This window comes from Pseudoblastomonas marina, from assembly GCF_034374265.1.
GTDB classification, from domain to species: domain Bacteria; phylum Pseudomonadota; class Alphaproteobacteria; order Sphingomonadales; family Sphingomonadaceae; genus Alteriqipengyuania_A; species Alteriqipengyuania_A marina.
The window spans coordinates 2227258-2282265 of the sequence record NZ_CP139718.1 but is presented as its reverse complement, the minus strand read 5'-3'; the positions used below and the strand labels follow the sequence as shown (position 1 = coordinate 2282265).

The window sequence follows — 55008 nt, the reverse complement described above, 5'->3', positions numbered from 1 at the left end:
GATGCTCGGCAGCCTTGCCGATACTGCGCTGGATCTCGTCGCCAGCCTCGCGACGCTGTTCGGCGTCTGGTACGCCGCGCAACCGGCGGACGAGGAGCATCGCTGGGGCCACGGCAAGGCCGAGGCGCTCGCGGCGATGTTCCAGGTCGTGCTGATTGCATTGTCGGCCAGCGCGATCGCGTTGCGCTCGACGATCCGGCTCGTCTCGGGCGACACCGAGGTGAGCGCACCGGGCGAAGGCATCGTCGTCTCGCTGATCGCGATCGCGGTGACCTTTGCGCTGCTGGCGTGGCAGCGCTTCGTGATCCGCCGCACGCGCTCGATCGCGATCCATGCCGATCACGTCCATTACCAGTCGGACCTCCTGCTCAATGCGGCGGTGATCCTCGCACTGGTGCTCGAAGCCTATGTCGGACTGAGCGGTGCCGACCCGCTGTTCGGGATCGGGATCGCGATCTGGCTGGCGATGGGCGCCTATCGCGCCGCCTCGACCGCGATCGACCAGTTGCTCGACCGCGAATGGCCTGACGACAAGCGCCGCCGCTTCGTCGAGCTCGCGGCGCGCCATCCGGAGCTTTCCAACCTTCACGATCTTCGCACAAGGTCGAGCGGGACGCACGATTTCGTCCAGTTCCACGTCGATATGCCGCGCGAGATGACGGTCGAGGAGGCGCACGACATCATCGAGCGGGTCGAGGCCGACTTGTGCTCGCACTTCCCCAACATGGACCTGCTGATCCACATCGATCCCGAAGGCCATGTCGACGAGCCCGACAATCCGATGGTCGAGAGCGACGAGTTCGAGCAGCTGGACGATATCCCACGGAGCGATCCATGACCGCCATTGCCTACACCCATGTCGATGCGTTCGCCGATGCACCTTTCGGCGGCAACCAGGCGGCGGTGATGCCGCTCGACGCTTGGCTGCCCGACGAGGTGCTGCAGGCGATCGGGGCTGAGAACAACTTCGCCGAAACCGCCTTCACCGTGCCCGATCCCAGCGGCGCGGCGGATTACGAATTGCGCTGGTTCACGCCCACGAACGAAGTCAAGCTGTGTGGCCATGCCACGCTCGCCAGTGGCGCCGTGCTGCTCGAACGCGACGGGACCGATCGCGTGACCTTCGCCACGCGCGCTGCGGGCGTGCTCGAAGTGCGCCGCGCGGGCGATGCCTACGAGCTCGCGCTGCCGACCAGCCGGGTCGAGCAGCGCGCCATGCCCGAACTCTCGGCTGCGCTCGGCACGGGCGATGCCCCGGTGTTCGACACGGTCGAGGGCACCGAGGACACCACTATCGTGCTGCTGGAAGACGAAGGCGCGGTGCGGGCGCTTTCGCCCGACATGCGTGCGCTCGAGGCGATCGACCGGATGGCGATCTGCACCGCGCCCGGGTCGGATACCGATATCGTCAGCCGGGTGTTCGTCCCCGCCTGGGGCGTGCCCGAGGATAGCGTGACCGGTTCGGCGCATGCGGCGATGGCGCCGTTCTGGGCCGAACGACTCGGGCGCGACCGGTTCACCGCCTTCCAGGCCTCGCGGCGCGGCGGGCGGGTCACTTGCCGGATGGACGGGGACCGCGTGTGGCTCGGCGGCCCCTGCGTCACCGTGGTCGAGGGAACCTTCTACCCCTAGGGTACTTGGCTCTAGTCCTGGAACAACTGGGCGAGCCGCGCGATGCGCCGCACCACGCCATTGCGCAATTCGCCGTCTTGCGTCTTGCCGAGACGCACGATGGTCAGTTCCTGGCTCGGCGAGACGAACACGTACTGGCCGAGATGCCCGATCATCGCGAAGGCGCTCTGCGGGGCGTCGTTGGGAAACAGCGACTGGCGATCGGTGCCCGAGGGGCGGTTGAGCCAGGTCTGCGCGCCGTAATCGGGCGAACGCGGGCTCGGCGTGGTCATGAACTCGATCCAGCGGCGCGGAACGACCTGGACCCCTTCGACCTGCCCGCCCTGGCGGAGGAACTCGCCGAACTTTGCCCAGTCGCGCGCGGTCGCATGCATCAGGCTGCCACCGATCAGCGTGCCGGCCGCATCGTATTCGGGGACGATCGAATCCATCCCGAGCGGCTCGAACAGCCGGCTGCGGAGGTAATCGTCAACCGCGCGGCGGCGGGCCTCGGGTGTGTCGGCGGTCGCCAGCGTGCGCGCCGCGATATCGGCGAGGATGACGGTGGTGTTGGACGAATACTCGAACTTCTCGCCCGGGTTCGCCTCGAGGCTCTGCGCTTCGGCATGCGCCGCCATGTCGTCGCGCCCGTCGGTGAAGAGCATGCGGACCTCGTCCGATTCGTAGACCGGATCGCCCGCCTCGGTATGGGTCAGGCCCGAGCGCATCTGCAGCAGCTGGCGCAGCGTGATCTCGCCGCGCGGGTCGCCGGGGCGGGTCCAGGCCGGCACCGGCGCGCTCTCGTCGAGGCTCAGCAGCCCGTCGGTCACCAGCAGACCGATTAGGACGCCGGTGACGGTCTTGGCCATCGACCAGCTGACGAAGCGGGTCTCGGCATCGTAGCCGGGAGCGTAACGTTCGGCGGCGATCTCGCCCTCGTGCACCACGATCACCGCGCGCGTCTCCGCCACATCCTCGGCGAACAGTGCTTCGACCCGGCGTGCCAGCGCATCGCGCGAGACCGACACCTGTGGTGCGATCGCGGCCTGCGCTTCCTCGCTCAGTGGCGCGGTTTCGGGATCGTATTCGCCATCGCCAGAACACCCGGCGAGGAGGAGAACGGGCGCGAGCGCAAGGGCAGCTATCGACAGGGTGGGGCGAGTGGAAATCAAGCGGCTGGACATCGCGGCGCGTGATGCGCAAAGCCTCGCCGCATGGCAACCGCAAACACGATCCAGACCCGTCGCCTGTGGCCGCGCATGCTTCTGTGGCTGGCGCTGTTCCTGGTGCTCGCGCTCGGTACGGCCTGGGCGGTCTACGGCACCACGCTGACACGCTTCGCCGAGACCGGCACCTCATATGGTGCCCGCGTCGCCTGTTCGTGCCGCTATATCGGCAACCGCTCGCTGGGCGACTGTCGCAAGGATTTCGAGCCCGGGATGGAATTGATCCGCCTGAGCGAGGATCCCGGTGCCAAGAGCGTCACCGCGAGTTTCCCGCTGATCTCGAGCCAGACCGCGACCTACCGCAAGGGCTATGGCTGCGTGCTCGAGAAGTGGGAGGACTAGGCGGCTTCGGCTTCAGCCCCTGATCCGGCCTCGACCGGCTCGGTCGCGGCGATCCAGCCACCGCCGATCACCCGATCGCCGGCATAGATCACCGCAGCCTGCCCGGGCGCGACCCCGTATTCGGGCTCCTCGAAATGCATGGTCACGGCGGCACCGTCGCCGAGCGGCCCGTCGAGCGTGACCGGAACCGGCCTGGCGAGAGAGCGGACCTTTGCGGTCAGCGGGGCGTCCGGGACCGGGCCGATGCGGTTGGTATCGACGATCCGCGCCGAGGCCACGCCCAGCAGGCGCTTGGGACCGACAACGACCGCGCGTTTTTCGGCATCGATGCGGATGACGTAGAGCGGTTCGGCCTGGCCGCCGATATCGAGCCCGCGCCGCTGGCCGACCGTATAGTGGATCACGCCGCGATGGGTGCCGAGCTCCTCGCCGGTCTCGGCATGGACGATCGGGCCGGTATCCTCGGCATCGGGGCGGACCTTGCGCACGACCTTGGCGTAATCGCCATCGGGCACGAAGCAGATGTCCTGGCTGTCGGGCTTGTTGGCCACCACCAGCCCGGCCTGCTCGGCCAGCGCGCGGACTTCCTGCTTGGGCAGGCCGCCGAGCGGGAAACGCAGGTAGTCGAGCTGGCCTTCGGTCGTCGCGTAAAGGAAATAGGACTGGTCGCGCGCGGGATCGACGGCGCGGAGCATCTCGGCCCCGGCCGGGCCCATCTCGCGGCGGACGTAATGTCCGGTGGCGAGGCAATCGGCGCCCAATTCCTTCGCCATCCCCAGCAGGTCCTTGAACTTGGGGCCCATATTGCAGCGGATGCAGGGAATCGGGGTGCGGCCCTGCATGTAATCGTCGGCGAACTGGTCGATCACTTCGTCCTTGAAGGCCGAGGCGTGATCGAACACGTAATGCGCGATGCCGAGCCGGTCGGCGACCATCCGCGCATCGCGGATATCGTCGCCCGCGCAGCAGCTCTTGGCACGGCCGACCGCTTCGCCATGGTCGTAGAGCTGGAGCGTGATTCCGATGACTTCCGCACCGGTGCGCGCGGCGAGCGCAGCGACCACCGAGCTGTCGACCCCGCCGGACATGGCGACGACGATCTTTTTCGCGGCGGGATCGCCGTCGAGCTGGAACAGCGCAGCCGGATCGGCGCTGGAGAGGATCGTTGGTGCGGGCATGCGGGTGCACATAGGCATTATGGGCGAAAACGGCAATCGGTGCGGCGCTGGAGCGTGCATCGGGCGTGTCCCGTAATCATGCTTTACCTTTCATTTGTCATGTTTGGGTATCACGCCCGGTCATGGACATGAGCTTTTCGCCCAAGGACTGGCCGCAAATTCGCACCGAGTCGCGCGATTCTGCCGATTCGGACGGTCCCGACTGGCGCGAACTGCTAGCCCGCCTTGACGCGGCACAGGCTGCGCGAATCACGCTCAACGACGCCGGCGAACCGGGCAACCGAGGCAGCTTCTCGCCCGGGTCGGCGCGCAATATCGGAGCCTTGGGCGAGGACGTTAAGGAAGATGAAAGCGCCGTTAACCAAGGCGTTTCAGGCAATGGCAAGAGCGACACGGCAGAAGGATGCGTGGAGACCGGGACCGAATTGCCCGGTGACGCGAGGAACTAGATGATCGAGAACCAGAAAATCCGTCCGGAATCGGTGATCGGGCCATTGGGTGAACCTCTCACGCTCGAGGACCTGCCCAAGCCGAACACGCGCCGCTGGGTCGTGCGCCGCAAGGCCGAGGTCGTGGCCGCCGTCAATGGCGGGCTGCTGACCATCGACGAAGTCTGCGAACGGTATGGCCTGACGCTGGAGGAATTCGCCTCGTGGCAGCGAGCGGTCGATCGCTCGGGCATGCAGGGACTGCGCGTGACACGCATCCAGCACTATCGCGATCTTTACGAACGCCAGCACAAATACTGACCCTTTCCACCTGATGGTCACGTACGCGCGCATCCCCAGCGGGTTGCGCGCGTTTCGTTTTGCGCGCCTTCCCGGGAACACTTGTTCCGATTGGTCCGTTTGGGAAGCGGAACGGGGCTGGCATGGGCCGAATTCCCGTTCTCATGCTGGTCCCGCAAGAAGGACCGAACAGGAGGAAATCAGGCTATGGGCATTATCATTGCAATCATCGTCGGCGGTGTCGCCGGTTGGCTCGCTTCGATCGTCATGAACCGCGACGCATCGATGGGCATTTTCTGGAATATCATCGTCGGTATCATCGGGGCCGTGCTGGGCAACTGGCTGCTCGCCCCGCTGCTTGGTTTCGGCGGCAGCATCCAGACCTTCGATCTCGGTGCCTTCGTGATCGCCATTCTCGGCGCGGTCATCCTGCTCGCGATCGTGAATCTCGTCCAGCGCGGACGCGTTCGCTAGGAAATTCCGACATTTGCACGCTGATTGCGTGCTCGAAGCGGGCGGTCTCCCTACGGGTGGCCGCCCGTTTTCCATTGACCGGTGGGAATACGCCGTTCGCAGATGCAATATTGAGCAAATGGAGTGTGAGGCGTAACCCGGGCTTGAGTGCGGTGTGATATCAGTGTAACACACCAGCTCCACGATGGGGACCGATATGAACGCCGAAATGCACATCGACACCGACAGCGCCGCACGGGTCGACGATCCGTTTGCGCTCGATGCCAACGAACGCCGCAAGCGTCGTCGGTTGTGGATCATTCTCGCTGCGATCGTCGTGTTGGTAACGGCCGGTCTATGGCTGATGACCCGTGGCGGCGATGCCGCGGCACCTGCCCCGGGCGCCGAAGATGCCGCGGGGCAGGCGGTCACCGTGGTCGTCCCCGGGCGCGCGACGATTGCGGGCGAAATCACTGCCACGGGGACCCTCGCTGCGCGCCGTGAAATGCCGATCGGGGTGCCCGGAGCGGGCGGTCAGGTCACCCGGGTCCTCGTCGATGCGGGCGACTGGGTCCGCGCCGGCCAGGCGCTCGCCGTGCTCGACCGGTCGGTCCAGGCGCAGCAGATCGACCAGCAGCGCGCGCAGATCCGCGTCGCCGAATCCGATGCGCGGCTCGCCCAGTCCAACCTCGATCGCGCGCTCCAACTGGTCGAACGCGGCTTCATCTCGACCGCCGATGTCGATCGCCTGACCGCAACGCGCGATGCCGCCGTTGCGCGGGTCGAAGTCGCCAAGGCCCAGTTGAACGAATTGCAGGCACGCACCGCGCAGCTCAATATCGTTGCCCCCGCAGCGGGTCTCATCCTCGAACGCAACATCGAACCCGGGCAGGTCGTCGGCGGCGGTTCGGGCGCCGTGTTCCTGATGGCGCGCGGCGGCGAGATGGAACTGCTCGCGCAATTGGGAGAAGACGATCTGGCGCGGATCTCGGCCGGCGTGACGGCGGAAGTCGTCCCGGTCGGCCTCGACCGGTCGTTTACCGGGCAGGTGTGGCAGATCGCCCCGACGATCGACCCGCAGTCCCGCCAGGGCACCGCGCGCATCGCGCTGTCCTACGCCCCCGGGCTCAAGCCGGGCGGTTTCGCTACCGCTACCATCGCTTCGGGCACGCTGGTCGCGCCCAAGCTCCCCGAGAGCGCAATCCAGGACGATAACGGCCAGTCCTTCGTCTACATCGTAAAGGACGATAACACTGTCGCCCGGCGCAATGTCAGGACCGGCCTGATCACCGATGACGGCGTGGCGATCGTCGAAGGCCTGACCGGGACCGAAAAGGTCGTCCTGCGAGCCGGCGGCTTCCTGAAACCGGGTGAGAAGGTCTCGCCCAAGGTCCGCCGCGAACAGGACTGAACCCGATGAACCTGCGTTATCTCTCCGCTTGGTCGATCAAGCACCCGGTCGTTCCGCTCGTCCTGTTCGTCGCGCTCACCCTCGCCGGTCTGATCGCGTTCAACCGGATGGAGGTGCAGAACGAGCCCGACATCGATTTCCCCGCCGTCGTCGTCTCGATCTCGCAGCCGGGTGCCGCCCCGACCGAGCTCGACACGCAGATTACGCAGAAGGTCGAAAGCGCGGTCTCGAACGTCGAGGGTATCGAGACGATCCAGAGCCGGGTCAGCGAAGGCAATTCGCAGACGATCCTGTTCTTCGAGATCGGCAACGACGTGAACGACCTCGTCAACGAGGTCGATGCAGCGGTCCAGCAGATCCGCGGCGACCTGCCCGACGGGATCATCGAGCCGCAGGTCCGCAAGATCAATACGCTCGACAATTTCGCCAGCTACGCCGTCGTTGCCGAAGACATGACGATGGAAGAACTGAGCTGGTTCGTCGACGATACCGTCTCCAAGCGCCTGCTCGCGGTCCCCGGCATGGCGCGTGCCGGGCGCAGCGGCGGCGTCGATCGCGAGATCCGCGTGATCCTCGATCCGGCGCGGATGCAATCGCTCGGGGTCACTGCGAGCCAGGTCAACTCGGCGATCGCGCAGAGCAATCTCGATGCCGGCGGCGGCCAGGCCGAAATCGCCGGCGCGCGCCAGTCGGTGCGCGTGCTCGGGACATCGGAAACCGCGTTCGAACTCGGCCAGCGCCGGATCTCGCTCGGCGGCGGTCGCTCGGTCAAGCTGTCCGACATCGCCGAAGTCACCGATGGCGAGAGCGAGGTCTACCGGATATCCAAGGTCGACGGCCGCCCGGTCGTCACCTTCGACCTCACCCGCGCGCGCGGCGAGTCCGACGTCACCGTCTATGACGAGGCGCAGGTGGTCATGGACGAGATCGAGGCCGAAAACCCCGGCCTCGAATTCGTCGAACTGTTCAACGTCGTCAAATACACCAAGGCGCAGTACAAGAGCTCGATGGCGGCGCTGATCGAGGGCGCGATCCTCGCCGTGATCGTGGTGTTCTTCTTCCTCCGCGACTGGCGCGCGACGATCATCTCGGCGATCGCGATCCCGCTGTCGGCGGTGCCGACCTTCTTCTTCCTCGAATTCATGGGCTTCACGCTCAACCAGATGAGCCTGCTGGCGCTGGGGCTCGTCGCGGGCGTGCTGGTCGACGACGCGATCGTCGAGATCGAGAACATCGTCCGACACATGCGAATGGGCAAATCGGCCTACCAGGCCTCGATCGACGCGGCTGACGAGATCGGCCTCGCCGTCGTTGCGACCAGCTTCTCGATCGTCGCGGTGTTCCTGCCGGTCGCAATGATGCCGGGCATCGCGGGCCAGTATTTCCAGAATTTCGGCGTGACGGTCGTCGTCTCCGTGCTGATGAGCCTTGCCGTAGCGCGCATGATCACTCCGATGTTGGCAGCCTATTTCCTCAAGGAACACGGCGTCGCCGATCATGCCAACGGGCCGTGGATCGACCGCTATTCGCGGATCCTTGCCTGGACGCTCGATCGCGACAAGGCGCGGGCGATCAAGGCGCGCAAGATCGAACGCAAGGGCAAGATCGGCTTCTTCGGCAAGCTCGGTGCACATTTGCGCGGCGATCATCGCGCGTGGGTGATGGGCATGGGGCTGCTTTCCTTCGTCGCGACGATCTTCCTCTTCGCCACGACCCCGGCGCAGTTCTTCCCCAACACCGACATGGATTTTGCGCGGGTCCGCATCGAGATGGTCCCGGGCACAACGCTCGAACAGACCGAGGAAGTCGCCGATCAGGTCAACGCGCTGCTCAAGGAAGAGCCCGAGGTGAACCAGGCGCTGGTCAACGTGAGCGAAGCCAGCGCGTCGATCTTCGTCACCTTCAAGGAGGATCGGGCGCGCTCGAGCACCGAATTCGAACGCGAGGTATCGCAGAAGTTCAACCAGATCGCCGATGCGCGCGTCAGCTTCCAGAACATGCAGGGCGGCGGCGGTGGCGGCGGCTCGGGCCGTCCGATCAACGTCATGCTCTCGGGCAGCGACCCGGTCCTGCTCGAAGAAACCGCGCAAGTCCTCGTCGAACAGATGGGTGGGCTTGAGGAACTGACCGCCCCCCGCGTGGAGGCCGATCTCCAGCGGCCCGAACTGATTATCACCCCCCGTACAGAACTTGCCGCCTCGCTCGGCGTGACGACCTCGGCGCTGAGCCAGGCCATCCGTATCGCCACGATCGGCGAGATCGACCAGCGCGCGGCGCGCTTCTCGCTCTCGGACCGCCAGATCCCGATCCGCGTGATGCTGCCCGAATCCTCGCGCGACCGGATCGCGACGATCCGCAACCTGCCCGTGCCCACCGCCAGCGGTGGCTCGGTGCCGCTCGAGCGCGTCGCCGAGATCCGCTTCGGCGCCGGACCGACCACGATCCAGCGGGAAGATCGCAAGCGCCGCGTTTTCGTGAGTGCCGATATCGCGCCGGGTGCCGAAGAGGGTGTGGCCAAGGCGAAGATCGACGAACTGCCGATCATGCAGGACCTTCCGACAGGGGTGTCGAACGCGCCGTCGGGCTCGGATCGCTGGCTCGAGGAATTCCTCGTCAACTTCCAGATCGCCTTGGCGACGGGCATCCTTTCGGTCTTCGCGGTGCTGGTACTGCTCTACCAGCGCCTGATGTCGCCGCTTGTGAACATGGGTTCGCTGCTGCTTGCGCCACTCGGCGCGGTGCTCGCGATCAAGCTCGTCGGCCAGCCGATCTCGCTGCCGTTTTTCATCGGCATCCTGCTGTTGTTCGGAATCGTGGCGAAGAACTCGATTCTGCTCGTCGACTTCGCGATCGAGGCGATGGCCGAGGGTCACCGCAAATACGACGCGATCATGGAGGCCGGGCGCAAGCGCGCTCAGCCGATCGTCATGACCACCGTGGCGATGACCGCGGGCATGATCCCGACCGCGTTGGCGCTGCAGGCGGACGGGGCGTGGCGCCAGCCGATGGGCACTGGCGTGATCGGCGGGCTACTGGTCTCGACCGTGCTCACGCTGCTGATCGTCCCGGCTGGTTTCAGCCTCGCCGACGGGATCGAGAAGCGGGTCGGACCGTGGATGCGACGGAAAATGCTCAGCTACGATCCGAAGGACCGCGAGAACGCCAAGTTCCCGGGAGCGCTTGACGACCGCCGGGGCGAGGGCGCAATGCCTGCCGAGTGAGCGGTAAACGTCTGACATTGCGGCCCGTGGCGGGCGCGCCGATCCCGCCGGACCGCGCGCGCCGGATGCGGATTGCCGCGACCGGCATGCTCGGTGCGATGGCCGCGCTGTTCGTGCTGTCGGGCCAATACCTCGACCTGCACCCGGCCTGGGGCTTCGTCCACAGCTTCGCCGAGGCCGCAATGGTAGGCGGGATCGCGGACTGGTTCGCGGTGACCGCGCTGTTCCGCCACCCGTTCGGCATCCCGATCCCGCACACCGCGATCATCCCGAACAACAAGGATCGCATCGCCGACACGATGGCGGACTTCCTGCGCGACAATTTCCTCACCCCCGCGGTGGTCGCGCGGCGGATGATCGGGATGAACATTGCCGGCGCGGTCGGCGATTTCCTCGCCTCGCCGCCCAAGTCCGACGGTTCGCGGATCGCGGCGGGTGCGGCGAGCCTGTTCGCCGACGTGCTCGAATCGCTCGATCCCGAGCGGATGGGCGGCCAGGTCCGCAGCGGGCTCAAGGCAACGCTGGCGCGGATCGAGGTCGCGCCTCCGGCCGGCAAGATGATCGAGGCCGCGATCGCCGACGGGCGGCACCGCCCGCTGATCGATTCGGTGATCCGCTGGGTCGCGCTCGCGCTCGAGGACAACGAGGATCTCGTGCGCGACATGATCCATCGCCGCGCCAATGCGCTGCTGCGCTGGACCGGCCTCGACGAACGGCTCGCCAATTCGGTGATCGACGGACTCTACAAGCTGCTCGCCGAGACGCTGGTCGATCCCGACCACCCGATCCGCAGCAAGGTCGAGGAAAGTCTCGAGAAGCTCGCGCACGACCTGCAGCATGATCCGGAGCTCAAGGCGAAGGTCGAGAAGGCCAAGAACGACTTGCTCGACAATCCCGCGCTGGCCGACTGGTGGCAGGGCGTGTGGGAGCGCGCGCGCAAGGCGATGCTCGATACCGCGCGCAATCCCGACAAGGCGATGCAGGGCGAGATCGGCAAGCTGGTCGGCGAACTCGGCGGTGCCATGTCGAACGATCCCCGCCTGCAAATCATGGTCAACCGCTTCGCGCGCCGGACCGCGGTCGGCGTCGCGACGCGCTATGGCGACCAGATCGTGCGGCTGGTGTCTGAAACCGTGCGCCGCTGGGATGCGCGAACGATCACCGACCGGGTCGAGGGCGCGGTCGGCCGCGACCTCCAGTTCATCCGCATCAACGGGACGCTGGTGGGCGGCCTCGTCGGCGTGACATTGCATGCGCTGAGCTATGCCTTCTGACCGCCTCCCGCGAGACCGGCCCCTGCTGACCACAGACCGGCTCGAATTGTGGCTGCCGAAGGTCGGCGACACCCCGCAGGTCCATGCGATCGTCAACGAGCCCGAGACCGCGCGCCATCTCGGCCCCCCGCAGGATTATGCCGAGGCCTTCTCGCGCGGACTGCGCGCCGCAGGCAGCTGGCTTCTCTACGGCTACGGCATGTTCATGCTGCGAAAGGCGGGCGAAAAGGAGATCATCGGGCTCGCTGGAATCTTCCACACCTATCGCGGCCTGGGCGAGGGAATGGACGACCAGCCTGAAGCGGGGTGGATCGTCGGTGCCGGACACGTCGGTCGGGGTTACGCCCGCGAGGCGATGCTAGCCGCGCTCGAATGGTTCGACCGGACCCGCGGGCCGAAACGCGTCGTCGCGATGATCGAAGTCGGGAACGACGCGAGCTTCGCGCTGGCGGAACGGCTCGGCTTCGCGGAATTCCGCCGCACCGAAAAGGACGGGTGCGAGCTGGTGCTGTTGGAGCGGGTGCCCGACTGAAGCCTCAGTAGTCGCCCTGCTTGCGCACGGTGCGTCCGCCGGCGTCGCCATAGGTGCGGCTGCCGTCACGCTCGTAGGTGCCCTTGATATCGAAGATTAGCGTGAAGAAAGTGTAGCCGACCATCGGCTCGCCTTCGGCATCGAGCGCCGGCCGGTATTGCGCGAATTCAAGGATGAGTTCGCACGCTGCATCGCGCAGGATGCGCGCGGTCAGTTGGTGCAGCGCCTGGCAGTGGAGAACACTGCCGTCTTCGCCCACCGTGATGCGAAGTGGCACCGGCCCTTCGTAATTGCGCGCCAGTGCCGCGAACGGGAAGCGGCGCGTCAATCGCTTCTGCCAGGTCTCGAAGTCGACCACCTCGACGTCGCGCGACCGCCCCCGTTCGCCCATGGTGTCGATGCCCAGCCGCTCGAGCCGCTTGGTCATGCAATCGTCGATCCAGGCTAGCGGCCTTACCAGCGAGCCGGTTTCGAGCGCGACCGGGTCGTCCGAAGCGTCGGCGACGAAGAAATGAGTCACCCGGTCGAGCCAATCGCGCCCGGTGAGCCCTTCGAAATCGCCCTCGTCGGAAACCGGCGGGAATTCGCCGGTGAACCCGATCCCCTCCATCTTGCGCCAGCTCGCCCTGCTGACGCGGTCGGGCGTCACGATCACGCTGCTGGGCATGACGCCGGTACGAATCTCGCCGTGGCGCCAATCTATATCGTCGCCGACGAGGACGATGTCGGTCGGGCCACCCGGATGATATCGAGTGAAGGACAGGCGCAGGCGGCGATCGCCGAAACCGAAGAAGCGGAATGCGCCGCAGCTTTCGGGCGTGCGCTCGAACCGCCAGTCGGACTGCGCAGCGTACTCAACCGCCTTGAATGAGACGTCATCCTGCGCGGCGACCGGCGCGATGCCGACCGACATAACGAACAGCGCACCGAGTGCGACCCGACGAATACCGAACATGTGCGAACCCTCCACCCCGAACCAAGGGGAAGAGGGTAGCCGGGTCAACCCCTTAGAGCTTCTCGGTAAGCTCCGGCACGGCCTGGAACAGGTCCGCGACGAGGCCGATATCGGCGACCTGGAAGATCGGCGCGTCCTCGTCCTTGTTGATCGCGACGATGGTCTTGGAATCCTTCATCCCCGCGAGGTGCTGGATCGCGCCCGAGATACCGATCGCGATATAGACGTCCGGGGCGACGATCTTGCCGGTCTGGCCGACCTGGTAGTCGTTGGGGACATAGCCCGCATCGACCGCCGCACGGCTCGCACCGACGCCAGCATTGAGCTTGTCGGCGAGCGGCATGATGTACTGCTCGAAGGTCTCCGCATCCTTGAGCGCGCGACCGCCCGAGACGATGATCTTGGCGCTGGTCAGTTCGGGGCGATCGCCTCCCTCGGCGAGTTCCTGGCTGACGAAGCTGGAGATTCCGGCATCGCCGGGACCGCTCACGGCTTCGATCTCGCCGTTTCCGCCTTCGGTGGCGGCCTTGTCGAACGCGGTGCCGCGGACGGTGATGACGAGCTTTTCGTCCGAGCTCTCGACCGTCGCGATCGCGTTGCCGGCATAGATCGGGCGGGTGAAGGTCTTGTCGCCCTCGACCGAGAGGATGTCGGAGATCTGCATCACGTCGAGTCCGGCCGCAACGCGCGGGGCGATGTTCTTGCCGGTGGTGGTCGACGGCGCGAGGAACGCGTCGTGATGGCCCATCTGGTCGACCACCAGCGGCGCGACGTTCTCGGCCAGCTGGTGTTCGTAGGCGGCGTCGTCGGCGACATGGACCTTGCCCACGCCCTCGATCTTGGCAGCGGCTTCGGCGACCGCGCCACAATTGTGACCCGCGACCAGCAGGTGCACTTCGCCGAGCTTCGAGGCGGCGGTGACGGCGGCGAGCGTCGCGTCGCCGAGCGAGTTGTTGTCGTGATCGACCAGAACCAGCGTTTTCATATCGCTATCCTTTAAATTCCTGTGCGGGCGCGCTTACGCGACGCCCAGCGCCTTCAGCTTGGCGACGAGCGCATCGACGTCCTCGACCTTCTCGCCCGCCTGGCGGACCGGCGGTTCGGAGACGTTGGTCGTCTTGAGGCGCGGTGCGATGTCGACGCCGAAATCGGCGGGGTTCTTGGTGTCGAGCGGCTTCTTCTTCGCCTTCATGATGTTTGGCAGCGAGGCGTAGCGGGGCTCGTTGAGGCGGAGGTCGGTGGTGACGATCGCGGGCATGGTCAGCTTGACCGTTTCGAGCCCACCGTCGATCTCGCGCTTCACGGTGACGCTGTCGCCCTCGATCTCGACTGTATTGGCGAAGGTGCCCTGCGGACGGTTCATCAGCGCGGCGAGCATCTGGCCGGTCTGGTTCGAATCGTCGTCGATCGCCTGCTTGCCGAGGATCACGAGGCCGGGCTCTTCCTCTTCGGCGATCGCCTTGAGGATCTTGGCGACGCCGAGCGGCTCGACCTCGTCGTCGGTTTCGACGAGGATCGCACGATCGGCGCCCATGGCGAGCGCGGTGCGCAACGTTTCCTGCGCCTTGGCCGGGCCGATCGACACCGCGATCACTTCCTCGGCCTTGCCCGCTTCCTTGATCCGGATCGCTTCCTCGACCGCGATCTCGTCGAACGGGTTCATGCTCATCTTGACGTTGGCGAGATCGACGCCGGAGCCGTCCGCCTTGACGCGGGGCTTCACGTTGTAGTCGATCACCCGTTTGACGGGGACGAGGATTTTCATGTGGGTCCTTTCGGCTGGAACGGTGCCTGATGGTTGCGCAGGGCTGCGCGGCCCCGCCTTGTTAATCGAATGACGCGGGCGACATTGCGTTCCGATGGCGCGAGGTCAAGCCCCGCCGGCGCGATGCCGCTTTACCGTAACGTAAAGCGGGCGTAGTTTTACGGCGCAACAGGGAGAACCCCGCATGATCCGCCCGTTCCTGGCCGCGATTCTCTTGTTCTCGAGCCCGCTCGCCGCGCAGGAGACGCGCGTCGCGCCCGAGGATCACTCTCCGCCGCCCGCCACGCTCGCGCAGGTCGACTGGCTCGTGGGGCAATGGGCGGGCGAGGGGATCGGCGGTGCCGACGCGATGGAAAGCTGGCTGCCGCCGGTCGGCGGGACGATGGTCGGCACATTCGTGCAGGCGCAGGGCGACGGCACGATCATGTTCACCGAACATCTCTACCTGATGGAAGAGGCAGGCACGCTGGTCCTACGGCTCAAGCACTTCCACGCCGATCTCACGGGGTGGGAGGAGAAGGACGGGATGCTGACTTTCCGCCTCGTCGCAATGGAGCCATGCGCCGCCTACTTCCACGCGCTGACGCTTCGCTGCGACGGCGAGAACGGGCTCCTCGCCGCCGTCCGCATGAAATCGGAGGGCGACGAGGTGCGCGAGCTGGTCTTTCGGTTCGAACGGGCGGGTTAGGCCGCCTTCTTCACCTCGGCCACGATCTTGCGGGCGGCATCGCCCAGGTCGTCGGCACTGACGATCGGCAGGCCGGAATTCTCGAGGATTTCCTTGCCCTTCTCGACATTTGTCCCCTCGAGGCGGACCACCAGCGGGACCGAGAGGTTCACGTCCTTGGCCGCCGAGACGATGCCGTCGGCGATGATGTCGCACTTCATGATGCCGCCGAAGATGTTCACGAGGATGCCTTCGACCGCATCGTCCTTGAGGATGATCTTGAACGCCGCGGTGACCTTTTCCTTGGTCGCGCCGCCGCCCACGTCGAGGAAGTTGGCGGGGAAGGCGCCGTTCAGCTTGATGATGTCCATCGTCGCCATGGCGAGGCCGGCGCCGTTGACCATGCAGCCGATATTGCCGTCCAATTTGATATAAGCGAGGTCGTATTCGCTCGCCTCGACTTCGGCCGGGTCTTCCTCGGTCTCGTCGCGCATCGCCTCGACGTTCTTGTGGCGATAGAGCGCATTGCCGTCGAAGCTCATCTTGGTGTCGAGCACCAGCAGGTCGCCGTCCTTGGTCTCGACCAGCGGGTTGATCTCGAGCATTTCGACGTCGAGCGCCATGAACGCCTCATAAAGCTGCCCGGCGAGCTTCTGGCACTGCTTGTTGGTGTCGCCCGACAGTTCGAGCGCGAAAGCGACCGCGCGGCCGTGATGCGGCATGAAGCCCTGCGCCGGGTCGATCGTGATCGTGTGGATTTTCTCTGGCGTGTCGTGCGCGACCGCCTCGATGTCCATCCCGCCCTCGGTCGACACGACCATCGCGACCTGGCCAGAGGCGCGATCGACCAGCAGCGACAGGTAGTATTCGTGCGCGATGTCGACGCCATCGGTGACATAAAGGCGGTTGACCTGCTTGCCTTCGTCGCCGGTCTGCGCGGTCACCAGCGTGTTGCCGAGCATTTCCTTCGCCGCGTGCTCGACTTCATCGATCGACTGGGCGAGGCGGACGCCGCCCTTCGCATTGGCGTCCAGTTCCTTGAACTTGCCCTTGCCGCGGCCGCCGGCATGGATCTGGGCTTTCACGACGTAAAGCGGGCCAGGCAGCTGCTTGGCGGCGGCGACTGCCTCTTCGACCGTCATCGCGGCGATGCCCTTGGGCACGGCGATCCCGTGTTCGGCGAGCAGTTCCTTGGCCTGGTATTCGTGAATGTTCATGGGTGGGTCTTTCCGCTTGGAATGAGGATTCGTCCGGGGGTTTGCGGCGCGCCTTCGCATATGCGGCGCGACTTGAAAAGTGGGCCCGCAATGGGCAGCGACGATGCGATGGTTTCTCCGGGCGAACTCGAACAGGTCATGCGCGAGGCCGGCGCATTGGCGATGGAGTATTGGCCGGGGGCGGGCAACGACGTCGAATCGTGGGAGAAATCGCCCGACAACCGCGTGAGCGAAGCCGATCTTGCGGTCGATCGCTACCTGCATCGCGCGCTCGGCGACCTCGCACCCGATGCGGGCTGGCTATCGGAGGAGACCGCCGACGACACTGCTCGCGCCGAACAGCGCCGGTGCTGGATCGTAGACCCGATCGACGGGACGCGCGATTTCCTGCGCGGGCGCGACGGCTGGTGCGTGTCGGTTGCGCTGGTCGAGGAGGGCCAACCGGTGCTCGCCGCGCTCGAAGCGCCGGCGCGGGGGCAGACTTGGCTCGCGCGGAAGGGCGAGGGGGCATCGTTCGACGGAAAGGCGCTCTCCTGCTCGGACTGCGCCCAGCTGGCCGGAGCGCGGGTGCCGATCCACGACCTGCCCAAGACCGACCGCGACCTCGCCAAGGTCGCGCAACCCAATTCGATCGCCTTGCGGGTTGCAATGGTCGCGGCGGGAGAGGCAGACATGGTGCTGACGATGCGCTGGGGCGCGGAATGGGATCTCGCCGCCGCGGCGCTGATCGCGAGCGAGGCGGGCGCGACGGTCACCGCGGCGACCGGCGAGCCCTATCGCTTCAACAAGCCGGATCCGCGCATATTCGGGGTCCTTGCGACGGCGCCGGCCCTTCACGGACCGGCGCTCGAGCGTTGGGGCGGGAGGGCGCGCGAGATTGCCAACAAGGCCGCGCGCCCATCCGGGTTCGTCAACTGATCGCAGCTGCGATCACTGCTGGGCCTTGGCCTCGGCGACGTCTTCCTCGGTGATCGGGATGATCTTGATCTCGACCCGGCGGTTCTGCGCGCGGCCAGCTTCGGTGCCGTTGTCGGCGATCGGCTGGGTTTCGCCGAAGCCCTGCGTCATGATCCGGCGACGATCCACATTGCGCGCAATCAAGTAATCCGCGACCGCCTTGGCGCGCCGTTCTGACAGCGCCTGGTTGAACGCGTCGGACCCGGTCGAATCGGTGTGGCCGTAGACGTCGATCAGGCTGTTGGGATAGTCGACCAGCGTCGCCGCGACCTCGTCGAGCGTGGCGCGGAAGCTGGGCTTGAGCGTCGAACTGCCGACATCGAAGGTGACGGTGTCGGGCAGGTTGACGAGGATCGATTCGCCGTCGCTGGTGACGTCGACGCCCGATCCGGCGGTCTTTTCCTTCAATTCCTTGATCTGTTGGTCGATCCGGTTGCCGACGACGCCTCCGGCAACGCCACCGATACCTGCACCCACGATCCGTGCGGTCTTGCCGCCGATCAGGCCGCCGAGCAGGTAGCCGGCGAGCGCGCCGCCCGCGCCGAGGACGGCGGTGCGCGAATAGGTCTTCTCGCCGGTGTTCGGATCGGTGATGCAGCCGGCGGTAACGAGCGACATGCCGCATACGGCGGCAATGGCGAATTTATAGGATTTCATCAGTTCGTCCTTTCCCAATGGGCGCGCTTCGAGCGCAATTTTTTAGAGAGCCGATTATTGAAACGCGTGGTGAACGAGCACGTTCCTTTGCTTTCCTCCCGACCCCACTTTCTGCTAGCGGTCGCAGCGTGACACCCTTTCCTTGGGCAGACCTTGCGATTATCGCCGCACTCATCGTGCTCAACGGCCTCTTCGCCATGAGCGAACTGGCGATTGTCTCCGCGCGCCGGGCGCGCCTGAAGGTCGCGCTGGATGAGGGGCGGGCCGGCGCCCGGCAGGCGCTCCAGCTCGCCTCCGAACCGGGCAAGTTCCTCTCGACCGTACAGATCGGGATCAGCCTCGTGGCGATTATCGCCGGCGCCTATTCGGGTTCGAGCCTTGGCGGGCCGGTGGGCGAGCGATTGGCGGCCTGGGGTGTGCCCGCCGATTACGCTCCCGAGGCGGGGTTCGCGCTGGTCATCGTGATCGTCACCTATCTGAGCCTCGTCGTCGGCGAGCTGGTGCCCAAGCAGCTGGCCCTGCGCGCGCCCGAAAAGATCGCGATGCTCGCCGCGCCGCCGATGGCGTTCCTCGCGCGGCTCGCGGCACCGCTGGTGTGGCTGCTCGAGCACTCGTCCAGCCTCGTGTTGCGCTTGTTCGGCGCGCGGCGATCGGATCCGAATCACCTGACCGACGAAGAACTGCACATGATCTTCGCCGAGGCGACCCGATCGGGCGTGCTCGAGGAGGAAGAGCGCGCAATCATGACCGGGATCATGCGCCTGGCCGACCGCCCGGTGCGCGAAGTCATGACCCCCCGCACCGAGATCGACTGGATCGACGCCGATGCCTCGCTCGAGGAAATCAAGGCCGCGATCGCCGCCTCGCCGCATTCGCTGATGCCAGTGGCCAAGGGCTCGCCCGACGAAGTCGTCGGCGTGGTCAAAACCCGCGAGGTGCTGGCCCAGATCGTCGACGGCAGGGTCCCGCAGCTCGCCTCGCTTATGGCGCGCCCCGAAATCGTTCCCGACCAGCTCGATTCGATCGACGGTCTGCGGATGCTCCAGCAGGCCGATGTCGCGATGGCGATGGTCCACGACGAATACGGCCATCTCGACGGGATCGTGACCCCGGCGGACCTGCTGCAGGCGCTGGTGGGCGAATTCGCCAGCGACCGCGATCTTGGCGACGGTCCGCAAGTGGTCGAGCGCGAGGACGGATCGCTGCTGATCTCGGGCGCGATGCCGGCCGATGCGCTGGCCGAACGCCTCGGCATGACGCTGCCCGACGAACGCGAATACGCGACCGCAGCGGGCTATGTCCTCGCGATGATCAAGCGGATCCCGCAGGCGGGCGACTATTTCGAGGACGAGGGCTGGCGGATCGAGGTCGTCGACATGGACGGCCGCAAGATCGACAAGCTGCTGGTGGCGCGAGTGAAGGGCGAGCCGGAGGTGGCGGAAGCGGAATAGCGGAGTTGCTGCTGGCGCGGCGCGAGTGGGGAAGATTTATCTGTTTGAGACCCTCAGACGCCAGGCGCAGACCATCCGGCCCGCTTGGCTTCGCGGCATAAGCCGCGGTGGGCAGTCGCCCGCGTGCACGCTACCGCGCGAAACTTCTGGAGGAATATCGAGAGGAAGCGCGAGGGACACGATCGAGATGGTCGTCCGCAGCGCGACTGGCGCGGAGGCGAGCCCGACCGGCCACCCGCAGGTTCCTCGGGGCGCAGCGGAGAGATTAGCACCGAGGATGGACCCGCGGATGCGGGTCCGTAACCAATAAAACTCTATCTACTCTTGGAGCCCAAGCCCAGCAATCAGCCCGGGATTACCGCCCGCGCGACCTGACCTTCGCTCTCCGGAGCGCTGACAATGTCGCGGGTGAGCGCGCCCTTGTCGACGGTGTTGGTGTCCGGATCACCGATCTTCGAGCGGATGCCGGGAACGGCCGCGCCGGCGCGGTCGAGCGCGCTGGTTTCGACGTCGCTGCGCGCGGCGGGGCCGCCGAACAGCGCTTCGAGTGCCTGTTCCGCCGCGCTGCCTTCGGCCGGGCGCGGATTCCCTTCGGACGGCGGCACGAGGTTGAAATCGGGCGGGATCACGAGCGGGGCCTGGCGCTGCACGGCGAACTCGTCCGGGCGGTCGCGGTTGAACACGCCGGTCGATCCGCAAGCGGCGAGCATCGAGGCCAATCCGGTGGCGATGGCGAGTTTGGCGAATTTCATGTCGTTTTCTCCGGGGCAACGTCGCCCGTCTCGTCCTTCGCATCGAGCAGCGAAGGGTCTTTCATGGGGTCCTTGTCGCTGAAGAAGAAGCTCCGCGCAAGGATGATGAGCACGCCGAAGGTGATCGCGACATCGGCGAGGTTGAAGATGAGGAACGGCCGGAAGCTGCCGATATGGAGGTCGGCGTAATCGACCACGTAACCGTAGTTGATGCGGTCACGGATATTGCCGAGCGCACCGCCGAGGATCAGCGCGAGCGCGAGGATGTCCCACTTGGCCTTTTCGCGCAGCATCCATACGAACACGACCACCGCGATCAGTGCGGTGAAGCCGACCAGCATAAGCCGCTGCTCCATGCTGTCGGCACGAAACAGGCCGAGCGAGACGCCGCGGTTCTCGGCCCAGGTCAGGTCGAAAAATGGCAGTAGCGGGATATGTTCGAGGTTGCGCAGGTCGAGCGGGCCGATCATCGCCCATTTGACGAATTGGTCGAGCACGAACACCGCGAGTGCGACGGCGAGCCCGATCCAGCGGCGTTTCCACAGAGTGCTGGTGAAGTCGACGCTCATGCCACCTCGTCCATTTCCGCGACCACACTTTCGCAACGGCCGCACAGATCGCCGTCTTCCGCCACTTCGGGCAGGAGCCGCCAGCAGCGGCCGCACTTGCTGTCATCGGTCCGGGACACCGCGATTGCCTGCCCGCGCGTCACTGACGCGGTGATGAACAGCTCGGCGAGGTCCGCGTCGCTGAAGCCCTCGGGCACCGCATCGGCGGACACCACGACGTCGGCTTCGAGGCTCGAACGGATGGTCTTCTCGCGTCGCAGCGGTTCGATCGCCTCGTTCACGTCCTCGCGCAGGTCGCGCAATTTGTCCCACCGCGCGGCGAGATCGTCGTTGCGCCAGTCGGCGGGGATCGGGTGCCATTCCTGCAAATGGATGCTGTCGCGGTCGGGGAAACGCGTGCCCCACACTTCCTCGGCGGTGAACACCAGCACCGGCGCGGCATAACGCACCAGCGCCTGGAACAGGATGTCGAGCGTGGTGCGGTAGGATTGGCGCGCGAGTCCCTCGGGATCGTCGCAATAGAGCCGGTCCTTGCGCACGTCGAAGAAGAAGGCCGAGAGGTCTTCGTTGGCGAAATCGACCAAAGCACGCGTGTAGGCGTTGAAGTCGAAATCGTCGACCGCACGACGCAGCTTCGCATCGAGCACGGCGAGCAGGTGAAGCACGTAGCGCTCGAGCTCGGGCATTTCCGCCGGATCGACCGCTTCGGCGTCGTGATCGAACCCGCCCAGCGCACCGAGCAGGTAGCGGAAGGTGTTGCGCAGCCGGCGATACTGGTCGCCCACGCCCTTCAAAATCTCGTCGCCGATGCGGTGGTCCTCGGTGAAATCGACCGAAAGCGCCCACAAGCGGATAATGTCCGCGCCGTAGGTCTCCATGACCTTGAGCGGATCGACCGTGTTGCCGAGCGATTTCGACATCTTCTTGCCCGCAGAATCCATCGTGAACCCGTGGGTCAGCACCGTCTCATATGGCGCGCGGCCGCGGGTGCCGCAGCTTTCGAGCAGCGAGGACTGGAACCAGCCGCGATGCTGGTCCGAGCCTTCGAGATAGAGGTCGGCCGGGCTCTGCAGTTCGGGCCACTCGTCCGACTCGAGCACGAAGGCGTGGGTCGAGCCGCTGTCGAACCACACGTCGAGGATGTCGGACACCATCTCGTAGTCGTCGGGATTGCGTCCTTCGCCGAGGAATTCGCCCGCGCGGGCTTCTTCCCAGGCATCGATCCCGTCGGCGCGGATGGCGGACTGGATGCGCGCGTTGACCTCCGCGTCGACCAGCAATTCGCCGGTCTCGCGGTGGACGAACAGCGCCAGCGGCACGCCCCAGGCGCGTTGGCGGCTGATCAGCCAGTCGGGCCGGTCGCCGACCATGGCGCCGATGCGGCGGCGACCCTTTTCGGGCACGAAGCGCACGCGCTCGATCTCGCCCATCGCGGTCTCGCGCAGGCTCGCGCCGTCGAGATGGTCGAGCTTGCCGTCCATCCCGATGAACCATTGCGGAGTGCAGCGGTAGATCACCTTGGCCTTCGAGCGCCACGAATGCGGGTACGAGTGCGCGTAGTCGGCGCTGGCGGAAAGCAGCGCGCCGGCTTCGCGAAGATCGGAGCAGATCGGCCCGTCGGGCGCATTGAACGGCTTGTTGATCACCGCACGGCGGCGTTCCTTGCCGTCTTCGTCCTTGTCGTCCGCGCCGAGCCACAGCCAGTCGTCGCGATATCGCCCGTCGCTCTCGACCGCGAAGACCGGGTCGATCCCGTTGGTGCGGCACAGCTCGAAATCGTCCTCGCCATGATCGGGCGACATATGGACGAGGCCCGTGCCGCTGTCGGTGGTGACGAAATCGCCCGCCAGCAGAGGACGCGGCTTGGCGTAGAACCCGCCGAGCTTGTGCATCGGATGGCGGGCGATGGTGCCGGCGAGGCCGGAGCCCCGCACGAGCTTGTTGGCCTGCCAAGCAAATAGCTCATCGGTCGTCGACGGCATATCGGCTTCGTCGACGAGCCTATATCCTGTTCGAGCAAGGAAAGCGTCGACCAAATCGAAAGCGATGAGATATTTTTTTCCATCGCTCGTATTGATCAAATCGTACTGAACTTCGGGCCCGTAAGCCAAAGCCTGGTTGACCGGGATCGTCCACGGCGTCGTCGTCCAGACCACCGCATAGGCACCGACCAATTCCTCGATCGGGCTCTCGGTGATCTCGAACGCCACGTCGATCTGCGGGCTGTCGGTCAGGTCCTGGTATTCGACCTCGGCATCGGCCAACGCGGTTTCCTCGACGGGGGACCACATCACCGGCTTGGCGCCGCGATAGAGCTGGCCGCTCTCGGCGAATTTGTGGAGTTCGCGCACGATATCGGCTTCGGCCTCGGGGCGCATGGTGAGGTAGGGCTTGTCCCACCGCCCGCCGATGCCGAGCCGCTTCAGCTGTTCGCGCTGCACGTCGACCCATTTCTGGGCGTAGGCGCGGCATTCGGCGCGGAATTCCTTCGGCGAGACCTCGTTCTTCGACCGCTTCTTCTTGCGATAGAGTTCCTCGACCTTCCACTCGATCGGCAGGCCGTGGCAATCCCAGCCGGGCACGTAAGGCGCGTCCTTGCCGAGCAGCGTCTGCGTGCGCACGACCATGTCCTTCAAGACGTGGTTCAGCGCGTGGCCGACATGGATGTCGCCATTGGCATAGGGCGGGCCATCGTGGAGGATGAACTTCTCGCGGCCCGCGCGGCTTTCGCGAATGCGTTCGTAGAGCCCCTGTTCCTCCCAGCGCGCCTGAATGCCCGGTTCCTTCTGCGGAAGGCCGGCTTTCATCGGGAAGTCGGTTTTCGGCAGGAAAACCGTGTCTCTGTAATCGCGCTTCTGGTCGGACTTTTCTGGCATGGTTTGCGCCGTTAGGCGAAAGTCGCGCGGGGATAAAGCATTCAGCGTGCTTCCCGCCGCCGTTTGACCACTTCGGCCAGCGCCTTGCGCTCTTCCTCGTCGCGGTCGTTGAAGCCGGGGCGCAGCGCCGGGCCGAGGATCCAGAGATCGTCGATCCAGATATAGCCGTTGAAGCTGTCCGGGATCTCGCCGAACTGTTCGGGTAGGTCGAGCCCGTAGGTCACCGTCTCTCCGTCATGTGGACCGGTGACGACGATCCGCGCGCCGACTTCTTCCATCCGCGCGATGGTGCGGTTGGGCCAGCCGGCGAACAGGTACTGCTTGTCGAGCGGGACGATCAGCGTGCCGTTCTCGCACGCCTCGGGCACGATGGTGAGCCAACCGGTGCGCATGTATCCCGCCGAGCAGGCGTAAGCGCGATCGAGATCGACCACCCAGCTGTCGGGGAACAGCTCGGCCAGCCGCGCGATCGCCGGGCCCTGGCCGATGAAGGCATGGTCGGTCCCGCGAACGGCGCGGCGCGCGGCCTTGAGCTTCTTTGCCAGCAGTTCGGCGTCGGCGGGGTCGTCGCTCTTCAGGTTGAACATGTAGCGCGTGTTGCCGCGCAGCCGGTCGAACGCCTCGTCGAGCGTCGGCATCAGGCCCTCGCCCTTGCCGCGCAGCGGGTGGTCGCCATCGGGCGTGGTGTAGCCCCAGCCGATATCGAGCTGCTTCAATTCCTCGACCGTCGAGGTGCTCACCGTGCCCTCCGCTCCGGTGCGGCAGGAAAGATCGTCTTCGTGGAACAGCACCAGGTCGCCGTCGCCGGTCGGCAGCACGTTGATTTCGGCCATGTGGCCGCCGAGCCGCGAAACCTCGCTTATCGAGCGCAGGCTGTCCTCGATAAGGGGATGGTAGGGCTCCTCGATCTGCGCCGAGAAGCAATCTTCCTCGCCGGACTGCCCGTGCTGCAGCAGCGGCTGTCCGACCGCGCGGTGCGCGACGAGCTTGGGTGCGCCGCGCGGGGTGGGCGCGAGCCAGCTCGCATGGAGGAAGGTGAAGACGAAGAAGATCGCCGCGAGCACGAAGAAGATGCGCCGCGGCCACGGTCCGAAATTCATGGATTACTCCAGCAACTCGCGCGCCTGGGCGCAGTCGGCTTCCATCTGCGCGACGAGCGCATCGAGCGAATCGAACTTCGCCTCGGGCCGGATGAAATGGTGCAGGGCGACCTCGATCTCCTGTCCGTAGAGATCGCCGTCGAAATCGAAGAAATAGGGTTCGAGCAATTCCTTGGGCGGATCGAATTGCGGGCGAGTGCCGAGATTGGCCGCGCCCTTCAGCTCGCGCCCGTCCGCCAGCCGCGCGGTGACGGCGTAGATGCCGAATTTGGGGCGCAGGTATTGGCCGAGCTCGAGATTGGCGGTCGGATAGCCGAGCTCGCGCCCGCGCTTGTCGCCGTGGATCACCTCGCCCCGGATCGCGAATGGGCGGGTCAGAAGCCGGGTCGCGGTGGCGCAATCGCCTTCCTGAAGCGCGTCGCGGATGCGGCTCGAAGAGACGACTTCTTCCGCATCGGAGACCGGGCCGACGCGGCGCGTCTCCATCCTGCGCGCCCTGCCGAGATCGCGCAGCACCTCGACATTGCCGCTGCGGCCCTTGCCGAAGGAGAAGTCCTCGCCCGTCACCACGCCTGCCGCGCCGAGATGGCCGGCGAGCAGGTCGACGAAGCCCTCTGCGCTGGTCGAGGCGAGCTCGTCGCCGAAATCGAACACCAGCATGGCCGCCGCACCGGCTTCGCCGAACAGTTCCTGCCGCTGGTCGAGCGTGGTCAGGCGGAACGGCGGCGCGTCGGGCCGGAAATGGCGCACCGGGTGAGGATCGAAGGTCGCGACGATTGCCGGGCGGCCTTGTGCCCGCGCCCACTCGATCGCCTCCTCGGCGACGCGCTGGTGGCCGAGATGGAAGCCGTCGAAATTGCCCAGCGCGATGATCGCGCCGCGCAGGGCTTCGGGAATGGAGTCACGGTGATGCAGGCGCTGCATGGCGATCCTATAGGTCGCGCACCAGCGTGACGAAAGAAAAGTCCGGGTGGCTCTCCCCGCCCGCATGCCGTTCGCGGAAGGTCTCGCGCCAGCCGTCCCCGCGGTCGGGGAAATGGGTGTCGCCCTCGATCGCGGCATGGACCTCGGTCAGTTCGAGCCGGGTCGCGCGGGGCAGGGCGGCGGCGTAGATCTGCCCACCGCCGATCACCGCGATCTCGGGCGCGTCGGCAAGTGCGAGCGCATCGTCGAGGCTGGCGGCGATCTCCGCGCCCGCTGCCTCATACGATCGATCGCGGGTCAGCACGATGTGGCGCCGACCGGGAAGGATGCCGGGCAGCGATTCGAAGGTGCGGCGACCCATCACCATCGGCTTGCCCATCGTCAGCGCCTTGAAACGCTTGAGATCGGCCGGGATGTGCCACGGCAGCCCGCCGTCGAGGCCGATCGTGCCGTTTTCGGCGACTGCGGCGAGGAGGATGATGTGAGGCTCGTCGCCCAAAGGATCAGGTGCGTTCGACACGCGTGACATGCCCCATCTTGCGGCCTTCGCGCACCTGGCCCTTGCCGTAGAGGTGGAGCGCGGCCTGCGGATCGGCGAGGATTTCCACCCAGCCATCGGCCGCTTCGCCGATCAGATTGTCCATCACCACTCGCTTGCCCGCGAGCGCGGTATCGCCCAGCGGCAGGCCGCAGATTGCGCGGATATGGTTCTCGAACTGGCTCGTGACCGCGCCCTCGATCGTCCAGTGGCCCGAATTGTGCACCCGCGGTGCCATTTCGTTGAACACCGGGCCGTTCGCGGTGGCGAAGAACTCGATCGTGAGCACGCCGACATAATCGAGTGCATCGGCGATTTGGCGGGTCAGTTCGCGCGCTTCCTCGACCTGCGCGACGATCGCCATCGAGGCTGGTACGGTCGAGCGCGACAGGATGCCCCCCTCGTGGTCGTTTTCGGCGCTGTCGTAAAAGGCGATCGAGCCATCGAGCGCGCGGCAGGCGATGACCGAGAATTCGGATTCGAATTCGACGAAGCCCTCGTAGATGCAGCCGGTCTCGGGAAACGCGATCGCGGCGAGATCGTCGTCGCTCGCGCCGCCATTGCCGGTGCGCCACTGGCCCTTGCCGTCGTAGCCCTCGCGACAGGTCTTGAGGATGCCCGGCGTGCCGATCGACTTCATCGCCGTTTCGAGCTCCCCGGCGTTCGCGACCGGCGCGAAGGGAGCCGGTCGGCCGCCATGATCCTCGGCAAAGCGTTTCTCGGCGAGCCGGTCCTGTGCCACTTCGAGTGCGCGCAGGCCGGGACGCAACACCATGTCCTTGATGGCCGCGAGCGGCGCGACAGGGACATTCTCGAACTCGTAAGTCACGACCGAGCATTCGCGCGCGAAACGTTCGAGGGCCTCGATATCGTCCCATGCCGCGACGGTGGAATGGGCGGCGACATCGGCGGCGATGCTATCGGGCTCGGGCGAATAGATTTCGACGCGGTAGCCGAGTTGCGCGGCGGCAGTCGCGAGCATCTTGCCCAGCTGGCCGCCGCCGAGGATGCCGATGGTCGACCCGGGCGGGATCACTGAGTGGTCGCTCATCGGGGCGCCCTCACTCGGGCCGTTCGGCGACCCGGGCGGTCTGCGCGGCGCGCCAGTCCTTGAGCCGGGTGGCGAGATCGGCGTCGCCATTGGCGAGGATGGCGGCGGCGAGCAGTCCGGCATTGGTCGCGCCGGCCTCGCCGATCGCCAGCGTCCCGACCGGGACTCCGGCGGGCATCTGGACGATCGATAGCAGCGAATCCTGTCCGTTGAGCGCGCGTGACTTCACCGGCACGCCCAGCACCGGGACATGGGTCTGCGCGGCGATCATTCCCGGCAGGTGCGCCGCGCCGCCTGCGCCGGCGATGATGACGTGGAAGCCGTTCTCTTCGGCAGTGCGCGCGAATTCGGCCATCCGGTCGGGGGTGCGGTGGGCGGAGACGATCCGGACATCGGTGGGGACATCGAGCTCGTCGAGGACCTCGACCGCACAGCGCATTGTATCCCAGTCCGACTGGCTGCCCATCACGATTGCGACCTTTGCAGACATGCTCAGCGCTCCGAGAGGTAATAGCGATCGGTGGCGGCGAGATCGTCGTCGAGTTCGTAGACGATCGGCTGGCCGGTCGGGATTTCGAGCCCGGTGATCTCGTCGTCCGAAATGCCCGAGAGATGCTTGACCAGCGCGCGCAGCGAATTGCCGTGGGCCGAGATGATCACCGTCTCGCCCTGGCGCAGCACCGACTCGATCGCATCGCGGTAATAGGGCAGCACGCGGGCGATCGTGTCCTTGAGGCTTTCGCTGTCGGGCACTTCGACCCCGGCATAGCGCGGGTCGGAGGAGAGATCGAATTCGCTGCCCTTCTCGAGCGGCGGGGGCGGGGTATCGAAGCTGCGGCGCCAGATATGGACCTGCTCGTCGCCGTGCCGGTCGCGGGTCTGCTGCTTGTCGAGCCCGGTCAGTCCGCCATAATGCCGCTCGTTGAGGCGCCAGTCCTTGTGCTCCGGGATCCACAGTCGGTCGCACTGTTCGAGCGCGAGACACAGCGTCTTGATCGCGCGCGTCTGGTAGGAGGTGAAGGCGACCGTCGGCAGCATGCCCTTCTCGGCCAGTAGCCTACCGGCGGCCTGCGCTTCGGCGATACCCTTGTCGGTCAATCCGACATCCCACCAGCCGGTGAAGCGGTTGGCGAGGTTCCATTCGCTCTGGCCGTGGCGGATCAGGATCAGGCGGGGCAAGGACGCGCTCCTAGTGCGTTGAAAGAGCGCCGTGGCCTAACGGCCCGAATCGCTTTTGGGAAGTATTTCGCCGAGATCTTCCGCCGCCGAGTCCATGGGCTGCTCGAGCTCGCGGGCCTGTGCCTTTCGGCGGCGCAGGTTCTCGCGCAGCTTGGCCGCCAGTCGCTCCTCGCGCGTCGGCTTGTCGTCTTTCCCGCTCATGGCGCCCTCCTGCCGCGAGCGCGGGCAGCTTTCAAGAGCGGGTTAGCTTGACATTTGCCTGTTCGGTGGCAATAGCGCGCGCCGGTCGACGCGACCCCACGGGGATCGCGCAATTCCGACTCGCGAAATGGTCTTGCTGCTGTAGCTCAGTGGTAGAGCGCACCCTTGGTAAGGGTGAGGCCGAGAGTTCAATTCTCTCCAGCAGCACCATTCCCACATACAATCAGGCGCGCAGATCGCTCCAGTCGGGGTGTTTGTGAAACTTCGCTTCGACGTAGCTGCATTGCGGCACGATCTTGAAGCCCTGCTCGCGTGCGTCGGCGACGAGCCGATCGACTAGCGCGGCCGCGATACCGCGATTGCCGATGGCTGGTGGCACTAGCGTGTGGTCGGCCACGCGCACGCCTTCCTCGCGCTGCTTCCAGGTCAAACGCCCGATTTTCTCGCTGTCGGGCACCTTGGCGCGATATTCGCCGCTGGTGCCGTTGTCTTCATGCGTGATTTCCAAGCCCTCGATCGCCATGCGAATCTCCTTCTTCCATCGCAACGGGTGCGTGGTTAGGAGCGTTCCATGCAATTTCTCTCCGACAATGCCGCGCCCGTCCATCCCAGGCTGTGGGAGGCGATGCGCGCCGCCGACGCGACCGATGCGCCCTATGATGGCGATGCACTGTCCGCCCGGCTCGACGATGCGATGGGCGCCCTGTTCGGCACCGAATGTGCAGTGCTGTGGGTCGCGACGGGCACGGCGGCGAACTGCCTTGCGCTCGGCCCAATGTGTCCGCCGCACGGCGGGGTGGTGTGCCACCGCGAGGCGCATATCGAGATGGACGAGGGCGGTGCGCCGGGCTTCTATCTCCACGGCGCGAAGCTGCTCCTGGCAGACGGCGAGCATGCGAAGATAACGCCCGAGGGAATCGCGGCAGTGATCGATCCGATCCGCGACGACGTGCACCAGGTCCAGCCGCACGCGATCTCGATCACGCAGGCGAGCGAATATGGCTGCTGCTATCGCCCCGACGAACTCGCCGCGATCGGCGAGCTGGCGAAGCAACGCGGGCTCAAGCTGCATATGGACGGCGCGCGCTTTGGCAATGCCGCGGCGTTCCTCGGCGAGGGTGCTGCAAGTGCCGCCGGGGTCGGTCATGTCGATGCGTTGAGCTTCGGTTTCGTCAAGAATGGCGGGATGAACGCCGAGGCGGTGGTGTTCTTCGATCCCGAGCTGGCCGACCAGGCGCGCTATCGCCGCAAACGGGCGGGGCACCTCCAGTCGAAGGGGCGCTACCTTGCGGCACAGGTGCTCGCGATGCTCGACGGCGATCTATGGCTCGAGAATGCTGCCGCCGCCAACGAAGCGGCGCGGGCGCTGGGCGGTGCGGCCGGCGAGCGACTGCTCCACCCGGTCGAGGCCAACGAGGTCTTCTTGCGCTGCACCGCCGGGGAGCGCGAGGCGCTGCGCACAAAGGGTTTCGGATTCTACGATTGGGGTGCCGACGCCGCACGCTTCGTCAGTGCGTGGAATGCCGACCAGCAGGCCGCGCGCCAGCTTGCCGATGCGATCGCCGATCTATGAGCGGCGATAGCCGCGAGGCACCGAGCCTCGCCCAACCCCGGCACCTTGTCCCCTTCCTGCTCGTCAGCCTGATCTGGGGCGGAACCTGGATCATCATCAAGGACCAGCTGGCGAGCGTCCCGCCGTTCTGGTCGATCTGCTATCGTTTCATGGTCGCGCTGACGGGCATGTTCGTGCTGGCGCGGTTCCGCGGACAGCCGTGGCGACTGGCGAGAGAAGGCTGGGTCATCGCGCTCCTGATGGGACTGTTCCAGTTCTTCGCCAATTTCGCCTTCGTCTACAATGCCGAACGATTCGTCACCTCGGGCCTCGTCGCGGTGATGTTCGCGCTGCTGATGGTGCCCAATGCGGTGCTCGGGAAAATCTATCTCGGCCAGTCGATCTCGCGCGGTTTCGTGCTCGGTTCGACCATTGCGGTGGCGGGTATCGCGCTGCTGTTCTTCCACGAATGGCGCGATTCGCCGGCCGGACTGTGGGATGTGCTGGCGGGTGCGGCGCTGACCGGCGGTGGCATCCTGACCGCCTCGATCGCCAATATCGTCCAGGCGACCAAGCGCGCGGCACACCTGCCGCTGCTGACGCTGCTGGCGTGGTCGATGGCGATCGGCATGCTGCTCAACGCTTTGGTCGCGCTGATCTGGTTCGGCCCCCCGCAATGGGATCCGCGCCCCGGCTATGCGCTGGGCATCCTCTATCTCGGCCTGCTCGGTTCGGTCGCGACCTTCCCGCTATATTACCCGCTGGTGCGGACCGTGGGCGCGGGCAAGGCTGCCTATTCCTCGGTGCTGGTGCCGGTGGTCGCGATGATACTGTCGACCATGTTCGAAGGCTTTGAATGGACCGCGCTCGCGGCTTGCGGCGCGGCGGTGGCGATGATCGGGATGCTGATCGCACTGCGCGCCCGCGATCCGGGGCGGATCACTTCGCCGCCCAAGGCGCCCTAGACCAGCGAGCGCAGTCCCTCGCGATAGGTCGGGTAGAGCGGTTCCCAGCCTAGTTCGCGCTTGGCCTTGCGGTTCGAAACGCGCCGGTTCTGGGCGTAGAAACTGCGCGCCATCTCGGACAGGCCGGCCTCCTCGATCGTCTGCAGCGGTGGCGGTTCGACCCCGGCGAGCCGCGCGGCCTCTTCGGTCACCGCGCGCTGCTCGGCAGGCTCGTCGTCGCAGATATTGTATGCCCCCGGCGGGGCATCGAAACCGGCGACGGCCGCGCTCTCGATATCGTCGACATGGATCCGGCTGAAGACTTGTCCGGGAAGGTCGATGCGGTGGGCTTTTCCGCCCCGCACCCGGTCGATCGGGCTGCGGCCCGGACCATAGATGCCCGCCAGCCGGAAGACCCGCGCCTCGCGTGCCAGCCATGCCAGGTCCGCCGTGAGCCGGGCTTGCCTGCGCGCGCCGCGGAGCGGGGTCGCCTCATCGACCCACGCCCCGCCGCGATCGCCATAAACCCCGGTCGAAGAGAGGTAGCCGAGCCACTTGCCGTCGAGTGCATCGCCATAGTTCGCGAGCACGGGGTCTGCGCTCTCAGCCGGTGGGATCGAAGACAGCACATGGCTCGCGCCGGCCAGTGTGGCCCGCACCGCTGCGTCGTCGTCGAAGGCGATATTGCCGTCCGACCCGGTCGCATCGACCTGCCAGCCGCGCTCTCGCAAGCGCGTTGCGATCCGTTTGCCGGCATAGCCGAGACCGAAAATGAATAGTCGTCCTGCCATGGGTCCGGGCTGCGTTGCGCCGGAGATCGAGTCAAGCGTGGCGCTTGACCGTTGAACCTTCAGCGGCGACGGACGTTGTCGGCAGGAACACCCCTACGGACATATTGCCCAAGGACATCCATGGATATCGCACGCACTCCCTCGACCGCCGATGGCAACCCGGAAATGGCGGATGCCGCACATGAACCGCATGCGCCGGTCACGATCCGGCGCGCGGATTACACGCCGCCGGCCTGGCTGGTGCCCGAAATCGCGCTCCATTTCGACCTCGGGGCCGGGGCGACGACCGTGCGGTCCGAGCTCAAGGTGGTGCGCAATCCGGAAGCCGAGCGGACCGGGAACATTCGCCTGAACGGCGACGAGATCGAGCCCAAGTCGGTGCTCTGCAACGGCGCGCCGTGCGAAAGCTGGACCATGGATGGAAACGACCTGCTGGTCTCGATCGATGGCGAGGAGGCCCTGATTTCCATCACCACCGAGCTGGCGCCCGACACAAACAGCAAGTTGATGGGACTCTATGCCTCGAACGGCATGCTCTGCACCCAGTGCGAAGCCGAAGGCTTCCGCCGCATCACCTTCTTCCCCGACCGGCCCGACGTGCTGTCGACCTACACCGTGCGCATGGAAGGCGACGCGACCACCTTTCCGGTGCTGCTGTCGAACGGCAACAAGACCGGCGAGGGCGAACTCGAAGGCGGGCGTCACTGGGCCGAATGGCACGATCCGTGGCCCAAGCCGTCCTATCTCTTCGCGCTGGTCGCGGGCGACCTCATGGCGCTCGAGGACAGCTTCACCACGATGAGCGGGCGCACGATCGATCTCGCGATCTGGGTGCGCGAAGCCGATCTCGGCCGCACGCAACACGCGATGGATTCGCTGAAGAAATCGATGAAATGGGACGAGGAGACATTCGGTCGCGAATACGATCTCGACGTGTTCAACATCGTCGCGGTGGGCGATTTCAACATGGGGGCGATGGAGAACAAGGGCCTCAACATCTTCAACACGAAATACGTGCTGGCCGATCCCGAAACCGCTACCGACGGTGATTACGACGGGGTCGAGGGTGTGATCGCGCACGAATATTTCCACAACTGGTCGGGCAATCGGGTGACCTGCCGCGACTGGTTCCAGCTGAGCCTGAAGGAAGGCTTCACCGTGCTGCGCGACCAGCTTTTCTCGCAGGACATGCAGGGCGAGGCGGTCAAGCGGATCGAGGACGTGCGCGTGTTGCGCGCGGTCCAGTTCCCCGAGGACAGCGGCCCGCTCGCGCATCCGATCCGGCCCGACAGCTACCAGGAGATCTCGAACTTCTACACCTCGACCGTCTACAACAAGGGCGCCGAGGTGCTGCGCATGATGCGGAGCATGGCGGGTGAGGAGCGGTTCCGGAAAGGGACCGACCTCTATTTCGATCGCCACGACGGCGAAGCGGCAACCTGCGAGGATTTCGTCCGCGCGATCGAGGAGGGTGCCGCTCTCGACCTCAAGCAGTTCCGCCGCTGGTACGAGCAGGCCGGCACGCCGCGGGTTTCGGCGGCGCTGAAGGATGGAGAACTACGGTTAACACAGGAGGTCCCGGCGACCCCCGGCCAGCTCGACAAGCAGCCGATGGTGATCCCGCTTCGCGTGGCGCTGTTCGACCGCGATACGGGAAAAAGCAGTGGGGAACGGCTCGTCGTGCTCGACCGGGCTGAAGCGAGCTTCAAGTTTGAAGATGCCCCTGCCGACGCGGTGCTGTCGATCAATCGCGGGTTTACCTCTCCGATTTCGCTCGATGTCGAACGCGCCGCCGGCGACCTGCTGTTCCTCGCCGCCAATGACGACGATCCGTTCGCGCGTTACGAGGCGCTGCAGGAACTCGTGATCGAGCACCTCCTGGCCGAGGCCGGCGCGGAAGGCGCGGTCCGCAACGACGCCGCCGATCTTGCCGCGCTGGGCGAGGCTTTCGGCGCGATCCTCGACGACGATGCCCTCGACGACCAGATGCGCGGCGAAATGCTGTTGCTGCCGCCGGTGGCCTATCTGTGCGAACAGGTGCTCGTCGCCGACCCGGTCGCGCTGCACAAGGCGCGCGAAGGCCTCAAGGCCTGGTTGGGGGACGAGCTGCGCGAGCGTTTCGAAGCGCTCCATGCCCGCGCCAGCGCGGTGCCCTATTCGCTCGAGCGCAAGGCGCGGGGTGCGCGCAAGGTGAAGACGCAGGCGCTCGCCTATCTTGCCGCCGCCGATGCCGCGGCGGCCGCACCGCGCGCCAAGGCGCAGTTCGATGCGGCGGACAACATGACCGACAGGCAGGGCGCGTTGATGGTGCTCGCCGGGCTCGACCGGCCCGAACGCAAGGCCGCATTGGCCGATTTCCATGAGCGTTTCGCGGGTAACGATCTTGCGATCGACAAGTGGTTCGCGCTGCAGGCTGGTTCGCTTCATCCCGACGTGATCGAGCACGTGAAGGACTTGGCCGGGCACGAGGATTTCCGCCTGACCAACCCCAACCGGGTGCGCTCGCTCTACATGGCCTTCGCCGCGAACAAGCACGGCTTCCACGCGGAAAGCGGCGAGGGCTATCGACTGGTCGCGGACCTCATCCTCCAACTCGATCCGATCAATCCGCAGACCGCCGCGCGATTCGTTCCCCCGCTGGGTCGCTGGCGGCGGATGGCCGAGCCGCACGGCACGATGATGCGCGAACAGCTCGAGCGGATCGCCGCGGCCGATGGGCTGTCGCGCGATACCTACGAGCAGGTCAGCCGAAGTCTTGGCTGAAACCATGGAACCGATTCGGACCGAGGCGCTGCGAGACGTGCCGCACGGTTTCTTCGGGCGCGAGTCCGATTCCGTGGGCGAGACGCCGTTTGCGCCCGAAGGTGAGGTGGTCTTGCCCGGCGCCGAACTCGTGCTGCTGCGCCAGACGCATTCGCCGCAGGCGATCATCGCGACCGAACCGTGGAACCATGCCGATCGCCCCGAAGGCGATGCCCTGGCGACCCGCGAACCAGGACTGCTGCTCGGGATCGTTACCGCCGATTGCGCGCCGGTGCTGCTGGCCGATAGCGAGAACGGCGTGGTCGGCGCGGCGCATGCCGGATGGAAGGGCGCGCTCCACGGCGTGACCGATGCGGCGATCGTCGCGATGGAGCGGCTGGGTGCCAACCGTTCGAAAATCAAGGCCGCCATCGGCCCCTGCATCGCGCAGCCGAGCTACGAGGTGGACAACGATTTCGGCAACGCCTTTCTCACCGCCGATCGCCGCAATGCGCGCTTCTTTCGCCAAGGAAAGGCGGGCAAGCCGCATTTCGATCTCGAAGGATATGTCATGGCACGGCTGGTGCAGGCCGGGATCGCCACCGTCGAGGCGACCCGCCGAGATACCTATGCCGAAGAGGAACGATTTCATTCCTATCGCCGCGATACCCATCGCGGGATCGTGTGCGAAGGGCGGCAGGTGTCGCTTATCGGCCTGCCGACCGCATAGAAGGCACGCTGGCGCTCGGGGCGACGGAAGGTGTCGAAAATGCGGTTGAAGGCGGGGGCGTTCGCGTCTATCAGCCGCGCCAAAGTCGAGCCCGCAATGCGTTGGCGATCCAGCCCGCGCAATCGGACGAACCGGTGACTCTCGCGTCGCCGGGGCTTCTCCCACCGGGTGGCGGCTGAATCGCACCCCCGCACTCGCGGGGCGGAAAAAAGAGAGCAAGGCGAAGCAGATGGCAGATCAGGCGATTGCCGATAATGAGGGCGCAGCCGCGGTCGTCACCGAGGGTGACGGCGTGCGTAGGCGCGATTTCATCAACATCGCGGCGGTTTCCGCTGCCGGGATCGGCGGTCTCGCGGTCGTCATTCCGCTGGTCAGCCAGATGTCGGCATCGAAGGACGTGCTCGCCGAGAGCACGACCGAGGTCGATATCTCTTCGCTCCAGCCCGGCCAGGCCATCAAGGCCGTGTTCCGCAAGCAGCCGGTCTTCGTCCGCTCGCTGACCGAGGCGGAAATCGCCGCGGCGGAAAGCGTCTCGCTCAACGCGCTGCGCGATCCCGAGACGCTCGCAGAGCGAACCGTCGAAGGTCACACCAACATCCTCGTGACCATGGGCGTCTGTACCCATCTGGGCTGCGTCCCGCTGGGTGCGGGCGATGGCGAGAACCGCGGCGAATTCGGCGGCTATTTCTGCCCGTGCCACGGTTCGCAGTTCGACACTGCCGGCCGCATCCGCAAGGGTCCGGCTCCCACCAACCTGGAAGTGCCCGAATACGCCTTCCAGTCCGACACCCTGATCCGCATCGGCTGAGGTAGATAGAATGAGCTTTCCCTGGGCCCAGCAGTACGAGCCGAAGAACGGCTTGACCAAGTTCCTCGACGAGAAGCTGCCGCTGCCGCGCCTCGTCTACAACGCCGTCGGCGCGGGTTACCCGGTGCCGCGCAACCTGTCCTATTTCTGGAATTTCGGTGTGCTCGCGGGGTTCTGCCTCGTGCTGCAGATCGTCACCGGCGTCGTGCTAGCGATGCATTATGCGCCGAACACGCTGGTCGCGTTCGATTCGACCGAGCACATCATGCGCAACGTCAACTGGGGCTGGCTGATGCGCTATGCCCACGCGAACGGGGCCTCGGCCTTCTTCGTGGTGGTCTACATCCATATCTTCCGCGGCCTCTATTACAGCTCGTACAAGGCGCCGCGCGAGATGATCTGGCTCTTGGGCGTGGTCATCTTCCTCCTGATGATGGCGACCGCCTTCATGGGCTACGTGCTGCCGTGGGGCCAGATGTCCTACTGGGGCGCCAAGGTCATCACCGGCCTGTTCGGGGCGATCCCGCTGGTCGGCGAAGGCATCCAGAACTGGCTGCTCGGCGGGTTCGCGCCCGACAATGCCGCGCTGAACCGCTTCTTCTCGCTGCACTTCCTGCTGCCGTTCGTGATCGCCGGCGTGGTGATCCTCCACATCTGGGCGCTGCATATCCCGGGTTCCTCGAACCCGACCGGGGTCGAAGTGAAGAAGGAAAGCGACACGCTGCCCTTCCACCCGTATTACACGGCCAAGGACGGTTTCGGTCTCGGCGTCTTCCTGATCATCTATTTCGCCTTCGTGTTCTTCATGCCGAACGCGCTGGGCCACCCGGATAACTACATCCCGGCCAACCCGCTCTCGACTCCGGCGAACATCGTTCCGGAATGGTATTTCTGGCCGTTCTACGCGATCCTGCGCGCCTTCACCGCTGACTTCTTCTTCGTGCCTGCGAAGCTGATGGGCGTGCTTGCCATGTTTGCCTCGATCCTGGTGTGGTTCTTCCTGCCGTGGCTCGACAAGTCGCCGGTGCGCAGCGGCCACTACCGTCCGCTGTTCCGCAAGTTCTTCTGGTTCGGCCTGATCCCGGCGATCGTGGTGCTCGGCTATTGCGGCGGCGCGCACCTTTCGACGACGACGATCCTGCTCAGCCAGATCTTCACCGCGTACTACTTCCTCCACTTCCTCGTGATCCTGCCGATCATTTCGCTGATCGAGCGGCCCGAGCCGATGCCGTATTCGATCACCGAAGCGGTGCTGGGACACGACCCGGACAGCAAGCTCGGCCCCAAGCCGACGACAGCTTCGCCGGCCAAAGCCTGAGATTTAGGGAAAGACTAGCATCATGATCCGCATCTTCGGCATCCTGACCGGCCTTCTCTTCACCGTAGCGGTGCTGTGGTCCTTTATCGTCGACACCGGCGCGGCCATCAGCGAACCCGCACCCGAAACGGCGGAAGAGAAATACCACCTCTACCCGAAGGGCCCCGAGGGCGGCTTCGCCCATGAAGGCCTGTTCGCCAAGTGGGACACCGCGCAATTGCAGCGCGGCTACCAGGTCTACAAGGAAGTGTGCTCGGCCTGTCATTCGCTGCGCTTGGTCGCGTTCCGCAACCTCGGCGAGATCGGTTACGACGAAGGCCAGGTGAAGGCCGAGGCCGCCTCCTGGCAGGTTCCGGGCGTCGACCCGAACACCGGCGAAGCGACGATGGTCGAAGGCTCGCCGACGGACTATTTCCCGAAGCCCTACGCCAACGACATCGCGGCGCGTGCGGCGAACAACAACGCGATCCCGCCGGATCTCTCGCTGATCACCAAGGCACGTCACGACGGCACGAACTACGTCTACGACCTGCTGACCGGCTATCGAGAGCAGCCGGCCGAACTGGTCGAGGAATTCCCTGAAGCGAAGACCGCCGAAGGCCAGTATTACAACCCGTTCTTCCACTCGCTCAACATCTCGATGGCCCCGCCGCTGACGGGCACCGGCCAGGTGACCTACGGCGAGGGCAATCCGGAGCCGACGATCGAGCAGATGGCAGAGGACGTGACCGCGTTCCTCGCCTGGACCGCCGAACCGACCCTGGTGAAACGCCGTCAGACCGGCTGGGCCTTCCTGCTCTTCCTCGTCTTCGCGACGGTCCTGGCCTACTTCTCGAAGAAGCAGGTCTGGGCCCGCGCAAAGGGCGGCGATGTCGGCGAAGCCTCGGTCAAGGAAGACTGATCGCGACGGGGCTCGGCTGATGACGAGCCCCGCGCTCACTCCCGATCAGTTGAAGGCGCTGGTGCGCACCGTGCCGGACTGGCCGGCGCGCGGGGTCCAGTTTCGCGACATCACGACGCTGATCGCCGACGGTGACGGCCTCGCCGCGACGATCGCGCATCTCGCCGATCGCGTCGATGCGGCGGACGCCCAGATGGTCGCGGGCATGGAAGCGCGTGGCTTCATCTTCGGCGCGGCGGTCGCGGCGCGGCTCGGCCTCGGCTTTCTCCCGATCCGAAAGCCCGGGAAGCTGCCGATCGAAACCCTCGGGATCGACTACGCGCTCGAATACGGGGCCGACCGGCTCGAAATCGATCCGGGGGCGGTGACCGACCGGATGCGGATCGCGCTGGTCGACGACCTCATCGCAACCGGCGGCACGGCCTGCGCTTCGGCGGCCTTGCTGCGCAAGGCGGGAGCGATGGTCGAAACCGCGCATTTCGTGATCGACTTGCCCGACCTCGGTGGTGCCGACCGCCTGCGCAGAGACGATATCGCGGTAGACGCGCTGATGGCATTCGACGGTGAGTGATTCCGGCGATTGATTTTTGGGAATTCCGCCGCCACATAGGGCGCGAGCGGGCGGGTATAGCTTAGTGGTAAAGCCCTAGCCTTCCAAGCTAGTTATGCGGGTTCGATTCCCGCTACCCGCTCCATCTCCTTTCCCCGCCCGGCTGATTGACAGTCCGATTGGGCGACTTATCCCCTTCATGTGTTCAAGCTTTGTCTGACCGGGGTTTCCGCATTTGCTGGAATGCTGTTGCTGGCTGGCTGCGTGCCGGCGAAGGAATTGCATCGGTCTGCCGAACTTTCGACCAATCAGCTCTGCCAGCTGCCGCCGAATTTGTGGCGAGAAGTGGGAAGCCCTGCAAATCGCGAAGCTCTTCTGGGCCTACCTCTGCCATCCACCGATGTTTCAGTCCTCGATTCCTTCAAGCCACAAGCCGACGTCCAAGAAGCCTGGTGCGAAAGCGGCGAAGGTGATCGGTTACAACTTTGCCAATACACCTCAGCACAGTCTTGCTACGATGACGGCCTCCTTCGACGTGTCGAATTCAGGAAGCTTAATTCCTCATGGCGGGTCGAGCGTGCCGCAATCGCCATAGTCTGCACTGACTAAATGCGGCCGCTACATTCGGGGGCGGCCTTTCGCTCAACCTATAGCCATATTATCGATGAGCCGTGCCGGCCCGATCCGGGCGGCGACCAGCAATCGCGCGGGCCGCGTTCCGATTCGTGACAGCGGCTCCAGCGTCTCCGCGTCGCGCAGCTCGGCATAGTCGACTTCTGAAAAACCGCTGTCGAGCAGCGCCTCGCGCAACCCGGCCAGCACCTTGGGCGGATCGCCGCCCTGCTTCATAACCGCGATCGCGGCCTGCATCGCGCGCGGCAGCGCCGCCGCCTGTTCGCGCTCTTCGTCCGAGAGGTAGGCATTGCGCGAACTCATCGCGAGCCCGTCTTTCTCGCGCACGGTCGGCACGCCGTGGATGGCGTCGACATGCGGACGCACGAGATCGAGATCGCGCGCCATCCGCCGGATGACGGCGAGCTGCTGCCAGTCCTTCTCGCCGAAGAATGCCATGTCGGGGCGCACCTGGTTGAACAGCTTGCACACCACTGTCGCCACGCCGTCGAAATGGCCGGGGCGATCGCCGCCACACAGCCCTTCGCTGACACCCGCGACCGAGATGTTGGTGGCGTAGCCATTAGGGTACATCGCCTCGGGGGTGGGCGCCCACAGCAGCGCTACGCCTTCCTTTTCCAGCAGCGCAGCGTCCGCCTTCAACCGGCGTGGATAGGCTTCGAGATCCTCGCCCTCGCCGAATTGGCGCGGATTGACGAAAATCGACGCCGCGACATGGTCGGCGCGCCGCTTGGCTTCGCGCACTAGCGCCAGGTGTCCTTCGTGGAGCGCGCCCATCGTCGGCACCAGCGCCAGCGTTCCGCTGTCGCGCAAGGTATCGACCACCATGCGCAGTGGACCGAGGCTGTCGATGGTTTGCACGGGCAAATCCCCTCCGATAATGGCAATGCACCCGGCCTAACCGCCTGCCTCACTGATAGAAAGCCACTATGACCTCCGCCGCCCCGCATCGCATCGTTTTCGCCAATGAAAAGGGCGGCACGGGCAAATCGACCACCGCCGTGCACATCGCGGTCGCGCTCGCCTATCGCGGGGCGAAGGTGGCGGCGATCGACCTCGATCCGCGCCAGCGCACGCTGCACCGCTATTTCGAAAACCGCGCCGAGACGATGGAGCGTCGCGGGGTCGACCTGCCGAGCGCGAGTTTCGCGGTGCATGACGGCGACGATCCGGCCGCCCTCGAGGCGCAGGCCCGAGAACTGGCGATGGGGCACGATTTCCTTATCTTCGATACGCCGGGCCGTGACGATCCGCTGGCGCGCCACGTCGCGACCGAGGCCGACAGCCTGATCACGCCGCTCAATGACAGCTTCGTCGATTTCGACCTCATCGGTCAGGTCGATGCCGAGACCTTCAAGGTCCGCCGCCTGTCCTTCTATGCCGAGCTGATCTGGGAGGCGCGGATGAAGCGCAGCAAGGCGACGATCGAGGAACAGCGCCGCGAGATGGACTGGATCGTGGTACGCAACCGCACCGGCTACACCGAGGCGCGCAACATGCAGCGGATCGAGCGCGCGCTGACCGAACTGTCCAAGCGGGTCGGGTTCCGCGTCGCGCAGGGCCTGTCCGAACGGGTGATCTATCGCGAGCTGTTCCCCTCGGGCCTTACGCTGCTCGACAAGGGGCACCTGGGCGAACTTGGCACCAGCCATCTCGTCGCGCGCCAGGAGTTGCGCGAGCTGCTGCATGCATTGAGGCTTCCTGTCGGCGAAGAAAACGGCGACAAGGCGGCATGATCAAACTGCTCCTCCTTGCCGGGCTCGCCGCCATCATCCTTCGTTGGGCGCTTGGACGATGGCCGTGGGACTATCTCCGCAGTCCGCCGACCCGCTCGCAACGGCTCGACGATGCCCGCCGGGTGCTGGGCCTCGATGCCGCCGCGACCCGCACCGAGATCCGCGAGGCGCACCGCCGGATCGCGGCCGCGATCCATCCCGACCGCGGCGGCGACAATGCCCGCCTCGCCGAACTCAACGCCGCACGCGATACATTGCTCGCGGCCCATCCCGACAGAGAAAGCGATCCCCGATGAGTCACCAGTTCGATTCCACCGTGCTGCGCGAATACGATATTCGCGGAATCATCGGGGAGACGCTGGGGCCCGACGATGCGCGCGCGATCGGGCGGGGCTTCGCCACCCTGCTGCGCCGCGCCGGCGGTTCGAAAGTCGCGGTCGGCTATGACGGGCGCACCAGCTCGCCCATGCTCGAGCACGCGCTGGTCGAAGGGCTCAACGCGAGCGGCTGCGACGTCGTGCGGATCGGCATGGGCGCCACCCCGATGCTCTATTACGCCGAGGCGTCAGCCGAGGACGTGCATGGCGGCATCCAGATAACCGGCAGCCACAACCCCGCCAATTACAACGGCTTCAAGATGGTTTTTCAGGGGCGACCGTTCTTTGGCGCGGATATCGCGACACTGGGCGAGTTGGCTGCCGCTGGCGATTGGGACGACGGGGTCGGTGCGGTCGAGGAGCGCGATGTGCTCGAGGCCTATGTCGAGCGGATGCTGACCGCGCTCGACGGGATTGACGAGGCCGCGCTGGCCGATCTCCGGATCGGTTGGGATGCGGGGAACGGTGCGGCGGGCCCCGCGCTCGAAGCGTTGACCGCGCGCCTGCCGGGCGAGCACCATTTGCTGTTCACCGAAGTCGACGGCAATTTCCCCAACCATCATCCCGATCCCACGGTCGAGGAAAACCTCGCCGACCTGCGCGCGCTGGTCGCGGAAAAGAACCTCGATTTCGGAGTCGCATTCGACGGCGACGGCGATCGCATCGGCGCGATCGACGGCGAGGGCCGCGTGGTGTGGGGCGACCAATTGCTGATGATCTATGCCGAAGACCTGCTGTCGCGCATGCCCGATGCCACGATCATCGCCGATGTGAAGGCCAGCCGCGCGCTGTTCGACCATGTCGAGCGCCACGGCGGCAAGCCTATGATGTGGAAGACCGGCCACTCGCTGATCAAGTCCAAGATGAAGGAAATCGGCAGCCCGCTGGCGGGCGAGATGAGCGGACACGTGTTTTTCGCCGATACCTATTACGGTTTCGACGATGCGCTCTATGCCGGGGTGCGGTTGATCGCGGCGGCAGCGCGACTGGGCAAGTCGGTCACCGAATTGCGAGGCGCGATGCCCGCTATGGTCAACACGCCCGAAATGCGTTTCCAGGTCGACGAGGCGCGCAAGTTCGCGGCGATTGCCGAGGTCGAGGAGCGGCTTGCGAACAGCGATTCGCAGGTCGACGGGACCGACGGGGTGCGGGTCACCACCGAGGACGGGTGGTGGCTGTTGCGCGCCTCGAACACGCAGGACGTGCTCGTGGCGCGCGCCGAAAGCGAAAGCGAGCAAGGGCTCGCGCGGCTGATGGAACAGATCGACGAACAGCTGGCGCTAAGCGGACTCGAACGCGGCGAACAGGCCGGACACTAGCCCCGCTTGACACTTCCCCCGGTGCATGGTCCCATGGAGCCGTGGTCGTATAGTGAGGGGGAATACTATGGAAAAAAAGCCTTTTTCTGTTGGTGATCTGTTTCAGTTCGAGCGCATGGTCGCGCCGACGGTCCTGAAGATCGTCTATTGGATCGGTCTCGCGGGAATCGCCATCTACATGCTCGTCGCGATGGCCGGGGGCCTCGGGATGATGGATTATTCGCCCGGCGGTGGGCTCGGCATGATCCTCGTTGCGATACTTGCCGGCCTGTTCGGGCTGCTGTTCTGGCGCGTGATGATCGAGGTCTACATGGTGCTGTTCGGTATCTTCGAACGACTCGGCCAGGTGCGCGATCACCTCGTCGGGGAGAAGGACGACGATATCGTCCAATAGGTTGCGAAGCGGGGCGGCATGGTGCCGCCCCCCTTTCAAGGAAGAAACTGCATGAAATGGATGACTGCCGGCGTGTCGATCGCCGCCCTTGCCATCGCCACCCCGCTGGCAGCCCAGGACGTCGAGACCGAGGCCGAGCTTGAGGCCGAAGAAACGGAAATGGCAGGTGCGATGCTCGGCGCGATGCTGGGCGAGAACGAGGAATTCCAGCAGTTCGTCGACCTGTTCAAGCCCGAGCCGCTGACCCCCGACCAGGAGGCGCGGCTTCCGCTCGCGACCCAGGTGGTCGGCGCGATGATTCCCCCAGGCACGATGGGCGACGTGTTCTCGTCGATGTTCCGCGACATCGTCGACCCAATCATGGCGCTCGAGGAAGAGGACAAGATCGGCACGGCGTCGTCGATGCTCGGCTGGTATGTCGGCGAGGGCGATATCGATGAGGCGGCGGCGGTGGAGATCGTGGCGATTATCGATCCCTCGCGCGAGGCGCGCGAAACCGCCACCATGAAGGCGATCGAGAAGGGTATCGGCGACATCATGATCGTTCTCGAACCGTCGGTTCGGGAAGCGATGTCGAAGGCCTTTGCGGCGAGCTTCAGCGAGACCGAACTGACCGATATCGGTGCCTTCTTCGCGACACCGTCGGGCGCGGCCTTCGCCTCGAAGAGCTACAAGCTGGCGAGCGACCCCACGATCTTCGTCGGCATGCTCGAGAACCTGCCGCAAATGATGGGGCCGATCATGGCCGCCGTTTCCGAAGGTGAGAAGGCAATCGAAGCTCTTCCCAAGGCCAAGGCCTTCGCCGATCTCAGCGCGACCGAACGCGCGCGGCTGATGGCGCTTTCGGGTCTCAGCGAAGCGGAACTCGAAGAAGCGATGATGATGGCCGACGAGGACGCCGTCGAGGCCGCCGCTGAAGCCGCCGAGGAGGCGATGGAGGAGGCGGACGACGAATGGGATAGCTGAGCGCCGCCGGAACGCGCGTTCCGCCCATGCGCTCTAGCCGGGTGAGCACAAGCAAAAAAATCCCGGCGATCCCGCCCGAAATCGCCGACTGGTTCGCCGTGCGGGAGTGGCGCGTGCGGCGGCACCAGGCCGATATGCTCGCTGCCAGCGATGCAGGGCGCCACGCGCTGCTGGTCGCCGATACCGGCGCGGGCAAGACGCTCGCCGGATTCCTGCCCACGCTGGCCGATTTCGCGCCGTCACGGCTCGCCGGCGCACCGCCGCCCGAAGGCCTGCACACGCTCTACGTTTCGCCGCTGAAGGCGCTGGCGCACGACGTCCAGCGCAACCTGCTGGCGCCGATCGAGGAAATCGGGCTGTCGATCCGGGTCGAGACCCGCAGCGGCGACACGCCGTCGGACCGCAAGAAGCGCCAGCGCACGAAACCGCCGCATGTCCTGCTGACAACGCCCGAGAGCCTGTCGCTGCTGCTGTCCTACCCGGAGAGCTTCGACCTGTTCGCGGGGCTGAAACGCGTGGTGATCGACGAGGTCCATGCTTTCGCCACCGGCAAGCGCGGCGACCTGCTCGCGCTCGCGCTGTCGCGGTTGCAGGCCATCGCCCCCGACATGCAGCGCGCGGCACTCTCGGCGACGGTGGCCGAACCCGAAGGCTTCCGCGAATGGCTGGCGCCGTGGGGTGATATCGACGAGGTAGCGCTGGTCGAGGGCGAGCAGGGCGCCGAGCCCGAGGTCGAGATCCTGCTCCCTGACGAAGAGCGTGTCCCGTGGGGTGGGCATGCCGCGACCTGGGCGATCCCGCAGCTCTACGAGCTGATCAAGGCCAACCGGACCACGCTGGTTTTCACCAACACGCGCTTTCTCGCCGAATACACCTTCCAGAACCTGTGGGACGTCAACGAGGACAAACTGTCGATCGGCATCCACCACGGCTCGCTGTCGAAGGAGGCGCGGCGCAAGGTCGAGGGCGCGATGGCGCGCGGCGAATTGCGCGCCCTGGTAGCCACCGCCAGCCTCGATCTGGGTGTCGACTGGGGCGATATCGATCTCGTGGTGCAGATGGGCGCACCCAAGGGCTCTTCGCGACTGTTGCAGCGGATCGGGCGCGCCAACCACCGGCTCGACCAGCCGAGCCGCGCGATCCTCGTGCCCGGCAACCGATTCGAGTTCCTCGAGGCGACCGCGGCCAAGGAGGCGGTCGACGAAGGCCAGCGCGACGGCGAGGATTTCCGCCCCGGCGGGCTCGACGTGCTCGCCCAGCACGTGATGGCCTGCGTCTGCGCCGCACCGTTTCGCGAAGACGAACTGCTCGCCGAGATCCGTTCGGCGCTGCCCTACGCCTGGGTCGATGCGGAGGTCTGGCGCCGCGTCCTGCATTTCGTCGAGACCGGCGGCTATGCGCTCAAGGCCTACGATCGCTTCCGGCGGATCGTGCGCGAGAGGACCGGCCAGTGGCGGCTCACCCATCCCGACCATGCGGCACGCCACCGGCTCAATGCCGGGATCATCCTCGACGCGGAGATGCTCGACGTTCGCTTCCGGAACGGGCGTTCGCTCGGGCGGGTGGAGGAGCGGTTCGCCGCCTCGCTCTCGCCCGGAGACACCTTCGCCTTTGCCGGAACCAGCCTTGAGGTCGAGCGGATCAAGGACATGGAAATCACGGTCCGCGCGTCGAAGCACTCGGCGATGATCCCGAGCTATGGCGGGGCCCGATTGCCGCTCACCACGCACCTCGCGGGGAGGGTGCGCGCCATGCTGCTCGATTCGGCGGGTTGGGCGCGCTTTCCCGACGATGTGCGCGAATGGCTCGAAGTGCAGGATTGGCGCAGCGAGATGCCGTCGCCGGACCGGCTGCTGGTCGAGAGCTTCCCGCACGGACAGCGCGAATACAGCGTCTATTATACCTTCGCGGGGTGGAACGCGAACCAGTCCCTCGGCATGCTGATCACGCAGCGGATGGAGTCGCGCGGACTCCAGCCGCTGGGCTTCAACGCCAACGACTACTGCCTTGCCGTGTGGGGACTGAAACCGGTCGACGATCCGGCCTCGCTGCTCTCGCCCGACATCCTCGACGATGAATTCGTCGACTGGGTGCAGAATTCGCACCTGCTGCGCCGCGCCTTCCGCGAGGTGGCGGTGATTTCCGGCCTGGTCGAGCGCCAGCACCCCGGCAAGCGCAAGAGCGGCAAGCAGGTCACCTTCTCGACCGACCTGATCTACGACGTGCTGCGCAAATACGAGCCCGACCACGTGCTGATCGAGGCGGCCTGGGCCGACGCGAAGACCCGGATGACCGATATCGGACGACTCGCCGAGGTGCTCGAGACCGCGGCCGAGCGGCTATGCCATGTCGAACTCGACCGGGTCAGCCCGCTGGCGGTACCGGTCATGGTGATGATCGGGCGCGAAAACACGCCGCAGGGTTCGGCCGATGACGAATTGCTGCTCGAGGCGGAAAGCCTTGCCGGCCAGGCCATGACGCCCGAACGCGGCGAAGGCGGCGGACGCAAGCGCGCCCGCCGCCTCGGCGACTGATCATCTGTCGAACCGGGCGTAGAGATGGGTGTCGGCAAAGGCGAAATTGCCCACCTCGACGCGACGCACCAGGTCGAGGACCTTGGCCGAACGGTCGTAGCTGGCATTGGCGCTGGGCGCGAATTGCAGCTCGGGCGCCGGTACCATCAGCTTGGTGTCCTGGAGGAGGCCGACGAACTGCCGGTCGCTCACCGGTTCGCCGCTCCACAGGATGGCGCCGGCCTCGGAGATCACGACCCGGTTCTTCACCGGGTCGGGCACGGTCGTGCCCGGTTCGCCGGGGAGATCGACCTCGATCCCGTTGGTGGCAATCGGGATGGTGATGATGAACATGATGAGGAGCACCAGCATCACGTCGATCAACGGCGTGGTGTTCATCTCGCCCATGGGACGGGAGTTGTCGGACATGTGCACTCTCCCGCGCGCGAGGGGAAAAACACTGCCGACAACCGCGCGCATCTCGCCGGCGGTCGGCCGAGGCTACGCCTGTTTTCAGTGATTTGGCAGGGGCATGAAAAAAGGGGCGGATTTCTCCGCCCCTTGCAATTTGGTCTGGATGTCGGCCCGATCAGTTGGGAGCGTTGACATTCAGCGGGTTGATATCGGTCTTCCCGAAAGTGGCGTAACGCTCGTTTCCGACGAAGCCGAACTTGGTGATGCCCGAACCCTTGATGATGTTGAGCACGTTCGCCGACAGGTCGTAGGACGCGTTGGCTTCGGGCTCGAACTGCAGCTCGGGTTCGACCGGAAGCGCGAGCGACTGTTCGAGCAGGCCGAGCAGCTCGCCGTCGGTCTTCTGTTCGCCGTTCCAGAGGATGCGACCGTCCTGGGTGAGCACGACCTTGTTCTTGACGGGATCGATCTCGTCGAGGTTCTCCGGCGGGTTCGACACCGGAAGGTCGATGTTCACCGCGTGGGTCGCCACGGGGATGGTGATGATGAACATGATGAGCAGAACGAGCATGACGTCGATCAACGGCGTCGTGTTCATTTCCATCATGGGGGAGCCGTCGTCCTTGCCGCCCGACATTGCCATGAGATTTACTCCTTGAATTCAGCGCCTGAAGGCGCGGATCAGATACCCGGTTCGGTCGGGTTCGAGATGAAGGCGACGATCGGGTAGCCCGAGATCTGCACGTTGAAGATCGCACCGGCGACACAGCGCCAAGGGGCTTCCTCGTCGGCACGGATGTGCACCTGCGGGATCTTTTCCGGGTCTTCCATCAGCGCTTCGGGGCCACCGGCGCGCTGCACGATTTGGTCCAGACGGTTGAACGACTGTTCCTGCAGCTCGGTCGAATCGACCGGGGTGATGTTGTTGTAATAGACCCGGCATTCGCCGTTGCGGCTCGCACCCATGTAACCGGGTTCGCCCGCATTGAGTCCGTTCGCGTCCGTCGTCGTGACCGTCAGCAGGAGATTCTCGACCTTGTCGTCCGATTCGACCGATTCGATGATCGGGATACGGAGGTTCTCGATCTGCTGGATCGCGACCGGAACCGCGATCAGGAAGATGATCAGGAGCACCAGCATCACGTCCACCAGGGGCGTGGTATTGATGTCCGACATCGGCGTCTCGCCGCCGCCGCCGCCCGTCGAAACTGCCATGGCTTAAATCCTGTCTACGTAAATAGTCATTGGGGTTCGAAAGGGGCGGCGGGCCTAGGGCCGCGCCGCCCCGTATTCGATTAGCGCTTGGTGGGCGGCGTGGTGGTGCTGGTACCCGGGGCGCCGACCTTGGCCGGGGCGGGCTTCGCAGCCGACGTCGCCTTGGCGGGGGCCGCGGTGGCCACGACCGGCTTCACCTTGCCGTCCGACGAGATGTACGCGAGCACGTCGGTCGAGAAGCCGTGCAGCATCTCGGCGATCCGCTTGTTGCGCGCCTGCAGGTAGTTGTAGGCGAGCACGGCCGGAACCGCGACCAGCAGGCCGAGCGCGGTCATGATCAGCGCTTCGCCGACCGGGCCGGCGACCTTGTCGATCGAAGCCGAACCGGCGATGCCGATGTTGATCAGCGCGCGGTAGATACCGACCACCGTACCGAACAGGCCGATGAACGGCGCGGTCGCACCGACCGTGGCGAGGAACGGCAGGCCCGTAGCGAGCTTGGCGTTGATCGTGTCTTCCGAGCGCGAGAGCGAGCCGTGCAGCCAGTCATGCGCTTCGAGGCTGTCGGTCATCTTCTGGTGCTGTTCCTCGGCGACGACGCCGTCGTCGACGATCTGGCGCCAGGCCGAGTCCTTCTCGAGCTTGGTCGCGCCTTCCTTGAGGCTGCTGGCACGCCAGAACGTGCCGCGCAGCTTCTTGTACTGGCTCATGATCTTACGCTGTTCGAACCACTTGGTGAACAGGATGAAGAACGAGCCGAAGCTCATGATCGCCAGGATGATCACGGTCGCATAGGCGACGGCGCCGCCCTGCTCGAGCGCTTCCCAGAAACCGAAGGCGTTCTTGATTTCTTCGCCTTCGGCAGCGGCGGTTGCCAGGATTTCAAGCAGCATGGGTTAGGTCCTCTTCGAAAAAGTCGTCGTTTGTTTCAAGTGACGGTCGTGGTCGGCCGCCGGTCTCAGTCAAGCCTGTAGGTAAATGCGAAAGTCGTGGTGTCGCTGATCGGGTCGCCGGCGGCATTTTGCGCCGGTTCGAAGCGCGCATAACGCTCCATCCCGCGACAGGCGGCGCTGTCGAGATCGGAATGCCCACTCGACCCGGTCACCGAACAGGCGCTGACGCGGCCGTTGGCACCGATCGTGATCCGCATGGTGACGGTTCCTTCGCGACCTTCGCGCTGGGCGCGGTTCGGATAGTCGCGCTGGATACGTCCCAGCGAGCCCATGTTCACCCGGGCCGGACGCGCCTGCGAAGGGGCGGGCGGCGGCGGCGGCGGCGGCGGCGGCGGCGCGACGACCGGCGCGGGCGGCGGGATCCTCAGCACCGGCGGGGCCGGCGGCGGGATGATCTGCGTCGTCCGCACGGGCGGCGGATTTGGGTTCACATTGACCCGGACCGGCGGTGCAACCGGCGGCGGCGGGGCCACGTCCTTCTGCGGCTCCGGCGGGGGCGGCGGCTCTTCCTCCGGGGGCGGCGGTTCCTCGATATCCACTGCCGTCACCCGCTCGGCGATCTTCTCGACAGCCTCGTATGCGAGACCGCTGATCAGGCCGTAGCCGATGGCGATATGGATGAGAGCAACGATGACAAAAGCGGTAACCTTGTTCCCGCTCATCTGTTGGTCAGCGTAAGCCATTCAGCCGCATCACTCCTGCTATTGGACCGGCGGGGGAGCCGATCCCGACGCATGCGCCTCCCGCAGAGGAGAGGCACAACGCCTTCGTTAGTTATTGACCACTCTTGGTAACTGAACGTCTCGAGACCGGTCATTGGTTCCCGATCTGCTCCCGTCCCCACGAGCGGCACTGCTGTGCCAAGGCCGCTCCCACGGCCCGCATTTGCCGCCTGTAGCTGTTGCATGGTGGCGGCGCAACGCTTTCATGTTAACGCCCGATTCACGCGCCGGACGTTCTAACATTATGCCTTGTCCGGCTTGAACCGAACCTTAATTGCGCAGTCGAAAGGACCGCCAAATCCCTATGAAACAGGCGCTTCTCGCCCCTATCGCCCTCGTTGCTTCGGCCTGCTCGGGCGTTCCGTTCGTTTCCGAGGCCGCGGCCGAGGAGGCCCCGGCGCGCACGGACCTTACCTACGCGGACATCGTCGCCTTGGCCGAATCGGCGCCGATCGTGATCGAGGTCCGTCCCACCGAAGCGATCGAGCTCGAACCCGAACGCACACCCGGCCTCGCGCCCGGCATGGCACGGCTCTATGTCGAGGCGGACACGCTCCAGCTGCTCGGCGCGCGCTCGCCGATCGGGGCGACGGTCAAGTACCTGGTCGACCTGCCGCGCGATGCGAAGGGCAAGCCGCCGCGGATCGAAAAGACCCGCCAGCTCCTGTTCGCGCGCTCGGTGCCGCGCCGACCGGGCGAACTCCAGCTGGTCGCGCCCGATGCCCAGTTCCCGTCGGCTGACCCGATGCTGGTCCCCGCGACGATCAACATCCTGCAGGAACTCGCGGCGGACGATGCGCCCCCGGTCGTCACCGGCGTGCGCGAGACGATCCACGTGCCCGGCAACCTCGCCGGCGAGGGCGAGACGCAGATATTCCTCGAGGCGGGCGGCGAATCGGCCGCGATCACCGTGCGCCGTCGCCCGAACCAGCCGCGCCGATGGGGCGTTTCCTTCACCGAGCTGGTGGCCGACGTGAACAATCCGCCGCGGCGCGAGACGCTGGTGTGGTATCGTCTCGCCTGCGCGCTTCCCGATACCTTGCCGCGTGCGAACGACCTGTCGGCCACCCGCGCTGATTCGCAGAAGGCCGCGGAGGACTACGCGTTCGTGATGGAGCAGCTGGGGTCTTGCAATCGCACGCGCTGATCTGCGTCCGGCCTAGTTTTCGGGAGCATCAGCGGGCGCCTCGTCGGGCTCGATCCGCGTCACCGGATCGGGGCGTCCGCCGCCATTGTCATCGCCGCGCGGGGCAAGTCCGCGCGCCACGCGATCGGCGTCCGAGCCGGGCGGCGCTTCGGGAATCGCCTCGAGGTCGATGATCAGGACCGGCTCAGGAACGCTTCCGAACGGGATCGGGATGCCGTGATTGGGAATGCCGAACACGTCGGGTGCGCGCGGTACGTCGCCATAGGCATCCACGCGCTCGGGATCGATCCGTCGCGGCACGCGGAACTGCTCGTCATCGCGCGGGGCGCAGATGACCACGGTGTTGTTGAGCGGGTCGGCCTCGCATTCGGGCGGCAGCGGCGGGCCGACGACCGGTTCGCTCTCGGCGAGCACTTCGTCGGCGGTGAGCCCGGCTTCGGCACCGTCGTCTTCGTCCGAAGGAACGCCTTGGGCCGACAGTGGAACGGCGAACGCGAGCAAAGCGCCGCCCAGCGACAAGCGAATTCTCGACAAGCTGCGGCCCCCTCTCTAAGCGCGCAGGCGAACGTGCGTTCCGGCGCTGAATAGGGAGTGAACATGTCCGATCTTACGCCGAGCAAAGTGCTCGATCGCGTCCTCGTCCTCGAAATGGTGCGCGTGACCGAAGCCGCCGCCGTCGCCGCTTCCAAACTGGTCGGACGTGGCGATGAGAAGGCCGCCGATGCCGCCGCTGTCGAAGCGATGCGCAAGGCCTTCGACGAGCTCTACATGGACGGCACCGTGGTGATCGGCGAGGGCGAGCGCGACGAGGCTCCGATGCTCTATATCGGCGAGAAGGTCGGCGGGGCGCCGGGCAAGGGACCCAAGATCGATATCGCGCTCGATCCGCTCGAGGGCACGACCATCACCGCCAAGGCCGGGCCCAACGCGCTGGCCGTGCTGGCAGCGGCGGAAGAAGGCTGCCTGCTTAACGCGCCGGACACCTACATGGACAAGCTCGCGGTTGGCCCCGGCTATCCGGAGGGCATCATCGACCTCGCCAAGTCGCCGACCGAAAACGTCAAGGCGGTGGCCCAGGCCAAGGGCGTCGATCCGTCCGACATCGTGGTCTGCGTGCTCGACCGCGATCGTCATGCCGACCTGATCGCCGAACTACGTGGTCTCGGCTGCGGCGTGGTGCTGATCGGCGACGGCGACGTCGCGGGCGTGATCGCGGTGACCGATCCCGACACGACGATCGACATGTATATGGGCCAGGGCGGTGCGCCCGAAGGCGTGCTCGCGGCGGCGGCGCTGCGCTGCGTCGGCGGACAGTTCAATGGCCGCCTCGTCTTCCGCAACGATGACGAGAAGGAACGCGCCCGCAAATGGGGCATCGCGGACGAGGATTTCGACAAGATATACAAGCTCGACGAACTCGCCCGCGGCGATTGCATCTTTGCCGCGACCGGCGTGACCGACGGCTCGCTGCTCGAAGGGGTCAAGCGCCTCCGCGGTGGCAAGATGACCACCGAAAGCGTGGTGATGCGCGCCTCGAGCGGCACTGTGCGCTGGATCAGGGGCGAGCACCACAAGGGGTAAAACCGCCCCGCGGCGCTGTCGTCCGGGCGACCGCTCCGCTAAGTCCGTACCGAATCGCGGCGCAATTACAGGAATACCTCTCATGAAGATCATGTCGGCCAACTCGAACCTGCCGCTGGCGCGGGCGATCGCGGGCTATCTCGAAATGCCTCTGACCGATGCATCGGTGCGCCGCTTCGCCGACGAGGAAATCTTCGTCGAGATCCATGAAAACGTGCGCGGCGAGGATGTCTTCCTGATCCAGTCGACCAGCTTTCCCGCGAACGACAACCTCATGGAACTGCTGATCTGCATCGACGCGCTGCGCCGCGCTTCGGCGCAGCGGATCACCGCCGTGATCCCCTATTTCGGCTACGCCCGGCAGGACCGGAAGCCCGGCCCGCGCACGCCGATCTCGGCCAAGCTGGTGGCGAATTTGATCACCGAGGCGGGCGCCGACCGCGTGCTCTCGGTCGACCTGCATGCCGGGCAGATCCAGGGCTTCTTCGATATCCCGACCGACAATCTCTATGCTGCGCCAGTGATGGCGGCCGATATCCAAGCGCGATACGGCGACCAGGACCTGATGGTGGTCTCGCCCGATGTCGGCGGCGTGGTGCGTGCCCGCGCGCTCGCCAAGCGGCTCGACAACGCCCCGCTGGCGATCGTCGACAAGCGCCGCGATCGCCCCGGAGAATCCGAGGTGATGAACATCATCGGCGACGTGAAGGGCCGCCACTGCATCCTCATCGATGACATCATCGATTCGGGCGGCACGCTGTGCAACGCGGCCGAAGCCCTGCTCGAACAGGGTGCCAAGTCGGTCGCCGCCTATATTACCCACGGCGTGCTTTCGGGCGGCGCGGTGGCGCGGGTCGACAAGAGCTCGCTGACCGAACTGGTCGTTACCGACACCATCCGCGCGACCGATGCAGCCACCGATAGCAAGCGCATCCGCTATCTCACCATCGCTCCGCTGATCGGCGAAGCCGTCCGCCGCATCGCCGACGAAAGCTCGGTCAGCTCGCTGTTCGACTGACATGGCGAGCGTGGACGACCTGAAACTCGCCCACCGCCTTGCCGACGCGGCGGGAGAGGTCATTCGGCCGATGTTCCGCGGTGAATGGGCGAGCGAGCGCAAGCCTGACAAGTCGCCGGTCACCGAAGCCGACAAGGCTGCCGAACAGGCTATCCGCGCGATCCTCGAGGCCGAGTGCCCCGATGACGGGATCCACGGCGAGGAATACGGCCTGACCAATGAGAACGCCGGGCGTCGCTGGGTGCTCGATCCGATCGACGGCACGATCAGCTTCATGGCCGGGCGCCCGATCTTCGGCACGCTGATCGCCCTGCTGCAGGATGGCTGGCCGGTGCTCGGGATCATCGACCAGCCGATCGTCGGCGAACGCTGGGCGGGCCGGATCGGCGAGGGCACGACTTTCAACGGTGCGCCGGTGCGCGCGCGCAGCTGCAAGTCGCTCGACGAGGCCGTTCTGGCGACCAGTAGTCCGCATTATTTCTCCGCCGACGAGGCCGAACCCTACATGCAGCTTGCCTCCAGCGTCGGCGGCAACGAGCGTCAGGGGACGATCGTCTATGGCGGTGATTGCTACAATTACGGCCTGCTCGCGGGCGGCCACCTCGATATCGTCTGCGAGGCGGGACTCGCGATCTACGATTACGCCGCGCTGGTTCCGGTGGTCGAAGGTGCCGGCGGCACGATGAGCGACTGGCAGGGCAACCCGCTCGATCGCGACAGCGACGGCACCGTTCTGGCGCTCGGCGACCCGGCGCGGCTCGAGGACGTTCTCGAGGCCATGGCGAACGTGCAACACTCGCACTGAAACGCGCGCCACCTGCGGTGCCGCGACGTTTATGCGATTGCCGT

At 65.8% G+C, this 55008-nt stretch carries 58 protein-coding genes and 2 tRNA genes (1 of these 60 only partly in view); 34 read left to right on the top strand and 26 right to left on the bottom strand.

Features of this window, described 5'->3' with window-relative positions; all coding sequences use genetic code 11:
- Positions 1 to 838: the 3' portion of a cation diffusion facilitator family transporter gene (locus T8S45_RS11320; protein ID WP_322293809.1), read on the top strand. It extends 155 nt beyond the left edge of the window; the window shows 838 of its 993 coding nt (coding positions 156-993); its start codon lies off the left edge, out of view; it ends in the stop codon at positions 836 to 838.
- Positions 835 to 1632 (top strand): PhzF family protein, encoded by a 798-nt coding sequence (locus tag T8S45_RS11315; protein ID WP_322293808.1) that lies wholly within the window; start codon positions 835 to 837, stop codon positions 1630 to 1632. Before T8S45_RS11320 ends, T8S45_RS11315 begins: the two co-directional genes overlap by 4 nt.
- An 11-nt stretch (positions 1633 to 1643) precedes the next feature.
- Here the strand turns inward: T8S45_RS11315 and T8S45_RS11310 are convergent, their stop codons facing one another.
- Entirely contained in the window at positions 1644 to 2795 is a 1152-nt protein-coding gene (locus tag T8S45_RS11310; RefSeq protein WP_322293807.1) for a serine hydrolase domain-containing protein, read from the bottom strand.
- A 30-nt stretch (positions 2796 to 2825) separates the two neighbouring features.
- Here T8S45_RS11310 and T8S45_RS11305 point away from each other — a divergent pair, with 30 nt between their 5' ends.
- Positions 2826 to 3179, top strand: coding sequence for a hypothetical protein (locus tag T8S45_RS11305; protein ID WP_229658186.1), 354 nt, complete (start codon positions 2826 to 2828; stop codon positions 3177 to 3179).
- Here T8S45_RS11305 and mnmA read toward each other — a convergent pair.
- Positions 3176 to 4357 carry a tRNA 2-thiouridine(34) synthase MnmA gene (mnmA, locus tag T8S45_RS11300; RefSeq protein ID WP_188642824.1) on the bottom strand — a complete coding sequence of 394 codons (1182 nt, stop codon included), beginning with the start codon at positions 4355 to 4357 and terminating at the stop codon, positions 3176 to 3178. The two genes, T8S45_RS11305 and mnmA, sit on opposite strands and share 4 nt — an antisense overlap.
- 65 nt (positions 4358 to 4422) lie before the next feature.
- Between mnmA and T8S45_RS11295 the strand changes: the two genes are divergently transcribed.
- The 7 genes from T8S45_RS11295 to T8S45_RS11265 all read left to right on the top strand — a co-directional run bounded on the left by T8S45_RS11295 (position 4423) and on the right by T8S45_RS11265 (position 11976).
- Complete coding sequence (locus tag T8S45_RS11295) at positions 4423 to 4806, top strand: hypothetical protein (RefSeq protein ID WP_322293806.1); 384 nt, start codon at positions 4423 to 4425, stop codon at positions 4804 to 4806.
- Positions 4807 to 5106: a CtrA inhibitor SciP gene (sciP, locus tag T8S45_RS11290; protein ID WP_188642822.1), complete on the top strand. Its 300-nt coding sequence runs from the start codon at positions 4807 to 4809 to the stop codon at positions 5104 to 5106. It abuts the gene before it with no gap.
- Between the two features lie 186 nt (positions 5107 to 5292).
- Positions 5293 to 5559 (top strand): GlsB/YeaQ/YmgE family stress response membrane protein, encoded by a 267-nt coding sequence (locus T8S45_RS11285; protein WP_188642821.1) that lies wholly within the window; start codon positions 5293 to 5295, stop codon positions 5557 to 5559.
- A gap of 196 nt (positions 5560 to 5755) precedes the next feature.
- A complete protein-coding gene (locus T8S45_RS11280) occupies positions 5756 to 6949 on the top strand; it encodes an efflux RND transporter periplasmic adaptor subunit (protein ID WP_322293805.1) in 1194 nt (397 codons plus the stop codon).
- A 5-nt stretch (positions 6950 to 6954) separates the two neighbouring features.
- Entirely contained in the window at positions 6955 to 10170 is a 3216-nt protein-coding gene (locus T8S45_RS11275) for an efflux RND transporter permease subunit (protein WP_188642819.1), read from the top strand.
- Positions 10171 to 10235: 65 nt separating this feature from the next.
- A complete protein-coding gene (locus T8S45_RS11270) occupies positions 10236 to 11444 on the top strand; it encodes a DUF445 domain-containing protein (protein ID WP_188643203.1) in 1209 nt (402 codons plus the stop codon).
- Entirely contained in the window at positions 11434 to 11976 is a 543-nt protein-coding gene (locus T8S45_RS11265) for a GNAT family N-acetyltransferase (RefSeq protein WP_322293804.1), read from the top strand. The genes T8S45_RS11270 and T8S45_RS11265 overlap by 11 nt, the downstream gene beginning before the upstream one ends.
- A gap of 4 nt (positions 11977 to 11980) precedes the next feature.
- On the opposite strand, the gene T8S45_RS11260 is transcribed toward T8S45_RS11265, so the two are convergent.
- The 3 genes from T8S45_RS11260 to T8S45_RS11250 are packed head-to-tail and all read right to left on the bottom strand — an operon-like array spanning position 11981 to position 14696.
- A complete protein-coding gene (locus T8S45_RS11260) occupies positions 11981 to 12931 on the bottom strand; it encodes an energy transducer TonB (RefSeq protein ID WP_322293803.1) in 951 nt (316 codons plus the stop codon).
- A 52-nt stretch (positions 12932 to 12983) separates the two neighbouring features.
- A complete protein-coding gene (locus T8S45_RS11255; protein WP_188642816.1) occupies positions 12984 to 13916 on the bottom strand; it encodes an electron transfer flavoprotein subunit alpha/FixB family protein in 933 nt (310 codons plus the stop codon).
- A gap of 33 nt (positions 13917 to 13949) precedes the next feature.
- On the bottom strand, positions 13950 to 14696 hold the full coding sequence (locus T8S45_RS11250) for an electron transfer flavoprotein subunit beta/FixA family protein (protein ID WP_188642815.1): 747 nt from the start codon (positions 14694 to 14696) through the stop codon (positions 13950 to 13952).
- A gap of 184 nt (positions 14697 to 14880) precedes the next feature.
- Here T8S45_RS11250 and T8S45_RS11245 point away from each other — a divergent pair, with 184 nt between their 5' ends.
- Positions 14881 to 15384, top strand: a complete 504-nt coding sequence (locus tag T8S45_RS11245; protein WP_188642814.1) for a DUF6265 family protein — start codon at positions 14881 to 14883, stop codon at positions 15382 to 15384.
- Here T8S45_RS11245 and sucC read toward each other — a convergent pair.
- On the bottom strand, positions 15381 to 16580 hold the full coding sequence (gene sucC / locus T8S45_RS11240) for an ADP-forming succinate--CoA ligase subunit beta (protein WP_188642813.1): 1200 nt from the start codon (positions 16578 to 16580) through the stop codon (positions 15381 to 15383). The two genes, T8S45_RS11245 and sucC, sit on opposite strands and share 4 nt — an antisense overlap.
- A gap of 90 nt (positions 16581 to 16670) precedes the next feature.
- Between sucC and T8S45_RS11235 the strand changes: the two genes are divergently transcribed.
- Positions 16671 to 17498 (top strand): 3'(2'),5'-bisphosphate nucleotidase CysQ, encoded by an 828-nt coding sequence (locus tag T8S45_RS11235; protein WP_322293802.1) that lies wholly within the window; start codon positions 16671 to 16673, stop codon positions 17496 to 17498.
- Positions 17499 to 17510: 12 nt separating this feature from the next.
- Here the strand turns inward: T8S45_RS11235 and T8S45_RS11230 are convergent, their stop codons facing one another.
- Complete coding sequence (locus tag T8S45_RS11230; RefSeq protein ID WP_322293801.1) at positions 17511 to 18194, bottom strand: YiaD family glycine zipper/OmpA-like lipoprotein; 684 nt, start codon at positions 18192 to 18194, stop codon at positions 17511 to 17513.
- Positions 18195 to 18322: 128 nt separating this feature from the next.
- On the opposite strand from T8S45_RS11230, the gene T8S45_RS11225 reads away from it, so the two are divergent.
- Complete coding sequence (locus tag T8S45_RS11225) at positions 18323 to 19645, top strand: hemolysin family protein (protein ID WP_322293800.1); 1323 nt, start codon at positions 18323 to 18325, stop codon at positions 19643 to 19645.
- 344 nt (positions 19646 to 19989) lie between these two features.
- Here the strand turns inward: T8S45_RS11225 and T8S45_RS11220 are convergent, their stop codons facing one another.
- Genes T8S45_RS11220 through T8S45_RS11175 form a run of 10 tightly spaced genes read right to left on the bottom strand, consistent with a single transcriptional unit; the run spans position 19990 to position 28835 of the window.
- Positions 19990 to 20397, bottom strand: coding sequence for a DUF3035 domain-containing protein (locus T8S45_RS11220; RefSeq protein ID WP_188642810.1), 408 nt, complete (start codon positions 20395 to 20397; stop codon positions 19990 to 19992).
- Positions 20394 to 20966, bottom strand: a complete 573-nt coding sequence (lspA, locus tag T8S45_RS11215; RefSeq protein WP_322293799.1) for a signal peptidase II — start codon at positions 20964 to 20966, stop codon at positions 20394 to 20396. The genes T8S45_RS11220 and lspA overlap by 4 nt, the downstream gene beginning before the upstream one ends.
- On the bottom strand, positions 20963 to 23842 hold the full coding sequence (gene ileS, locus T8S45_RS11210) for an isoleucine--tRNA ligase (RefSeq protein ID WP_322293798.1): 2880 nt from the start codon (positions 23840 to 23842) through the stop codon (positions 20963 to 20965). The genes lspA and ileS overlap by 4 nt, the downstream gene beginning before the upstream one ends.
- A 41-nt stretch (positions 23843 to 23883) precedes the next feature.
- The gene (locus T8S45_RS11205; protein WP_322293797.1) at positions 23884 to 24942 is read right to left on the bottom strand and encodes a glycerophosphodiester phosphodiesterase family protein; all 1059 of its coding nucleotides are present in this window, start codon (positions 24940 to 24942) and stop codon (positions 23884 to 23886) included.
- A 3-nt stretch (positions 24943 to 24945) separates the two neighbouring features.
- Complete coding sequence (locus tag T8S45_RS11200; protein WP_322293796.1) at positions 24946 to 25866, bottom strand: bifunctional riboflavin kinase/FAD synthetase; 921 nt, start codon at positions 25864 to 25866, stop codon at positions 24946 to 24948.
- Positions 25867 to 25873: 7 nt separating this feature from the next.
- Complete coding sequence (locus T8S45_RS11195) at positions 25874 to 26386, bottom strand: dihydrofolate reductase (protein ID WP_229658184.1); 513 nt, start codon at positions 26384 to 26386, stop codon at positions 25874 to 25876.
- Positions 26370 to 27440: a 5-(carboxyamino)imidazole ribonucleotide synthase gene (locus T8S45_RS11190; protein WP_188643201.1), complete on the bottom strand. Its 1071-nt coding sequence runs from the start codon at positions 27438 to 27440 to the stop codon at positions 26370 to 26372. The genes T8S45_RS11195 and T8S45_RS11190 overlap by 17 nt, the downstream gene beginning before the upstream one ends.
- 25 nt (positions 27441 to 27465) lie before the next feature.
- Entirely contained in the window at positions 27466 to 27945 is a 480-nt protein-coding gene (purE, locus tag T8S45_RS11185; RefSeq protein ID WP_188642804.1) for a 5-(carboxyamino)imidazole ribonucleotide mutase, read from the bottom strand.
- A gap of 2 nt (positions 27946 to 27947) precedes the next feature.
- Positions 27948 to 28634: a 2,3-diphosphoglycerate-dependent phosphoglycerate mutase gene (gpmA, locus tag T8S45_RS11180; RefSeq protein ID WP_322293795.1), complete on the bottom strand. Its 687-nt coding sequence runs from the start codon at positions 28632 to 28634 to the stop codon at positions 27948 to 27950.
- Between the two features lie 36 nt (positions 28635 to 28670).
- The gene (locus tag T8S45_RS11175; RefSeq protein ID WP_188643220.1) at positions 28671 to 28835 is read right to left on the bottom strand and encodes a hypothetical protein; all 165 of its coding nucleotides are present in this window, start codon (positions 28833 to 28835) and stop codon (positions 28671 to 28673) included.
- A 135-nt stretch (positions 28836 to 28970) separates the two neighbouring features.
- On the opposite strand from T8S45_RS11175, the gene T8S45_RS11170 reads away from it, so the two are divergent.
- Positions 28971 to 29045, top strand: a tRNA-Thr gene (locus T8S45_RS11170).
- A gap of 13 nt (positions 29046 to 29058) precedes the next feature.
- Here the strand turns inward: T8S45_RS11170 and T8S45_RS11165 are convergent.
- Positions 29059 to 29358, bottom strand: coding sequence for a GNAT family N-acetyltransferase (locus T8S45_RS11165; RefSeq protein ID WP_407654904.1), 300 nt, complete (start codon positions 29356 to 29358; stop codon positions 29059 to 29061).
- Between the two features lie 48 nt (positions 29359 to 29406).
- Here T8S45_RS11165 and T8S45_RS11160 point away from each other — a divergent pair, with 48 nt between their 5' ends.
- Complete coding sequence (locus T8S45_RS11160) at positions 29407 to 30408, top strand: threonine aldolase family protein (RefSeq protein ID WP_322293794.1); 1002 nt, start codon at positions 29407 to 29409, stop codon at positions 30406 to 30408.
- Positions 30405 to 31352 (top strand): DMT family transporter, encoded by a 948-nt coding sequence (locus T8S45_RS11155; RefSeq protein ID WP_322293793.1) that lies wholly within the window; start codon positions 30405 to 30407, stop codon positions 31350 to 31352. The genes T8S45_RS11160 and T8S45_RS11155 overlap by 4 nt, the downstream gene beginning before the upstream one ends.
- Here T8S45_RS11155 and T8S45_RS11150 read toward each other — a convergent pair.
- Positions 31349 to 32122: a Rossmann-fold NAD(P)-binding domain-containing protein gene (locus T8S45_RS11150; RefSeq protein ID WP_322293792.1), complete on the bottom strand. Its 774-nt coding sequence runs from the start codon at positions 32120 to 32122 to the stop codon at positions 31349 to 31351. The two genes, T8S45_RS11155 and T8S45_RS11150, sit on opposite strands and share 4 nt — an antisense overlap.
- Positions 32123 to 32242: 120 nt before the next feature.
- Here T8S45_RS11150 and pepN point away from each other — a divergent pair, with 120 nt between their 5' ends.
- The 8 genes from pepN to T8S45_RS11110 all read left to right on the top strand — a co-directional run bounded on the left by pepN (position 32243) and on the right by T8S45_RS11110 (position 39780).
- Entirely contained in the window at positions 32243 to 34885 is a 2643-nt protein-coding gene (pepN, locus tag T8S45_RS11145) for an aminopeptidase N (protein ID WP_322293791.1), read from the top strand.
- A gap of 4 nt (positions 34886 to 34889) precedes the next feature.
- Entirely contained in the window at positions 34890 to 35594 is a 705-nt protein-coding gene (gene pgeF, locus T8S45_RS11140; RefSeq protein WP_322293790.1) for a peptidoglycan editing factor PgeF, read from the top strand.
- 229 nt (positions 35595 to 35823) lie between these two features.
- Positions 35824 to 36402, top strand: coding sequence for a ubiquinol-cytochrome c reductase iron-sulfur subunit (petA, locus tag T8S45_RS11135; protein WP_188642796.1), 579 nt, complete (start codon positions 35824 to 35826; stop codon positions 36400 to 36402).
- Positions 36403 to 36412: 10 nt separating this feature from the next.
- Entirely contained in the window at positions 36413 to 37720 is a 1308-nt protein-coding gene (locus tag T8S45_RS11130; RefSeq protein WP_188642795.1) for a cytochrome b, read from the top strand.
- A gap of 22 nt (positions 37721 to 37742) precedes the next feature.
- The gene (locus T8S45_RS11125) at positions 37743 to 38621 is read left to right on the top strand and encodes a cytochrome c1 (protein ID WP_188642794.1); all 879 of its coding nucleotides are present in this window, start codon (positions 37743 to 37745) and stop codon (positions 38619 to 38621) included.
- Positions 38622 to 38640: 19 nt separating this feature from the next.
- A complete protein-coding gene (locus T8S45_RS11120; protein WP_322293789.1) occupies positions 38641 to 39192 on the top strand; it encodes an adenine phosphoribosyltransferase in 552 nt (183 codons plus the stop codon).
- Positions 39193 to 39242: 50 nt separating this feature from the next.
- Positions 39243 to 39316 (top strand) — tRNA-Gly (locus T8S45_RS11115).
- A 56-nt stretch (positions 39317 to 39372) separates the two neighbouring features.
- The gene (locus tag T8S45_RS11110; RefSeq protein WP_322293788.1) at positions 39373 to 39780 is read left to right on the top strand and encodes a hypothetical protein; all 408 of its coding nucleotides are present in this window, start codon (positions 39373 to 39375) and stop codon (positions 39778 to 39780) included.
- 33 nt (positions 39781 to 39813) lie between these two features.
- Here the strand turns inward: T8S45_RS11110 and panC are convergent, their stop codons facing one another.
- Positions 39814 to 40665: a pantoate--beta-alanine ligase gene (gene panC / locus T8S45_RS11105; protein WP_322293787.1), complete on the bottom strand. Its 852-nt coding sequence runs from the start codon at positions 40663 to 40665 to the stop codon at positions 39814 to 39816.
- Positions 40666 to 40733: 68 nt separating this feature from the next.
- On the opposite strand from panC, the gene T8S45_RS11100 reads away from it, so the two are divergent.
- The 6 genes from T8S45_RS11100 to T8S45_RS11075 all read left to right on the top strand — a co-directional run bounded on the left by T8S45_RS11100 (position 40734) and on the right by T8S45_RS11075 (position 47130).
- Complete coding sequence (locus tag T8S45_RS11100; protein ID WP_188642790.1) at positions 40734 to 41540, top strand: division plane positioning ATPase MipZ; 807 nt, start codon at positions 40734 to 40736, stop codon at positions 41538 to 41540.
- The gene (locus tag T8S45_RS11095) at positions 41537 to 41836 is read left to right on the top strand and encodes a J domain-containing protein (RefSeq protein WP_188642789.1); all 300 of its coding nucleotides are present in this window, start codon (positions 41537 to 41539) and stop codon (positions 41834 to 41836) included. The genes T8S45_RS11100 and T8S45_RS11095 overlap by 4 nt, the downstream gene beginning before the upstream one ends.
- Positions 41833 to 43236 carry a phosphoglucomutase/phosphomannomutase PgmG gene (gene pgmG, locus T8S45_RS11090; RefSeq protein ID WP_322293786.1) on the top strand — a complete coding sequence of 468 codons (1404 nt, stop codon included), beginning with the start codon at positions 41833 to 41835 and terminating at the stop codon, positions 43234 to 43236. The genes T8S45_RS11095 and pgmG overlap by 4 nt, the downstream gene beginning before the upstream one ends.
- A 67-nt stretch (positions 43237 to 43303) precedes the next feature.
- Positions 43304 to 43630 (top strand): DUF4282 domain-containing protein, encoded by a 327-nt coding sequence (locus T8S45_RS11085; protein WP_188642787.1) that lies wholly within the window; start codon positions 43304 to 43306, stop codon positions 43628 to 43630.
- Positions 43631 to 43681: 51 nt separating this feature from the next.
- A complete protein-coding gene (locus T8S45_RS11080; RefSeq protein ID WP_322293785.1) occupies positions 43682 to 44596 on the top strand; it encodes a DUF2059 domain-containing protein in 915 nt (304 codons plus the stop codon).
- Positions 44597 to 44637: 41 nt separating this feature from the next.
- Positions 44638 to 47130, top strand: coding sequence for a ligase-associated DNA damage response DEXH box helicase (locus tag T8S45_RS11075; protein ID WP_322293784.1), 2493 nt, complete (start codon positions 44638 to 44640; stop codon positions 47128 to 47130).
- Here the strand turns inward: T8S45_RS11075 and T8S45_RS11070 are convergent, their stop codons facing one another.
- The 5 genes from T8S45_RS11070 to T8S45_RS11050 form a co-directional block, all read right to left on the bottom strand.
- Complete coding sequence (locus T8S45_RS11070; protein WP_322293783.1) at positions 47131 to 47538, bottom strand: ExbD/TolR family protein; 408 nt, start codon at positions 47536 to 47538, stop codon at positions 47131 to 47133. It lies immediately after the preceding gene.
- A gap of 160 nt (positions 47539 to 47698) precedes the next feature.
- Entirely contained in the window at positions 47699 to 48166 is a 468-nt protein-coding gene (locus T8S45_RS11065) for an ExbD/TolR family protein (protein ID WP_322293782.1), read from the bottom strand.
- 38 nt (positions 48167 to 48204) lie between these two features.
- On the bottom strand, positions 48205 to 48738 hold the full coding sequence (locus T8S45_RS11060; RefSeq protein WP_322293781.1) for an ExbD/TolR family protein: 534 nt from the start codon (positions 48736 to 48738) through the stop codon (positions 48205 to 48207).
- An 80-nt stretch (positions 48739 to 48818) separates the two neighbouring features.
- Positions 48819 to 49631 (bottom strand): MotA/TolQ/ExbB proton channel family protein, encoded by an 813-nt coding sequence (locus T8S45_RS11055; protein WP_322293780.1) that lies wholly within the window; start codon positions 49629 to 49631, stop codon positions 48819 to 48821.
- Positions 49632 to 49696: 65 nt separating this feature from the next.
- Complete coding sequence (locus T8S45_RS11050) at positions 49697 to 50374, bottom strand: energy transducer TonB (RefSeq protein ID WP_322293779.1); 678 nt, start codon at positions 50372 to 50374, stop codon at positions 49697 to 49699.
- Between the two features lie 343 nt (positions 50375 to 50717).
- Between T8S45_RS11050 and T8S45_RS11045 the strand changes: the two genes are divergently transcribed.
- Entirely contained in the window at positions 50718 to 51560 is an 843-nt protein-coding gene (locus T8S45_RS11045) for a hypothetical protein (RefSeq protein ID WP_322293778.1), read from the top strand.
- 12 nt (positions 51561 to 51572) lie between these two features.
- Here the strand turns inward: T8S45_RS11045 and T8S45_RS11040 are convergent, their stop codons facing one another.
- Positions 51573 to 52094 carry a hypothetical protein gene (locus tag T8S45_RS11040; RefSeq protein ID WP_322293777.1) on the bottom strand — a complete coding sequence of 174 codons (522 nt, stop codon included), beginning with the start codon at positions 52092 to 52094 and terminating at the stop codon, positions 51573 to 51575.
- 63 nt (positions 52095 to 52157) lie between these two features.
- Between T8S45_RS11040 and glpX the strand changes: the two genes are divergently transcribed.
- The 3 genes from glpX (at position 52158) to T8S45_RS11025 (ending at position 54964) form a co-directional block, all read left to right on the top strand.
- The gene (glpX, locus tag T8S45_RS11035; protein ID WP_322293776.1) at positions 52158 to 53141 is read left to right on the top strand and encodes a class II fructose-bisphosphatase; all 984 of its coding nucleotides are present in this window, start codon (positions 52158 to 52160) and stop codon (positions 53139 to 53141) included.
- Between the two features lie 82 nt (positions 53142 to 53223).
- Positions 53224 to 54159, top strand: coding sequence for a ribose-phosphate pyrophosphokinase (locus T8S45_RS11030; RefSeq protein ID WP_322293775.1), 936 nt, complete (start codon positions 53224 to 53226; stop codon positions 54157 to 54159).
- Between the two features lies 1 nt (position 54160).
- The gene (locus tag T8S45_RS11025; RefSeq protein WP_188642775.1) at positions 54161 to 54964 is read left to right on the top strand and encodes an inositol monophosphatase family protein; all 804 of its coding nucleotides are present in this window, start codon (positions 54161 to 54163) and stop codon (positions 54962 to 54964) included.
- Positions 54965 to 55008: the final 44 nt, after the last annotated feature.

Excerpts from the sequence above, each read along its gene's own strand:
- T8S45_RS11315 (WP_322293808.1), top strand. The coding sequence starts at position 835 with ATGACCGCCATTGCCTACACCCATGTCGATGCGTTCGCCGATGCACCT.
- T8S45_RS11310 (WP_322293807.1), bottom strand. The coding sequence starts at position 2,795 with ATGTCCAGCCGCTTGATTTCCACTCGCCCCACCCTGTCGATAGCTGCC.
- T8S45_RS11305 (WP_229658186.1), top strand. The coding sequence starts at position 2,826 with ATGGCAACCGCAAACACGATCCAGACCCGTCGCCTGTGGCCGCGCATG.
- mnmA (WP_188642824.1), bottom strand. The coding sequence starts at position 4,357 with ATGCCCGCACCAACGATCCTCTCCAGCGCCGATCCGGCTGCGCTGTTC.
- sciP (WP_188642822.1), top strand. The coding sequence starts at position 4,807 with ATGATCGAGAACCAGAAAATCCGTCCGGAATCGGTGATCGGGCCATTG.
- T8S45_RS11285 (WP_188642821.1), top strand. The coding sequence starts at position 5,293 with ATGGGCATTATCATTGCAATCATCGTCGGCGGTGTCGCCGGTTGGCTC.
- T8S45_RS11280 (WP_322293805.1), top strand. The coding sequence starts at position 5,756 with ATGAACGCCGAAATGCACATCGACACCGACAGCGCCGCACGGGTCGAC.
- T8S45_RS11275 (WP_188642819.1), top strand. The coding sequence starts at position 6,955 with ATGAACCTGCGTTATCTCTCCGCTTGGTCGATCAAGCACCCGGTCGTT.
- T8S45_RS11270 (WP_188643203.1), top strand. The coding sequence starts at position 10,236 with ATGCGGATTGCCGCGACCGGCATGCTCGGTGCGATGGCCGCGCTGTTC.
- T8S45_RS11265 (WP_322293804.1), top strand. The coding sequence starts at position 11,434 with ATGCCTTCTGACCGCCTCCCGCGAGACCGGCCCCTGCTGACCACAGAC.
- T8S45_RS11260 (WP_322293803.1), bottom strand. The coding sequence starts at position 12,931 with ATGTTCGGTATTCGTCGGGTCGCACTCGGTGCGCTGTTCGTTATGTCG.
- T8S45_RS11255 (WP_188642816.1), bottom strand. The coding sequence starts at position 13,916 with ATGAAAACGCTGGTTCTGGTCGATCACGACAACAACTCGCTCGGCGAC.
- T8S45_RS11250 (WP_188642815.1), bottom strand. The coding sequence starts at position 14,696 with ATGAAAATCCTCGTCCCCGTCAAACGGGTGATCGACTACAACGTGAAG.
- T8S45_RS11245 (WP_188642814.1), top strand. The coding sequence starts at position 14,881 with ATGATCCGCCCGTTCCTGGCCGCGATTCTCTTGTTCTCGAGCCCGCTC.
- sucC (WP_188642813.1), bottom strand. The coding sequence starts at position 16,580 with ATGAACATTCACGAATACCAGGCCAAGGAACTGCTCGCCGAACACGGG.
- T8S45_RS11235 (WP_322293802.1), top strand. The coding sequence starts at position 16,671 with ATGGGCAGCGACGATGCGATGGTTTCTCCGGGCGAACTCGAACAGGTC.
- T8S45_RS11230 (WP_322293801.1), bottom strand. The coding sequence starts at position 18,194 with ATGAAATCCTATAAATTCGCCATTGCCGCCGTATGCGGCATGTCGCTC.
- T8S45_RS11220 (WP_188642810.1), bottom strand. The coding sequence starts at position 20,397 with ATGAAATTCGCCAAACTCGCCATCGCCACCGGATTGGCCTCGATGCTC.
- lspA (WP_322293799.1), bottom strand. The coding sequence starts at position 20,966 with ATGAGCGTCGACTTCACCAGCACTCTGTGGAAACGCCGCTGGATCGGG.
- ileS (WP_322293798.1), bottom strand. The coding sequence starts at position 23,842 with ATGCCAGAAAAGTCCGACCAGAAGCGCGATTACAGAGACACGGTTTTC.
- T8S45_RS11205 (WP_322293797.1), bottom strand. The coding sequence starts at position 24,942 with ATGAATTTCGGACCGTGGCCGCGGCGCATCTTCTTCGTGCTCGCGGCG.
- T8S45_RS11200 (WP_322293796.1), bottom strand. The coding sequence starts at position 25,866 with ATGCAGCGCCTGCATCACCGTGACTCCATTCCCGAAGCCCTGCGCGGC.
- purE (WP_188642804.1), bottom strand. The coding sequence starts at position 27,945 with ATGTCTGCAAAGGTCGCAATCGTGATGGGCAGCCAGTCGGACTGGGAT.
- T8S45_RS11175 (WP_188643220.1), bottom strand. The coding sequence starts at position 28,835 with ATGAGCGGGAAAGACGACAAGCCGACGCGCGAGGAGCGACTGGCGGCC.
- T8S45_RS11165 (WP_407654904.1), bottom strand. The coding sequence starts at position 29,358 with ATGGCGATCGAGGGCTTGGAAATCACGCATGAAGACAACGGCACCAGC.
- T8S45_RS11160 (WP_322293794.1), top strand. The coding sequence starts at position 29,407 with ATGCAATTTCTCTCCGACAATGCCGCGCCCGTCCATCCCAGGCTGTGG.
- T8S45_RS11155 (WP_322293793.1), top strand. The coding sequence starts at position 30,405 with ATGAGCGGCGATAGCCGCGAGGCACCGAGCCTCGCCCAACCCCGGCAC.
- T8S45_RS11150 (WP_322293792.1), bottom strand. The coding sequence starts at position 32,122 with ATGGCAGGACGACTATTCATTTTCGGTCTCGGCTATGCCGGCAAACGG.
- pepN (WP_322293791.1), top strand. The coding sequence starts at position 32,243 with ATGGATATCGCACGCACTCCCTCGACCGCCGATGGCAACCCGGAAATG.
- pgeF (WP_322293790.1), top strand. The coding sequence starts at position 34,890 with ATGGAACCGATTCGGACCGAGGCGCTGCGAGACGTGCCGCACGGTTTC.
- petA (WP_188642796.1), top strand. The coding sequence starts at position 35,824 with ATGGCAGATCAGGCGATTGCCGATAATGAGGGCGCAGCCGCGGTCGTC.
- T8S45_RS11130 (WP_188642795.1), top strand. The coding sequence starts at position 36,413 with ATGAGCTTTCCCTGGGCCCAGCAGTACGAGCCGAAGAACGGCTTGACC.
- T8S45_RS11125 (WP_188642794.1), top strand. The coding sequence starts at position 37,743 with ATGATCCGCATCTTCGGCATCCTGACCGGCCTTCTCTTCACCGTAGCG.
- T8S45_RS11120 (WP_322293789.1), top strand. The coding sequence starts at position 38,641 with ATGACGAGCCCCGCGCTCACTCCCGATCAGTTGAAGGCGCTGGTGCGC.
- T8S45_RS11100 (WP_188642790.1), top strand. The coding sequence starts at position 40,734 with ATGACCTCCGCCGCCCCGCATCGCATCGTTTTCGCCAATGAAAAGGGC.
- T8S45_RS11095 (WP_188642789.1), top strand. The coding sequence starts at position 41,537 with ATGATCAAACTGCTCCTCCTTGCCGGGCTCGCCGCCATCATCCTTCGT.
- pgmG (WP_322293786.1), top strand. The coding sequence starts at position 41,833 with ATGAGTCACCAGTTCGATTCCACCGTGCTGCGCGAATACGATATTCGC.
- T8S45_RS11085 (WP_188642787.1), top strand. The coding sequence starts at position 43,304 with ATGGAAAAAAAGCCTTTTTCTGTTGGTGATCTGTTTCAGTTCGAGCGC.
- T8S45_RS11080 (WP_322293785.1), top strand. The coding sequence starts at position 43,682 with ATGAAATGGATGACTGCCGGCGTGTCGATCGCCGCCCTTGCCATCGCC.
- T8S45_RS11070 (WP_322293783.1), bottom strand. The coding sequence starts at position 47,538 with ATGTCCGACAACTCCCGTCCCATGGGCGAGATGAACACCACGCCGTTG.
- T8S45_RS11065 (WP_322293782.1), bottom strand. The coding sequence starts at position 48,166 with ATGGCAATGTCGGGCGGCAAGGACGACGGCTCCCCCATGATGGAAATG.
- T8S45_RS11060 (WP_322293781.1), bottom strand. The coding sequence starts at position 48,738 with ATGGCAGTTTCGACGGGCGGCGGCGGCGGCGAGACGCCGATGTCGGAC.
- T8S45_RS11055 (WP_322293780.1), bottom strand. The coding sequence starts at position 49,631 with ATGCTGCTTGAAATCCTGGCAACCGCCGCTGCCGAAGGCGAAGAAATC.
- T8S45_RS11050 (WP_322293779.1), bottom strand. The coding sequence starts at position 50,374 with ATGGCTTACGCTGACCAACAGATGAGCGGGAACAAGGTTACCGCTTTT.
- T8S45_RS11045 (WP_322293778.1), top strand. The coding sequence starts at position 50,718 with ATGAAACAGGCGCTTCTCGCCCCTATCGCCCTCGTTGCTTCGGCCTGC.
- glpX (WP_322293776.1), top strand. The coding sequence starts at position 52,158 with ATGTCCGATCTTACGCCGAGCAAAGTGCTCGATCGCGTCCTCGTCCTC.
- T8S45_RS11030 (WP_322293775.1), top strand. The coding sequence starts at position 53,224 with ATGAAGATCATGTCGGCCAACTCGAACCTGCCGCTGGCGCGGGCGATC.
- T8S45_RS11025 (WP_188642775.1), top strand. The coding sequence starts at position 54,161 with ATGGCGAGCGTGGACGACCTGAAACTCGCCCACCGCCTTGCCGACGCG.